Origin of the sequence: Streptococcus sp. HMSC074B11, assembly GCF_001808705.1 — a bacterium.
Taxonomy (GTDB): Bacteria; Bacillota; Bacilli; order Lactobacillales; family Streptococcaceae; genus Streptococcus.
The window spans coordinates 77,019-133,405 of the sequence record NZ_KV794270.1 but is presented as its reverse complement, the minus strand read 5'-3'; the positions used below and the strand labels follow the sequence as shown (position 1 = coordinate 133,405).

Genomic DNA, 56,387 nt, shown 5'->3' with positions numbered 1-56,387 from the left:
TTCCTGAAAACCCACGTATTACCAATGCGCAAAAAGCCATCCGTACAAACGATATCGAAAACGTAGGGAAGACTGCTCGTCACCATACTATGTTTGAAATGTTGGGAAACTTCTCAATCGGGGATTACTTCCGTGACGAAGCAATTACATGGGCATATGAGCTTTTAACAAGTCCTGAGTGGTTTGACTTCCCTAAAGACAAACTTTACATGACTTATTATCCAGATGACAAAGATTCATACAACCGCTGGATTGAAGTGGGAGTAGATCCAAGTCATTTGATCCCAATCGAAGATAACTTCTGGGAAATCGGTGCAGGACCTTCTGGACCTGATACAGAAATTTTCTTTGACCGTGGAGAAGCTTTTGACCCAGAAAACATCGGTCTTCGTCTTCTTGCAGAAGATATCGAAAATGACCGTTATATCGAAATCTGGAACATCGTTTTGTCACAATTTAACGCTGACCCAGCTGTTCCTCGTAGCGAGTACAAGGAATTGCCACACAAAAACATTGATACGGGCGCTGGTTTGGAGCGTTTGGTGGCAGTTATCCAAGGGGCTAAGACAAACTTTGAAACAGACCTCTTCATGCCGATCATTCGTGAAGTTGAGAAGTTGTCTGGTAAGCTCTATGACCAAGATGGCGATAACATGAGCTTCAAGGTCATCGCTGACCACATTCGTTCTTTGTCATTTGCGATTGGAGATGGTGCCCTTCCAGGAAATGAAGGTCGTGGTTATGTCCTTCGTCGTCTGCTCCGTCGTGCGTCTATGCATGGTCAAAAATTAGGTATCAACGAACCTTTCCTTTATAAACTTGTTCCAACTGTTGGAAAAATCATGGAAAGCTACTACCCAGAAGTTCTTGAAAAACGTGACTTTATTGAGAAAATTGTTAAGAGCGAAGAAGAGTCATTTGCTCGTACTCTTCACTCAGGTCAACACTTTGCCCAAGGCATCGTAACAGACTTGAAAGAAAAAGGACAATCTGTCATTGCTGGTCAAGATGTCTTTAAACTCTATGATACATACGGATTCCCAGTAGAGTTGACAGAAGAAATCGCTGAAGAAGCAGGAATGACTGTAGACCGTGAAGGCTTCGAAGCAGCCATGAAGGAACAACAAGAACGTGCACGTGCGTCTGCTGTCAAAGGCGGATCTATGGGTATGCAGAACGAAACCCTTCAAAACATTACTGTTGAAAGTGTCTTCAACTACAATGCTATCCAATTGTCTTCTAAGTTAGTGGCTATCGTAGCGGACAATGCTGAAGTAGAAAGTGTATCAGAAGGAACTGCTTCACTTATCTTTGCAGAAACACCATTCTACGCTGAAATGGGTGGACAGGTTGCAGACCATGGTCAAATCTTGGATGCTGCAGGAAATGTCGTAGCGACTGTGACGGATGTTCAAAAAGCACCAAACGGACAAGCATTGCACACCGTTGAAGTTCTTGCTCCTCTTGCATTGAACCAAGAATACACTTTGGCCATCGATAGCAATCGTCGTCATCGTGTCATGAAGAATCACACAGCCACTCACTTGCTCCATGCAGCTCTTCATAATATCCTTGGCCATCATGCAACTCAAGCAGGTTCACTTAATGAAGTAGAATTCCTTCGCTTTGACTTTACACACTTCCAAGCTGTGACTCCAGAAGAATTACGCGCTATTGAGCAACAAGTCAATGAGAAGATTTGGGAAGCCATCGCAGTGGAAACAGTTGAGACAGATATTGATACTGCTAAAGAAATGGGAGCTATGGCCCTCTTTGGTGAGAAATACGGTAAGGAAGTTCGCGTAGTCACTATTGGGGACTACTCAGTAGAGCTTTGTGGTGGTACTCACGTTGGCAATACTTCTGAAATTGGTCTCTTCAAGATTGTCAAAGAAGAAGGGATCGGATCAGGAACTCGTCGTATCTTGGCAGTGACTGGTAAAGAGGCCTTTGAAGCTTATCGTGACCAAGAAGATGCACTGAAAGCAGTCGCAGCAACCTTGAAAGCTCCTCAACTCAAAGAAGTACCTCACAAGGTGGAAGGACTTCAAGAGCAACTCCGTCAATTGCAAAAAGAAAATGCAGAATTGAAGGAAAAAGCAGCAGCAGCGGCAGCAGGTGATGTCTTCAAGAATGTTCAAGAAGCAAACGGACACCGTTACATTGCCAGCCAAGTATCTGTATCAGACGCAGGTGCCCTTCGTACCTTTGCGGATAACTGGAAACAAAAAGACTACTCTGATGTCCTTGTTCTTGTCGCAGCTATCGGTGACAAGGTCAATGTCCTTGTAGCCAGCAAGACAAAAGATGTGCACGCAGGTAATGTGATCAAAGAATTAGCTCCAATCGTAGATGGACGTGGTGGTGGTAAATCAGACATGGCCATGGCAGGAGGAAGCAACCAAGCGAAAATCCAAGAATTGTTGGATGCAGTAGCAGGCAAATTGTAAGAAAAAATCTACCATTTTTGGTAGATTTTTTTGTTTAAAGTCATAGAGCAGTTGATTTCTTTGAAGAATAAGCGTATAATATATAAAAATTAATTGAGTGCTCACTCAATTTTGTTAGGGATTAGGAGAATTAGATAATGGTTATTAAAGCAATACAGTATAATCGTTTTGGTGATGAAAAAGTTCTAGATTTAGTAAATATTATATCTGAATCATTAGGAATGAATCAAGTTAGAGTAAAAGTATTTGCTGTTGGTCTAAATCCTATTGATTACAAAACTTTCGAGGGGGCGAAGCCACTTCGTTTTTTGAGTTTTTTGACAAAATTAAAACAACCAGGTCGTTGGTTTGAATCAAAATCATCTTTATTTCCAAGAGGTATCGCTAGGGATTTTGCTGGTGTTATCACAGAAATTGGTGATGGAGTGAGTCGATTTTCAGTAGGTGATAAGGTTTTTGGAACAATAATAAGTGATCCTGGACTTGGTACTAAGAGGGGTGCGTTAGCAACAGAAATTTGTGTTAGCGAATCAGAAATTGCATTGAAACCAGACAATATTGATATGTATCATGCTGCTACTATGGGGGTGGCTTCTTTAACAGTCGGTGGTGCTTTTAGAAGAATTAATTTAAATTCTAAAGATGTTGTAGTTATTTCAGCAGCTTCAGGTGGCATTGGTAGCATTGCAGTACAGTATGCGGTTGCTAAGGGCGCAACTGTTATTGGTATTGCGAGCAAGAAAAATTCAGAATATCTAGAATCATTAGGTGCTATACCAGTATCTTATGAAGGGGATGTCCAAAAGTCTCTTTTATCAGTAGCTCCAAAACCTATTACAAAATTCTTGGATTGCTATGGTGGTGATTACGTTAAATTAGCTTTCCATCTTGGATTGAACGGAACTGATATTGGAACTTTAGTACCTTCACCATATGTTTTAATAAGAGGAGCTCAGTTCACAGGTCCGAGACATTCCACTTATGATGATTTTAAAATTCTAGAGGAGATGGTCTCAGATGGAAAAGTTCAGCTGAATATTGAGAAAGAGTATAGTTTTTCTCTGGAGTCAGTTAGAGAGGCATATCGTAGTCTAAAATTAGGACATACCCGTGGTAAAAGAATTATTAAAATAAGAGAGTAGATAGAGGGGGCAGGAATGGAAAGTATAGAATATAAGTTTGCTGAGACATTAAAAAGCAGTGAATTAAGTTTAAAACAACGTCAAGTATTAATATCCAGTTTAAAATTATTTTCCGAGATTGGTTTTGAAAATACAACATCTAATCTTATTGCTGAACATGCTGGCGTCTCAGAAGGAACCGTTTTTAGTTATTTTAAAACCAAGGAAGGTATCCTAGATGCTATTTTATCTAGATTTCTTGAACAAGTCATTCCAGAGGCCATTGCTGATTTTTCAGATAAGAGATTTACAATAGGGCAAGAAACCTTTTCACTTTTTCTAAGAAGCATCGTTCAGGATAGGTTAGTCTTTATTCATAACAATAAAATGCAAGTTAAAATTCTTTTGAGTCGTTCACTGATTGATAAATCTATTTCTGAAGAGTTAGGAAATATTATTGTTCATTCTATCATTAATCCAATTACACCAGTTTTGAATCAGTTTAAAAAAAATGGTGTTATTCGAGATTGGTCAAATGAAAGGATCGTTCGCTATATTTTAGCTTTAAGTCTTTCTTATATTGTTCCTATGATTATAAATGACAAAGAAGATATAAACATTGATAAAGTAACAAATGAAATTGTAGAATGTCTTTCTTTTGCCTTAGTTATCGTAAAATAACTATTAATTTTAAGTTCACTAAAAAATTTAGTGAGCTTTTTTAAAACCAAAATAAAAATCCCCAATCAGAGTGATTGAGGATTCAGCATATTTTATCTTAAACAATCCCTTGGGCAATCATAGCGTTTGCTACGTTTTCAAAGGCTGCAATATTTGCACCTGCAAGGTAGTCAGTACCAAGACCGTAAGTTTCTGCAGTTGTTTTAGCTGTGTTAAAGATGTTAGTCATGATGTCTTTCAAGCGACCGTCAACTTCTTCACGTGTCCATGAAAGGCGAAGGCTGTTTTGGCTCATTTCAAGAGCAGATACAGCTACACCACCAGCATTGGCAGCTTTGGCAGGTCCGTAAAGGATTCCATTTTCCTTGTAGACTTTGATAGCTTCAAGGTCGCTAGGCATGTTAGCACCTTCAGATACACAGATAACTCCTTGAGCAACCAAGCGTTTCGCAGCTTCACCGTTAATCTCGTTTTGAGTCGCACATGGAAGAGCAATATCGTAGTTTCCAGTATAAGTCCATACAGAACCTTCGTAGTAAGTAGCAGTTGGTTTTTCTGCAGCGTACTCAGTCAAACGAGCACGACGTTTTTCCTTAACATCTGTAAGAAGGTCAAAGTCGATACCATTTTCATCGATGACATAACCATTTGAGTCAGATACAGAGATAACAGTTGCACCAAGTTCAGTTGCTTTTTGAAGAGCGTATTGAGCTACGTTACCAGAACCTGAAATCACAACTTTCTTACCAGCAAAGCTATTGTCGTTTGCTCTAAGCATTTCTTCAGTGTAGTAAACCAAACCGTAACCAGTTGCTTCTGGACGGATCAAGCTACCACCAAATCCAAGAGGTTTACCAGTCAAGACACCAGCATCAAATTGGTTGAGGCGTTTGTATTGTCCGTAAAGGTAACCAATCTCACGTCCACCAACACCGATATCACCAGCAGGTACGTCAAGGGATGGTCCGATGTATTTTTGCAATTCAGTCATGAAGCTTTGGCAGAAGCGCATCACTTCAGCATCAGTTTTGCCTTTAGGATCGAAGTCTGATCCACCTTTACCACCACCGATTGGCAGTCCAGTCAAAACGTTTTTAAAGATTTGTTCGAATCCGAGGAATTTCAAGATCCCTTGGTTTACAGTTGGGTGGAAACGAAGTCCGCCTTTATATGGTCCAACAGCTGAGTTAAATTGAACACGGTAACCACGGTTAACTTGAACTTTTCCATCACGGTCAACCCAAGGAACACGGAAAGAAATCACGCGCTCAGGTTCTGTGATACGTGCCAAGATATTTTCTTCAATATACTCAGGGTGTTTTTCAAAGACAGGCTCCAAAGTGCTGAAGAATTCTTCAACCGCCTGGAGAAATTCAGCCTCATGCCCGTTACGAGCTTTTACAGTTTCAAACACGCTTTGGATATATTCTTTAGCAGATGTCATATCGTTCTCCTTTTTGTTGTCATATTTTATTACATGAGACATTATAGCAGAAAATTTTTTCAGTGTAAAGAAAAAAACATAAATTTTCTAAAAATTCTTTCAATTTAAAATGACTGATTCAGAACATGCTAAAAAACGAACCTTTTCTATGGAAATGGTTTTATTGAAGAGCAAAAGTCAAAGTATGGTATAATAATAGACATAAAAAGGAATCTGGAGGAACAGAATCATGGTATCAACTAAAACACAGATTGCTGGTTTTGAGTTTGACAATTGCTTGATGAATGCGGCAGGAGTTGCTTGTATGACAGTTGAGGAGTTGGAAGGTGTTAAAAACTCAGCAGCAGGAACCTTTGTCACTAAAACAGCAACCTTGGAATTTCGTCAGGGGAATCCTGAACCACGTTATCAAGATGTTCCACTCGGTTCTATCAACTCTATGGGTCTACCAAATAATGGTTTAGATTACTACTTAAACTATCTATTGGAATTGCAAGACAAGGAATCAAACCGTACCTTCTTTCTCTCTTTAGTTGGAATGTCTCCAGAGGAAACTCACACCATCTTGAAAAAGGTTCAAGAGAGTGATTTTCGTGGGTTGACTGAGCTCAATCTCTCATGTCCAAATGTACCTGGTAAACCTCAGATTGCCTATGATTTTGAAACAACAGACAGTATCTTGTCAGAAGTTTTTGCCTACTTTACAAAACCTCTTGGAATTAAGCTTCCACCTTATTTTGATATTGTACATTTTGATCAAGCGGCAGCTATTTTTAACAAATACCCACTCAAATTCGTCAACTGTGTCAACTCTATTGGAAATGGTCTTTATATAGAAGACGAGTCTGTCGTGATTCGTCCTAAGAACGGCTTTGGTGGAATTGGTGGAGAATACATTAAACCAACTGCCCTTGCCAACGTCCATGCCTTTTATCAACGCTTAAATCCTCAAATTCAAATCATCGGAACTGGTGGAGTATTAACGGGTCGTGATGCCTTTGAACATATCCTATGTGGTGCTAGCATGGTACAAGTAGGTACTACTCTTCATAAAGAAGGTGTAGGTGCTTTTGAGCGTATTACAAGGGAACTCAAAGAAATTATGTCGGAAAAAGGATACCAAAGCCTAGAGGATTTCCGCGGAAAATTGAATTATATTGATTAAACAGAAGCTAAATTAAAAAGAAAGGAGAATAAATGCTAGCCATAGAAGAAAGTCGAAAGCTATCCTTAGCGAACCTTCCTAGTTTGACCCTGTTTACAGGGGCTGATCAAGGACAGTACGACATCATGAAAACTCAGGTTCTAAAGCAAATCGGATACGATCCTGCAGATTTGAATTTTGCTTATTTTGACATGAAAGAAGTAGACTACAATAGCTTGGAACTTGAGCTGGTCAGTCTTCCTTTCTTTGCGGATGAAAAAATTGTGATCCTAGATCACTTTGTGGATATTACAACTGCTAAAAAACGCTATCTAACTGATGATGAGCTCAAGGCCTTTGAAGACTATCTGGAAAATCCTGTACCCTCAAGTAAATTAGTAATCTTTGCTGAAGGCAAGTTAGATAGCAAGCGACGTTTGGTCAAATTACTTAAGCGGGATGCGACAGTATTTGAGGCTCTTGAGCCAAAAGAGCAGGAGATTCGTGCCTATTTTCAAAAGTGGGCTCAGGAACAAGGACTTACTTTTGGTGGAAATTCCTTTGAACAGTTGCTTATCAAATCTAGTTTTCAATTCAGTGAAATTCAGAAAAATCTGCTCTTCTTACTGTCTTATAAGGATAGTGGTCTGATAACAGAAGAAGATATTGTTGAAGCCATTCCAAAGACTTTGCAGGATAATATTTTTGATTTGACCCAATTAATATTAACTAAGAAAATTGATCAAGCACGAGATTTAGTTAAAGATTTGACCTTACAGGGTGAAGACGAGATTAAACTGATTGCCATTATGCTGGGGCAGTTTAGACTCTATACACAGGTAAAAATATTGCAAGAGTCTGGTCAGACAGAATCACAGATGGTTAGCAGTTTGGGTCATTATCTTGGTCGCAATCCGAATCCCTATCAAATCAAATTTGCTCTTCGTGACACGCGAGGATTGTCTATGAATTTCCTACAAGATTCTATTCGTTATCTCATCCAGGCAGATTATCAAATTAAGACTGGTGTTTACGAAAAAGGGTACTTGTTTGAGAAAGCTTTATTGCAGATTGCGAGCCAGTCAAATTGAGCAAATAACTTGAAAAAAAAGGTTGTTTGCGTTATCATTTTTATATAGAAAGAAAAAGAGGTATTACAGATGGCTATTATCTTACCAGATCTTCCATACGCTTACGACGCCTTGGAACCATATATTGATGCTGAAACAATGCATTTACACCATGACAAACATCACCAAGCATATGTAAATAACGCAAATGCAGCTCTTGAAAAACACCCTGAAATCGGTGAAGACCTTGAAGCTTTGCTTGCAGATGTTGAATCTATCCCTGCAGATATTCGTCAAGCTCTTATCAATAATGGTGGTGGCCACTTGAACCATGCTCTTTTCTGGGAATTGATGACCCCTGAAAAAACAGCTCCTTCAGCAGAACTTGCAGCAGCAATCGATGAAGCTTTTGGTTCATTCGAAGAATTCCAAGTAGCTTTCACTGCAGCAGCAACAACTCGTTTCGGTTCTGGATGGGCATGGTTGGTTGTTAACAAAGAAGGTAAGCTTGAAGTGACTTCAACAGCGAACCAAGACACACCAATCTCAGAAGGTAAAAAACCAATCTTGGGCTTGGACGTTTGGGAACATGCCTACTACGTGAAATACCGCAACGTTCGTCCTGACTACATCAAAGCTTTCTTCTCAGTGATTAACTGGAATAAAGTAGACGAGCTTTACGCAGCAGCTAAATAATCGCATTTGATAACACCCCTTTTTAGTTGGATTTTGGGTCTAGCTTTAAAGGTGTTTTTTTGTTTGCCTTTTTTTAGAAGTAACTGTCTCATGATTTTCCTTTGTTGGATAGGCTTTATTTATGGTATAATGATAAGATAGAAAAAGAAGGAGAAATCATGAATATTCAACAATTACGCTACGTTGTTGCTATTGCAAATAGTGGTACTTTTCGTGAAGCGGCTGAGAAAATGTACGTTAGCCAACCCAGTCTATCTATTTCTGTAAGAGATCTGGAGAAAGAGCTAGGATTCAAGATTTTCCGCAGAACTAGTTCGGGTACCTTTCTTACTCGCCGTGGGATGGAATTTTATGAAAAGGCCCAAGAGTTAGTAAAAGGGTTTGATGTATTTCAAAATCAGTATGCTAATCCTGAAGAGGAGAAGGATGAGTTTTCAATAGCCAGCCAGCACTATGATTTCTTGCCACCAACCATTACAGCATTTTCACAACAATATCCTGAATATAAAAATTTCCGTATTTTTGAATCTACAACTGTTCAGATTTTGGATGAAGTAGCCCAAGGTCATAGTGAGATTGGGATTATTTACCTCAACAATCAAAACCAAAAGGGTATCATGCAACGGGTTGAAAAGTTAGGCCTTGAAGTGATTGAGTTGATTCCTTTCCAAACGCATATCTATCTTCGTGAAGGACACCCCTTAGCCAAGAAAAAAGAGTTGGTTATGGAGGATTTGGCAGATTTACCAACAGTTCGATTCACGCAAGAAAAGGATGAATATCTCTATTACTCAGAAAACTTTGTGGATACAAGTGCCAGCTCTCAGATGTTTAACGTAACAGACCGTGCTACTTTAAATGGAATTCTTGAAAGAACTAATGCTTATGCGACTGGTTCTGGATTCTTAGATAGCGATAGCGTTAACGGAATCACCGTTATTCCACTAAATGATAATCTCAATAATCGCATGGTTTATGTTAAACGTGAAGAAGTAGACTTGAGTCAAGCAGGGACTTTATTTGTAGAGGTCATGCAAGAGTATTTTGATCAGAAGAGGAAAGCATGAAAAAAAGAGGAATAGTAGCAGGAATTATAGCTGCCTTGATTGTATTGGATCAATTGGTAAAGGCTTATGTCGTTCAGAATATTGCTCTAGGTGAAGTTAAATCATGGATCCCAAATCTAGTTAGTTTAACCTATCTGCAAAATAGGGGTGCAGCTTTTTCTATGCTTCAAGATCAACAGTGGTTTTTTGCGGTGATTACTCTAGTAGTTATGGCAGGGGCTATCTGGTATTTGCACAAGCATATAGAAGATTCCGTCTGGACAGTCTTTGGATTGGTTCTGATTATTGCAGGTGGTCTGGGAAACTTCATTGATCGCATTAGCCAAGGATTTGTCGTTGATATGTTTCACTTAGATTTTATCAATTTTGCGATTTTCAATGTGGCTGATAGTTATCTGACAGTAGGGGTCGTTGTGTTATTGCTTGCAATGCTAAAAGAGGAAATGAATGGAAATTAAAATTGAAACGGGTGGGATACGCCTAGATAAGGCTTTGTCAGAATTGACAGAATTGTCTCGTAGTCTCGCCAATGAACAAATCAAGTCTGGTCAAGTCTTGGTCAACGGCCAGGTCAAGAAAGCCAAGTATACGGTCCAAGAAGGAGATATGATCACTTATCAAATTCCCGAACCAGAGGTTTTGGAGTATGTAGCAGAGGATATTCCTTTAGAAATTATTTACCAAGATGAGGATGTAGCAGTAGTTAATAAACCTCAAGGAATGGTCGTTCATCCAAGTGCTGGTCATACCAGTGGTACCTTGGTGAATGCCCTTATGTATCATATTAAGGACTTATCAGGAATTAATGGTGTGCTGCGTCCAGGGATTGTCCATCGTATCGATAAGGACACATCTGGGCTTCTCATGATTGCTAAAAATGATGAATCGCATTTAGTACTTGCTCAAGAATTGAAAGACAAAAAATCTCTTCGAAAATATTGGGCCATCGTTCATGGGAATCTTCCAAATGACAGAGGTGTCATTGAGGCGCCGATTGGTCGTAGCGAAAAAGACCGCAAGAAACAAGCTGTGACTGCTAAAGGAAAACCAGCAGTGACACGTTTCCAAGTCTTGGAACGCTTTGGTGATTATACTTTGCTGGAATTGCAGCTGGAAACAGGACGTACTCACCAGATCCGTGTTCACATGGCTTATATCGGTCATCCTGTCGCTGGTGATGAGGTTTATGGACCTCGTAAAACCCTAAAGGGACATGGGCAATTTCTCCATGCCAAGACGCTTGGTTTTACCCATCCAAGAACTGGTGAAACTATGGAATTTACTTCAGATATTCCAGAAATATTCAAGCAAACCTTGGAAAAACTTAGAAATGAACAATAAAAAAAGGACTCAATTGAGTCCTTTTTATTTGCGTTTTTTCTTAGCTTTTTTCATTTTGTTGGCCATGCGTTTCATGGATTGCTTCATAGCAAATTCACCGATTTTACCCTTGAGACCTCCACCAAGCATCTGGCTCATATCAGGCATTCCGGCTCCTCCAAGAGCAGACATATCCGGCATACCACCTTGTCCCATCATACCTTCAAGGGCTGACATATCCATGCCACCAGGCATGTTTTTAGGAAGGTTGTTAGGGTTGATGCCCATTTGCTTCATCATCTTGTTCATGTCACCAGACATGACACCTTGCATGAGTTGTTTGGCTTGATTAAAGTCCTTAATGAACTTGTTGACATCGATAAAGGTATTACCAGAACCAGCTGCAATACGACGACGACGGCTTGGAGTGAGCAAATCTGGATTTTCACGTTCTTCAGGAGTCATAGATGAGACGATGGCACGTTTGCGAGCAATTTGTTTTTCATCCACCTTCATATTTTGAAGGGCAGGATTGTTGGCCATACCAGGAATCATCTTGAGCAAATCTTCCATTGGCCCCATATTTTGCACCTGATCCAACTGATCGATGAAATCGTTGAAATCAAAGGTGTTTTCCCGCATCTTTTCAGCCATTTCAAGGGCTTTCTGCTCATCGTATTCTTGGGAAGCTTTCTCAATCAGAGTCAGCATATCTCCCATGCCGAGAATACGGCTGGCCATACGGTCAGGGTGGAAGGTTTCAATATCAGTAATCTTTTCACCAGTACCAGTGAACTTGATTGGTTTTCCTGTGATATGACGAACAGAGAGGGCCGCACCACCACGAGTGTCCCCGTCAATCTTGGTAAGAATGACACCGGTAACTTCTAATTGAGCGTTAAATTCTCGCGCAACGTTAGCAGCTTCTTGACCAATCATGGCATCGATGACGAGAAGGATTTCATTTGGTTGAGCAAGAGCTTTAACATCACGAAGCTCATTCATGAGAAGCTCGTCGATTTGTAAACGACCAGCCGTATCAATCAAGACATAGTCGTTATGGTTGGCTTTAGCTTGCTCCAAACCTTGGCGAACAATCTCCACTGCAGGAACTTCAGTTCCAAGAGCAAAGACAGGAACATCAATTTGTTGTCCTAGTGTTTTAAGCTGGTCAATAGCAGCAGGACGATAGATGTCGGCCGCAATCATCAGAGGACGAGCATCCTCTTCCTTTTTGAGTTTGTTAGCAAGTTTTCCAGCGAAGGTTGTTTTACCAGCCCCTTGCAAACCTACCATCATGATAATAGTTGGGATTTTTGGAGACTTGATAATCTCAGCTGTGTCTGAACCAAGAACTTCCGTCAATTCTTCATTAACAACCTTGATGATTTGTTGAGCTGGATTGAGGGTATCAATGACTTCATGCCCGACCGCGCGTTCACGAATTTTTTTGATAAAATCCTTAACTACAGGCAAAGCAACGTCGGCTTCTAAAAGAGCCAGACGAATTTCCTTGGTTGCTTCTTGGATATCACTCTCTGTGATTTTTCCTTTTTTACGTAGATTTTTAAAGACGTTCTGCAAACGTTCTGTTAAATTTTCAAATGCCATATTTATTCCTCTTATTCTCTATTGTCAATACTTGTTAAAATCTCAATTTGCTCTTGGAGAAAAGCATCTTCTGGATAGCGCTCAATGATCTGATCAAAAATCTGACTGCGGACAATGTAGTCAGAGTACATATGAAGCTTCATCTCATAGTCTTCCAGTATCTTTTCTGTTCGTTTGATATTATCATAAACAGCCTGACGACTAACACCGAATTCTTCAGCGATTTCAGCTAAACTATAGTCGTCTGCATAGTAGAGCTCGATATAGTTCATCTGCTTATCAGTCAAAAGTGCTGCATAAAATTCAAACAGAGCATTCATTCGATTGGTTTTTTCAATTTCCATAAGATTTATTATACCAAAAAATAGCCTGAACCGCTAGTAATGGATTGATTTTAAACACAAGTCAGAAAAAGGACTTTTAACGGTTATTTCCTGACTATGACTCTATTTTTTGGTATAATGGAGTGTATTATAATGTTTTAGAAAGAGGTTCTTATGAGAGAATTAGAAACCGTGTTAGAGCAACGTTTTGGGCTTGTTTTTTCAGATAAACAATTACTTGAAACTGCTTTTACTCACACTAGTTACGCCAATGAGCACCGCCTCTTAAAAATTTCACACAATGAACGCTTGGAATTTTTAGGAGACGCTGTTCTGCAATTATTGATTTCAGAATATCTGTACAAAAAATATCCTAAAAAACCAGAAGGTGACCTGTCTAAACTCCGTGCCATGATTGTACGTGAAGAGAGTTTGGCTGGTTTTGCCCGTGACTGCCAGTTTGATCAGTTTATCATGCTAGGAAAGGGAGAGGAAAAATCTGGAGGCCGTAATCGAGATACCATCTTGGGAGATGCTTTCGAAGCCTTCTTGGGTGCCCTGCTTTTAGATAAGGATCTACTTACGGTAAAAGAGTTTATCTACCAGGTCATGATACCTAAGGTTGAGGCTGGTGATTTTGAGATGATTAAAGACTACAAGACCCACCTCCAAGAATTACTCCAAGTCAATGGTGATGTTGATATTCGTTATCAGGTGATTTCAGAGATCGGACCTGCCCACGATAAGATGTTTGAGGTTGAAGTCCTTGTCAAGGGTCAAAGTTTAGGTAGGGGTCAAGGACGATCAAAAAAATTGGCCGAACAAGAAGCCGCTAAAAATGCAGTTGAGGAAGGACTGGATTCATGTATTTAAAGGAAATTGAGATTCAGGGATTTAAGTCCTTTGCTGATAAGACCAAGGTTGTTTTTGACCAGGGAGTTACAGCGGTTGTAGGACCAAATGGTTCTGGAAAATCTAACATCACAGAAAGTTTACGCTGGGCTCTTGGGGAATCCAGTGTCAAAAGTCTTCGTGGTGGCAAGATGCCTGATGTTATCTTTGCAGGGACAGAAAGTAGAAAACCATTAAACTATGCTTCTGTAGTTGTTACTCTAGATAATAAGGACGGTTTCATCAAGGATGCAGGACAGGAAATCAAGGTGGAGCGTCATATCTATCGTACTGGGGATAGTGAATACAAGATTGATGGGAAAAAAGTCCGTCTTCGTGATATTCATGATCTTTTCTTAGATACCGGACTTGGGCGCGACTCCTTCTCCATTATTTCCCAAGGGAAGGTCGAAGAAATCTTTAACTCTAAACCTGAGGAACGCCGTGCTATCTTTGAAGAAGCAGCTGGAGTTTTAAAATATAAAACTCGTCGCAAAGAGACAGAAAGTAAACTCCAACAAACTCAAGACAATTTAGACCGCTTGGAAGATATCATCTATGAGTTAGACAATCAAATCAAGCCCTTAGAAAAGCAAGCAGCAACAGCTCGTAAATTTATGGACTTGGACGGTCAGCGTAAAGCCATCTACTTAGATGTTTTAGTTGCACAAATTCAAGCCAATAAGGCTGAATTGGATCTAACAGAAGAAGAATTAAACCAAGTTCAAGAACTGTTGACTAGTTATTATCAAAAACGCGAGTCACTAGAACTTGAAAATCAATCTCTCAAGAAGCAGAGACAAGATTTACAAGCAGAGATGGCTAAAGATCAAACTAGTTTGATGGATTTGACTAGTTTAATCAGTGATTTAGAACGTAAGTTAGCTTTATCTAAACTAGAAACTGAGCAGGTTGCTCTCAATCAACAAGAGGCTCAAGCTCGTTTAGCTAGTTTGGATGAAAAGAGAAATGCTCTTATTCAAGAGAAGGAAGAAAAAGAAGCAAATCTCAGTCAGTTAGAAGAAAATCTAGCAGTCAATACCAAGGAGCTCAATCGTTTAGAAGCTGAGTTAGAAGCATTTTCTGATGATCCTGATCAGATGATTGAGCAACTGCGTGAGCGCTTTGTTGCTTTCTTGCAGGAAGAAGCAGATGTCTCTAACCAGTTGACACGGATTGAAAATGATCTTGAAAATAGTCGCCAACAGACTCAAAAGCAAGAAGAACAATTGGAGTCCTTGAAAGAACAATTAGCTTCTGCTAAATCTAAGGCTAGTGAGCAAGAAACTGCTCTTAAATCAGCAAAAGAAAAAGTGCAGACCTTGCTTGCTGACTATCAGACGCATGTTAAACAGGAAGAAGAACAAAAGCAGGCTTATCAAAGTCAGCAAAATCAACTTTTTGACCGTTTGGATAGTCTGAAAAACAAGCAGGCCAAGGCGCAAAGTCTGGAAAACATTCTTAAAAACCATAGTAATTTCTATGCGGGTGTTAAGAGTGTTCTACAAGAAAAAGATCGCCTGGGCGGTATTGTCGGAGCGGTCAGTGAACATTTAACTTTTGATGTTCGTTATCAAACAGCTCTTGAAATTGCCCTCGGGGCAAGTAGCCAACATATCATCGTTGAAGATGAACAGGCTGCGACTAAGGCTATCGACTTCCTTAAGCGAAACCGAGCTGGTCGTGCGACCTTCCTGCCTTTAACAACTATTAAGGCTCGTAGCATTTCTAGTCAGAACCAAGATGTGATTGCCTCAAGTCCAGGTTTTCTTGGAATGGCAGATGAACTGGTTACTTTTGATGCCAAGCATGAAGCTATTTTTAAAAACTTGCTTGCTACAACAGCTATCTTTGATACGGTAGAGCATGCGCGTGATGCAGCTCGTAAGGTACGTTATCAGGTTCGAATGGTAACGCTAGATGGTACAGAATTGCGAACAGGTGGTTCTTATGCGGGTGGTGCCAATCGTCAAAATAACAGTATTTTCATCAAGCCTGAATTAGAACAGTTGCAAAAAGAGATTGCTCAAGAAGAAAAACTTCTTCGTCAAGAGGAAGAAAATCTGAAATCTGTTCAAGAAGGCTTGACAGCCCTCAGTCAAACTTTGGAGACTATTAAGTCTCAAGGAGAGCAAGCTCGAATAGAGGAGCAAGGCTTATATCTGGCTTATCAACAAACTTGCCAACAAGTCGAAGAACTCGAAACACTTTTAGAACTTCAGGAAAAAGAATTAAACAATCTAAGAGGTGGAGATTGGCAAACTGAAAAAGAAAAATGCCAAGAACGTCTTGCAGTTATTTCAACTGAAAAGCAAAAGCTGGAGTCTGAGATTGAAGAAATCAAGTCCAATAAAAATGCGATTCAAGAACGTTACCAAAACTTGCAGGATAAACTTTCCCAAGAACGTCTGCTCAAAACAGAAATGATAGGGCGAAAACGTTACGAAGTTGCGGATATTGAACGGATTAACAAAGAGCTTGAATACCTTGATATGGAGCAAGATGAAATCGAACGCCTTCTCCAAGAAAAGGTAGACAATCTTGAAAAGGTTGATACGGAACTTTTGACTAAGCAGGAAACAGAAGCTAAGAATCAGAAGGAAGAAATTCAACAAGGGCTCATTCGTAAGCAGTTTGAACTGGATGATATTGAAGGTCAATTGGATGATATAGCTAGTCATTTAGAACAAGCTCGTCAGCAAAATGAGGAATGGATTCGTAAACAAACTCGAGCGGAAGCAACCAAAGAGAAGATTACGGACCGCCTTCGCTATCTTCAAGGTCAACTGACTGAAGAATACCAGATTAGTTATACGGAAGCTTTAGAACAAGCCAATCCCTTAGAAGATTTGGCTGTCGCTGAACAAGAGGTCAAGGATTTAGAAAAATCTATCCGTTCACTTGGTCCAGTCAATTTGGATGCTATTGAACAGTTTGACGAAGTTCACGAACGCTTGGAATTCTTAAATAGTCAGCGTGATGACATTCTTTCTGCCAAAAATCTTCTTCTTGAAACCATTACAGAGATGAATGATGAAGTGAAGGAACGATTCAAATCAACCTTTGAAGCTATTCGTGAATCCTTCAAAGTAACCTTCAAGCAGATGTTTGGTGGTGGTCAAGCGGACCTAATCCTGACCGAGGGAGATTTATTGACAGCAGGTGTTGAAATCTCTGTTCAACCTCCTGGTAAGAAAATCCAATCTCTCAACCTCATGAGTGGTGGAGAGAAGGCTTTGTCAGCTCTTGCATTGCTCTTCTCAATCATTCGTGTCAAGACCATTCCATTTGTTATTTTGGATGAAGTAGAGGCTGCACTCGATGAAGCTAACGTTAAACGCTTTGGGGATTATCTTAACCGTTTTGACAAGGATAGCCAGTTTATCGTTGTTACCCACCGTAAGGGAACCATGGCAGCAGCAGATTCTATTTATGGGGTAACCATGCAAGAATCTGGTGTTTCTAAGATTGTATCTGTTAAACTAAAAGATTTAGAGAATATGGATGCTTAGTTTGTTTTCAATATAACATTTCAAGCTAGAGCATGTAGAATGACCTTCAAGAAGTCGGAAAGGTTACAAAAATAAATTGAGGAGCTTATATGGATTTTGACCTATTCCTAATGATTTGTAATTATATTGGGACTATTGCCTTTGCGGCGTCAGGTGCCATTAAAGGATTTGGTAAACGTTTAGATATTTTTGGAATTAGTTTATTGGCAATTGTAACGGCAGTAGGCGGAGGGATTTTAAGAGATTCCATTATCAGTCGTTTTCCCTCCGCTCTCGCAGATCCTGGACCGATTTATGTCTCTATTCTTGTAGCTGTTATTATGTATGCCTTTGTGACATCAAAACAAGCCAATGCTAGTCAAGAAAAAAAATTCTATAAGTGGCTGAGAGAAGCTTATCTTATCTTTGATTCGATTGGCTTAATCATCTTTTCCTTGATTGGAGCTACCGCCTTAGCTGATAGTAAATTGAACTTGATGTCTGCAGGGATTTTGGCCTGTTTAACAGGTGCTGGCGGAGGTATCATCCGAGATCTCTTGATTAATGAAGTCCCAAGTGTTCTAAAAGAGGACATATATGCCCTTCTATCTTTTGTAATTGGCGTTATTTATTACTGGTTGGCCTTTGTCCTTCACTTTCCAAGAATCACTGCTTTTATCATTCTCTCAATTGTCGGTTTTGTGATTCGACTATGTATTATTAAGTTCAAGCTCTCTTTACCAAATATGGATAAAAAGACTTGGAATTGATTGATGGTAAGAAAGTTCAATCACTCGACTGATAAATATTTTATAAATTACAAGTTTGATCAGGCGTCTAATCTCATATGGATTAGGCGCTATTTTATTTTTTGCAAATACGGGAAATTAATGATGTAAAGATTAATTTTTGCTAATATATTTGTAATTTAGAATAAGGTAGGAATAGCAATGAGTAATTTGAAACATTCAGTTGATTTTATTAAAGAAATAGAGAAATTAAAGTCAGTGACAAGATTTAATAGAACTCTTGATGGCAGATTTGAAAATAGTGCCGAGCATTCTTGGCAGGGTGCCATAGCTGCGATGGTTCTTCAAGATTATTATCCTGAAAAATTGAATATGGAAAAAGTGATTCCTATGTTATTGATTCATGATTTAGGTGAGATTTATGCCGGAGATACTTGGGTTTTTGATGATGAAAAAAAGCTTCATTCTCATGATAGAGAACTAGCATCTATAGAAAAAACAATGAGCCTCCTTCCAGAAGAGAAATATTTGAATATGAAAAATTTGTGGTTGGAATTTGAAAAAGGGCAGAGTGCTGAAGCAAGATATGCAAGAGTGATCGATGCATTGGTACCACTGATAAATCACTTAGAAGTGTCAGAATTCAATTATAATCCTGATAATATCAGTGCAGACATGGTATTAGAAAAGAAAAAGTTCATAAAAAGTGAATCAGAAGAATTATGGAAACTGACGAAAGACTTGATTCAGGAAAGTGTGGAGAAGGGCTTATATTTTTAATAACAGTTAGCCCAATAGAAGATAGAATTTTAACCGGAGAATGGAAATAAATATGATTAAACTTGCCACAACTGAAATCGGAATAAGGAAATTGAGACAATAAAATACAAGGACAGCCTTGGAATAAGCTGTTTCCAAGGCTTTTTAGCTATCTATAGATAAGAGGAAAAAGTTGTTAGAGTAGATGATTTTTATTAGATACCCTTGATTATACCGTAGAGAATATTAGTCAAATAAAATTGTTTTGTTTTCACTAATGCATTTCTTATTATCATCCCAATAGTTAATACTTTCAAAGCTTCCTTTTCTTAAATAAAGTGGTAGCCTTTTTCTTATTTCATCTTGCATTGGTATTTTATCAATATCTTTTAGATTCCACCATTTTGGCTCACCTTCAGCAGATGTACTTAGTTCACCAGTAAACTGAGTACATAAAAAGTCATAGAAGACAAATCTCTCATTACCAATTGAATTAGTAAAGCCTGAAATTCCTTTTAATTCAAGATTTAATGCGGTAAGTCCAGTCTCTTCCTTAAGTTCCCGTAATGCAGCTTCAAAAAAACTTTCAGGGAATTCAACTTTTCCCCCCGGTGGAATCCAGCCAGGAAAATTATCGTGCTGTCTATTAAGTAATAAAATTTCTTGATTTTTTAAAACGCAAATATTAACCCAGTTTTTGATTTTTTCAGTCATATTATCAACCTCCAACAAGTATTTTTTCATATATTAGACTATATGTCAAGAACTATATGCTATTTATGATTGTGACAAATGTGTCTCAGCCAAAGATTAATGATTTTTACGCAATAGCTGATGAACTCTCAGAATAGACTTCAATCAAGAACTTTGGAAGAAAGTGTTGAGAGGTTGGATATAAAAGAAAGTAAGCAAATCAGCCTGGCCTTTAAATTGGCCCTACGGGATTATTTATAGAAGACAAAGACGTGTCAATTCAGCACGTCTTTTTTTACTTTTTCTATGGTATAATAGAAGGTAGATTTATTAATTGGAGTACGAAGAATTTTATGATTAAATTAGTAGCAACGGATATGGACGGTACTTTTTTGGATGGTGCCGGTCAATTTGATATGGAGCGTCTGAAAAAGTTGCTCCATTCTTATAAAGAAAAAGGAATCTACTTTGCTGTAGCATCTGGTCGTGGGCTTTTGTCACTTGAAAAGCATTTTGCGGATGTCAAAGATGAGATAATCTTTATTGCTGAAAATGGTAGTTTGGTTCGTTTTCATGGAGAGGACCTTTATGAAGCAACCATGCCTCGTGATTTTTACCTATCAACATTTGAAAAGCTAAAGACTTCACCTTATTTTGATGAGAAGAAGATGCTCTTGACTGGTAAAGAGGCTTGCTATGTCTTAGATACAGTAGATGAAATCTATCTTATGTTTAGCCATCATTACAATGAAAATATCAAAAAAGTAGCCAGACTAGAAGATATTACCGATGAGATTTTCAAATTCACAACTAACTTTACTGAAGAGACAGTAGAAGCCGGAGAAGCTTGGGTCAATGAACATGTTTCTGGTGTTAAGGCTATGACGACAGGATTTGAATCCATTGACATCGTTTTAGACCATGTTGACAAGGGAGTCGCTATTGTCGAATTGGCTAGGAAATTGAATCTAGATATGGACCAGGTGATGGCCTTTGGTGATAATCTTAATGACCTGCACATGATGCAAGTTGTAGGGCACCCGGTAGCACCTGAAAATGCTCGTCCAGAGATTTTAGAACTAGCTGAAACAGTTATCGGACATCACAAAGACCAATCAGTTATCGCTTACATGGAGGGATTGTAATGGCAGATATTAAATTAATTGCCCTAGACTTAGATGGGACTTTGCTGACGACAGACAAGAAATTGACTGATCGTACTAAGGCAACTTTAAAGGCTGCGCGTGACCAGGGAGTCAAAGTGGTACTGACAACTGGACGTCCCCTCAAGGCTATGGATTTCTTCCTTAAAGAGCTTGGAACAGACGGCCATGATGACGAGTATACTATCACCTTTAATGGTGGATTGGTTCAGAAAAATACGGGTGAAATCCTCGATAAGACAGTATTCTCTATTGATGATGTGACACGTATTTACGAGGAAACTGAAAAACTAGGAATCCCCTTAGATGCAATTTCAGAAGGTACAGTTTACCAAATCCAATCAGATCAAGAAAGTCTGTATGCTAAATTTAATCCTGCTCTGACTTTTGTTCCAATTGACTTTGAAGATTTGTCTAGTCAGATGACCTACAACAAATGTGTGACCGCTTTTGCCCAAGAACCACTGGATGCCGCAATTGCTAATATTTCACCAGACTTGTTTAACAATTATGAAATTTTTAAATCTCGCGACATGCTTTTGGAATGGTCACCAAAGAACGTTCATAAGGCTACTGGATTAGCTAAATTGATCGACCATCTAGGAATTGACCAAAATCAAGTGATGGCTTGTGGAGATGAGGCTAATGACCTTTCCATGATTGAATGGGCAGGACTCGGTGTTGCTATGCAAAATGCTGTGCCTGAGGTCAAGGAAGTTGCAAATGTAGTAACCCCTATGACCAATGACGAGGAAGCTGTTGCTTGGGCCATTGAAAAATATGTACTGAAGGAGAACTAAAGAATGGGATTATTTGACCGTTTATTTGGGAGAAAAGAAGAACCAAAAATCGAAGAAGTCGTTAAAGAAGCTTTGGAAAATTTGGATCTGACAGAATCTAGCGAGGAAGTTGAAGCACTTGGAACTGAAGAAGTTGAAGTGAAAAATACTGAGGAAATCGACCAAAGTTCAGAAGTTGAGGAAACTTATTCTAAAGAAGCTAGTGAGTCTGCAGAATCAGTAGCAGAAACTACTCTAGAAACAGTTGAAGCAGAAACCGCCCCTCAGGAAGAAGAGACTCAGTTTGAAGAGGAAACTGAGTGTCATTGTTGTCAGGAAGAGTCAGATTCAACAGAAGTTGAAGAAACTGAAGAAAGAGCTCAAGAGGTAGCAGAGTTTGTTGCAGAAGAACCTGAGTCACCAGTCGAAGAAGTACCTTCAAGTGATAGCGACGCTGAAGAAGTTAATCAAGCTCAATCGGACGAAACGGAAGCAGACACTTCTGAAGAAGTGGAAGAAGATCTAGTAATCGAAGAAATTCCTCAATTTCAAGAGACTGTACAGGAAAAATATGACCGTAGTCTCAAGAAAACTCGTACGGGCTTTGGAGCTCGTTTGAATGCATTCTTTGCTAACTTCCGCTCTGTTGATGAAGAATTTTTCGAAGAACTCGAAGAACTACTCATCATGAGTGACGTTGGTGTACAGGTAGCTTCAAATCTCACTGAAGAATTGCGCTATGAAGCAAAACTTGAAAATGCCAAGAAACCAGATGTCCTCCGTCGTGTGATCATCGAAAAATTGGTAGAGCTTTACGAAAAAGATGGACAATACAATGAAAGCATTAACTTCCAAGATGGTTTGACAGTCATGCTCTTTGTAGGTGTTAATGGTGTCGGGAAAACAACTTCAATCGGTAAATTAGCTCACCGCTACAAACAAGCTGGCAAGAAAGTCATGCTTGTTGCTGCGGATACCTTCCGTGCTGGTGCGGTAGCTCAGCTAGCAGAATGGGGCCGTCGTGTAGATGTTCCTGTGGTTACTGGACCTGAAAAAGCAGATCCAGCTAGTGTTGTCTTTGATGGGATGGAACGTGCAGTAGCAGAAGGTGTTGACATTTTGATGATCGATACAGCTGGCCGTTTACAAAACAAGGAAAACTTGATGGCAGAGTTGGAAAAAATTGGTCGTATCATTAAACGTGTCGTGCCAGAAGCTCCGCATGAAACCTTTCTAGCTCTGGATGCATCAACAGGACAAAACGCTCTTGTACAAGCCAAAGAGTTTTCAAAAATTACTCCTGTTACAGGAATTGTCTTAACCAAGATTGATGGAACTGCCCGAGGTGGTGTTGTTCTGGCTATCCGTGAGGAACTCAATATTCCTGTTAAGTTGATTGGTTTTGGTGAAAAAATTGATGATATCGGTGAATTTAACTCTGAAAACTTTATGAAGGGCCTTCTAGAAGGTTTGATATAAACGAAAATCCTGCAAGAATTCTTGCAGGATTGTTTTTGATTATTCTAAACGACCATCTTTACGATAGGCGATATCTGGTTGCCAAGTCCACTCAGCACCGTATTTTTCAAGGAGATCAAAACTAGCTTGAGGTCCCATGCTACCAGCCTTGTAGTCATGAAGTGGAGCCCCGTTTTCAGCCCAAAGCTTCTCGATACGGTCAATCAATTCCCAAGAAGCACTCACTTCTTCCCAATGGCTAAAGTTAGTTGAGTTGTTATTCAAAACATCGTAGATGAGCTTTTCATAAGGATCCGGTGAAGCACCCGTTGCAGTTGCATCTGTTCTGTAATCAAGCGAATTAGGTGCAAGCTTAAACTCTTCACCAACCTCTTTACCGTTTAGGCTAAGTGAGAATCCTTCAGTTGGTTGGATGTAGATGGTCAGAACATTCGGTGTTAAAGGTTCTCCAAAGATTGAATCCATTTGTTTGAAGACAATGTTCACGTGTGTTCCTTTTTCAGTTAGGCGTTTACCTGTACGGAAGAAGAAAGGTACATCACGGAAGCGGTCGGTATCTACAAAGAAGGCACCTGAAGCAAAGGTTTCTGTCATAGATTCAGGGTTGACATTTGGTTCGCTGCGGTAAGAGATGTATTTCATGCCATCAACTTTACCAGAACGATATTGACCACGGATGAAGTGCTCTTTAAGTTCCTCATCTGTAGGGTGGTAAAGGTTCTTGAAGACCTTGATTTTCTCTGCGCGAATGTCATCCTTGGTAAAGCTTGCTGGTTTATCCATAGCTAAGAGCGACAGGAGTTGGAGTGTATGGTTTTGAACCATATCACGAAGGGCACCAGACTCATCATAGTAGCCACCACGCTCTTCAACACCTAGACGTTCTGCAAAGGTAATTTGAACATTATCGATGTGTTCCCGATTCCAAACATTTTCAAAAATCATATTAGCAAAACGAATGGCAAATATGCTTTGAATCATTTCCTTGCCAAGATAGTGGTCGATACGATAGATTTGCTCTTCGTTAAAAGTAGCTAGGAGTTCTTCGTTTAGTTTGCTTGCAGTCTCATAGTCTGTTCCAAAAGGTTTCTCAACGATCAAACGTTCAAAGCCTTTACCGTCAACAATCTGCTCAGACTTGAGATGTTTGGCGATGGTACCAAAGAACTGAGGTGCCATTGAGAGGAAGAAGAGTTTGTTGTGCTCAGTCTGATATTTTTCGTTTAATTCAGCCTGAAGTTTACGTAATTCGATGTAGTGCTCAGTATCATTAACATCGTGGCTTTGATAGTAAAAATGACTCGCAAATGCTTGAGCTTCTTCCACACTATCTGCCAAATCAAGAATAGATTCAACAACGACTGATTCAAAGTATTCCTTACTCCAAGGTCTACGAGCAGTTCCAATAACAGCAAAATGATCAGAAAGATTACCTGATTTATAAAGTCTAAAAAGTGAAGGGTAGAGCTTACGTTTGGCCAAATCCCCACTTGCACCGAAAATTGTAACAATAACTTTTGATGACATCTAGCTACCTAATTTCTATTTTGTTTCCTAGTTAAACTAGGCATGAGGAGTCCCCATTTTTCATATCCTTTATTTTATCATAATTTTCTAAAAAATCCAAAAATCCAATACGTCTATACTAAGAGGTTAGGCAAAACTCAATTTCATACTCTTCGAAAATCTCTTCAAACCACGTCAGCGTCGCCTTACCGTACTCAAGTACAGCTTGCGGCTAGCTTCCTAGTTTGCTCTTTGATTTTCATTGAGTATTAGGAGAAACCGAAGTAAATCTTTCCACAATAAAACGCATAATATCAAGTTTTTAATACCTGATACAATGCGTTTTTTGATTATAAAGACTTTTAGCCCTATCTTTTCTAGGCGTTTAGAACCTTGTCTAAAAATTCTTTAAGACGAGGATGTTGTGGGTTATCAAAGATTTGGTCGGGTGTTCCGTCCTCGAGGAATTCACCGTCAGCAGTAAAGATCACACGATTGGCAACCTTGCGGGCGAATCCCATTTCGTGGGTTACGATAATCATAGTCATGCCTTGTTCAGCCAATTCCTTCATAACGTTAAGAACGTCGCCGACCATCTCAGGGTCAAGGGCAGAAGTTGGTTCGTCAAAGAGCATGATATCAGGGTTCATGGCTAGACCGCGAGCGATAGCCACACGTTGTTTTTGTCCACCTGATAGACTTTCAGGATTTGCATTAGCCTTATCAGCCAATCCAACTTTTTCAAGGAGTTCCATTCCCAATTTTTCAGCTTCAGCCTTAGTCATCAACTTATGCTCCACTGGAGCGAAAGTGATATTTTCTAATACCGTCATGTGTGGGAAAAGATTGAAGTGCTGGAAAACCATTCCGACATTTTCACGAACGTGGTCCACGTTGGTTGCTTTATCCGTCAAATCATAACCATTAACCGTGATATGACCTTTTGTACCTTCCTCAAGGAGATTCAAGCTACGCAAGAAAGTTGATTTACCTGAACCAGAAGGTCCAATGATACAAACAACATCTCCTTCGTAGAATTTTGCTGAGATTCCTTTAAGGACTTTGTTTTTACCATATTGTTTATGTAAATTATCAACATCGATTTTTAATTTGGCCATTATTGAATCCTCTTTTCTAAGCGTTTTGCAAGTCTAGTAAGAAGAGTGATAATCACAAGATAGAAGACTGCGAGAATTGCATACATTTTGAAACTTTGGTAGTTACGGGCGATGATAATTTTACCAGTCTGGAAGAGCTCTACTAGCCCGATTGCAGATACAATAGTTGTATCTTTAAGTGCGATGACAAATTGGTTGACGAAGTTTGGAAGCATGAGTTTGGTTGCTTGTGGCAAGACAATCTTACGCATGGTTTTACTGTAAGAGATACCAAGGCTTCGACTAGCTTCCATTTGTCCGATAGGAACAGCCTTAATACCACCACGAACAATTTCAGCGATATAGGCAGCTGAGTTTAGCGAGAGGGCGATTGTACCAGCGACAAAGTCATTGATTGGACTCTGTTGGCCTGTAAGAGATTCGATAAAGTTAGGAATTCCCCAGAAGATAAAGGCAGCAAGAATCATCAGTGGAATACCGCGAATCACATCGACAAAGATTTCTGAAATAAGACGAAGTGATTTATAAGGACTAACGCTAAACATACCAAAGATAATCCCGATAACAATCGCAATTGCAAAGGAAATCAAAGCTAGGGAAAGGGTAATTCCAAGTCCACTTAGGAGTTGTTTGTAGTTGTTTTTCAACAAGCCCCAGATAGTAGTTTCGTCAACAGTTGATGATTCACTTGTTGAATCAGTTGCAAGGTATTTATCAAGAATCTTTTGGAATTCACCACTTGCTTTAAGATTTGCAAGACCGTTGTTGAACATTTCAATCAATTCAGGATTGCTTCCCTTTTTAACTGCAAAAGCAGTTTCTCCGATTGGAGTACCTTCGATTGGTGTTTTTAATTTTTGACCTTGACTGATAGAGTATTTAAGAACTGGTTCGTCATCCATCACAGCGTCAATTGAACCAGTGTTCAAGCTGTCATACATAGATGAACCATCTGCAAAGGTTTTAATTTTATAACCATATTTGCTTTGATTTTCAGTTAGGAAGGTTTGAGAAGCAGTACCGTTTTTAACACCAACGGTTTTACCATTCAGATCTTCATAAGAAGAAATCGTACTTGATTCCTGAACTCCAAGAATAGTATTAGCTGTATAGTAAGAATCAGAGAAATCAAAGGTTTCTTTACGAGCGTCTGTAACAGACATACCAGCAATCATACCATCAGCTTGACCAGATTGAACCGCGTTAATAGCAGCGTCAAATCCTGGGTTAGTGATTTCAATCTCGAAACCTTGATCTTTGGCAATGGCCTTGATTAAGTCCATATCAATACCAGTGTACTGGTTGCTTGAGTTCTGGAAGACAAATGGTGCGAATGAAGAATCACTAGCGATAACGTATTTTGATTTGACAGGAGTAGCTTTTTGACCTGCGCTTGTAGTTGAAGTGAGAGAAGTCGCTTGTGAACTAGTTTTAGAAGAATTTGTCCATTTATTGATAATTTTGTCCAAGCTACCATCTTTTTTCATCTGAGCTAAAGCTTCGTTAAATTCTGTAACTAGGTATTCGTACTTGCTGCCTTTTTTAACACCGAAAGCAAAGCTTCCAACGGCTTCTCCGTCCATATTGATACTGAGATCTTGCCCTTGGTTAATAGCGTACTCGATAACTGGTTTGTCATCCATGATGGCATTTACAGCACCTGTACTGAGACTGTTATTCATCAAATCGCCAGTATCAAAGGTTTTGATAGTGAAACCATATTTATCTTTGATACTTTCTAGGAAACGTTGTGCAGCAGTACCGTTTTTAACACCAACAGTTTTACCACTTAATTCTTCATACTTAGTGATTTTGTTAGACTTAGTCGTTGCGATGACAACTTTTGTATCATAGTATGTATCAGACATGGTAAAGACGTTTTCACGTTCTTTGTTTTTTGTCATACCAGCCATGATCGCATCTGCTTGCCCTGCTTGGACCGCATTGACAGCAGCATCAAAGCCTGGATAAGACATTTGGATGTTCCATCCTTTTATCTCAGCTACTTTATTGATGATGTCGACATCAATTCCTTTATAAGTCTGGTCTGTATCTTTAAACTCAAAGGGTGCATAAGCAGTATCACTAACAATCTTGATAGTGTCCGCATTAGCATAGCCTAAAGAGAATAAGGGAAATAAAAATAATAAAAATGCAAGGATTTTTTTCTTCATGTTTAGTCTCCTTTTTAGAATATTTACCCAATTATAGCAGAAACTAAAAAAGTTGGCAAATATTTAGTGTTTTTATGTAAGAAGATGTGACATAAAAATCTTATGATACTGATTTTTTGATCTAAAAAGGAAGAAAAGCCGAACATATGTTGATGAGTTCGGCTTGTTCTATATAATGGGAATGATTAGCTTGACTTGTGCACCATGATTACTATTTTCTAAGTGCATAGTTCCATTATGAAGTTTCATGACGCGTTTGACGAAAGATAAACCAAGTCCATAGTGACTTTCTTGAGAGGGGGTTCTTGCTTGGTCATCTTTATAGAAAAGATTTCCAGCATTTTGTAATATGGTTTTTGAAAAACTAGATTGGTTATTCCATATAGTTAGAACTAATTGACTATTTTCTTGTGAAATTGTTAGGTGGATTTGTGCATTATTCTCTTTTTGATGTTGTATTGCATTATTAATAATATTTGTGATTGCTCGGAAAAATAGATTGGAATGAATTGCAATTTGTGTTGATGGATTTACTGTGTTTGTAAAAACAAAGTGTGTATTTCTAGGAAGTAAAGGTGTGATATGTTCCTTTATTTGATGAGTTACTTGTTTAATTGATATGTTTTCAAGTTGAATATCATGGTCATAAAAAGTTTTGGAGTATTGGATGAAGTGGTTGAAATACTCATTTAACTGAATACTTGCTTGCTCCAGATCTTTTAGACATTCCATTACTTGGGGTGTTTGTTTGGTAGATTGTAGGAATTCAGCATTTCCTCTGATGACAGTTAGAGGAGTTCGAAGATCATGTGCAGCGCTAGATACTTGAAACATGAGTTCTTTTTTTTGTTCTTTTTCATTTTCAATTCTATTTTTTATATCAGATTGCATTTTTTCGATCAGATCATTTGTTTCAATAAATTCCTTAATCTGCAAATGGTGATTTTCATTTTTGTTGAAATATAGACCACTATGATAAACCATGTTCATTTCTTTTTGAATTTTGGTTAATAATTGTCGAATATTTGTTACAATGATAAGAATTAAAATGATGCAAAGATAAATCCAAGAACTGACGCTAAAAAATAAAGCAAAGAAATTGGCATTTTTCTCATTGATTCCAGATACAGAAGATAGAAGAGCTGGAACTATGTAAAAAAGTATAAGACATAGAAGAAATTGCCAAATGATTTTAAGGTAGGTATTCTGAATGAGTTGTTTGATTGTCATTTCTTTTGCCATTTGTATCCTCCTCCCCAAACCGTTTTGATTGGATCAATTTGATGAGCCTTGAATTTTTGTCTGATTTGATAGATGTATTCGGTGATTGAACGTAGCTGTACATCAGAGCTTACAGGATAGAGGTAATCGTAAAGTTCCTCTGCGCTAAATATTCGGTTCTCATTTTTAGCTAAAAGATAAAGTAGATCAAATTCTCGCTTAGTTAGAGAAATGCTCTTTGATTGATAATAAACTTCTTGACTATCTCGATAAAAAGTTATATCTGAAATCAATTCTTCTTTAGAGGCAGGGTGAGATCTTTCCTCTCTACGAAGATGCATTTGAATTCTTGCAATCAATTCCTTAATGCTAAATGGTTTTGTGATGTAATCATCTGCTCCAGCTTGTATCCCCTTTAGTAAATCTTCTTCAATATCTTTAGCGGTTAGAAACAGGATTGGAGTAGTAATTTGTGAACGAATGGAGCGACAGATCTCTAAACCAGAAAAAGGCATCATGATATCAAGTAATATCAGATCGAATCCAGTAAAGTCACAAATATCGATCTCTTCTATATTTGACCGAGTTTCTACGTTAAAGTTGTTTGCTTCTAATGTATTCCTTATTAATCGTAAGATTTTTTCATCGTCGTCAATTGCTAAAATTTTATACTTCATAGTTCCTCCAATTACTTGTGTATATTATAGCAAACATAGAAAGTAATTTGTTAGAAATGAAAAAATAATTATAAAAATTTTTATTCTGATTTTTTTCTGATATTCTCCTGATATACTTGCTCCAAGTGAAGGTGAAATTTCACAAAAAGTTAGAAGGGAAAAGAAGGAATGATAACAATTCAAAAACTACATAAGGAATATAATAATAAAATTGTCCTGAAAAATGTGTCTTTCAAAGCTAAGAAAGGTGAGGTCACTGGATTGATTGGACCAAATGGTTCTGGGAAATCGACTTTAATCAGAATTTTACTCGGTTTAGAAAATAGTCAAAAAGGAATAGCATTGATCAATGGCAAAAAATACTCTCAATTGGGAGTTAATCCTTTTTGTGTTGTTGGATCATTCCTCGACAGTTGCCAACCTTATCCAACGAGAACAGGATTTCAGCATCTTCGCTGGATTGGCTTGGCTTGTGGTGTTGACAGAAATAGGTGCAACGAATGTTTAGACTTGGTGGGGTTAAGTGATGCTAAAAATAAAAAAGTAAAAGACTATTCATTAGGAATGAAACAACGTCTTGGATTAGCAACAGCCTTATTAGCAAGTCCTGACATCTTAATTTTAGATGAACCAATCAATGGACTAGATCCAGAGGGTATACGCTGGATACGCAATTTTTTACAATCTTTTGTCAGTGAAGGTAAAACTGTATTAATGACAAGTCATTATATGAGTGAGTTAGAATTAACTGTAGATCATCTGGTTGGGATTTCTAATGGGAAGATTGTTATTGATGCTCCTACCAAAGACATTTTGAAACAGTTTGGCTCTTTTGAGGAGGCATACTTTAAAGCACTCGAAGGGAAAGAAGGTGAATAATATGTTGAAGCGTTCCTTTTTTAGTGATCTTTATAAATATAGTAGTTTACCTACTTTTAAATTTACTTTTTTTCTTATTTTGGGAGTCAGCATATTTTTTACACTTCAAAATATTCAGGTGATAAACGCTTTAGTAGAAGGAAATGGACAGGCGGTTAACCTTGACCCATCTATGTTATCATCGAATCCAGTCAATACAGTCAGGGATGCTCTCTTATCTTCACCCTACCAAGCAAGTGTTATTTTCTTGCCAATTCTGGTTTCACTTGTTTATTCAACCCATTATCAATTTGGTGATGATTATTTTACTCAGTTAATAATTCCTAACTGGAAAGTTCGACTTACTGGTTTTATTGCTAGTTCGATTGTCTTATCACTACTTTCTACTGTAATATTTTCGATAGTAAATGCTGTTGTTTTACTCATTTTTCTAGATTCTACTTTAAAGAACTATTTAGAATTTACTTTGTTTTTAGATGTTACGGTAAGAGTTATGATATTTGCGATCGTTCTTACTGTATTAGCTTTACTGTTCGTAATCGTAACGAAAAGATCAATGACTGCATTAATTGCAGACGTTTTATTATTGGTAATCAGCTTATCAGGTATTCTAAGAGGAATTTCCTCTAAAATAGAAAATCTATTGCCTTTGATTGGAGCAAAGTCATTTGCTTTTGGTCGAATTGAAGGGACTCAAACGAGCCAATTGTATGGATTTACTCTTTTAGTAGTGGAAGGAGTCGTATTCTTGGTATTGATAATTGTTGTAGAAATGATTCGAATGAGGAGGAAGAATGGCAAGAATATTTATCAGTCTTATCGTCAAAAAATATAGCTTAAAACTCGTAAAGTACCAGATAGCTATACAGTCAATTTTGGTAGGATTTGTGTGCCTACTAAGTGTGTTACCAGTTGCAATCAATGGTAGAATTGTAGAATTATCTTTAAAGCAAGCTCTTGTTTTTACATCAATGTTCTCTGCTGCTATTGGGTGTGTTAATGCATTTGTAGACTTACAATCACACGAAACAAAATTAGTTTTTTTGGTGAGTGGAAAAAGGATCTTAAGTTCAATGAGTATTCTGTTCGTAGAGTTATTTGATGTCTTACTACAATCAACTTTATATTTCATTGTACTGCATATATGGTTTCATTTTTTAAGTATCGAAAATAGTGTCGGTTTAGAAATTTTCAGTTTCTATTTGATTGGTTCCATCCAATACTTTTTAATTTCTTACTTTTTAAGTTATTTTTTCAAAAGTCCAATGGGGAGTTTAGCTATTTTGTTGCTATTTCCTATTTTGTTACAACCTTTCATAGAAAGAGTAGTGGAACCAATGACTAGTTATCTATTTTATAATATTGTTGCGGATACGATACTAGGGAGAGCTTCCTACCTGCAACTATGTGTTTATGCTCTTGAATTGGTGTTTTCACTTGGAGCAACTCTTTACCTTTTGATAAAGAATCAAGAAGTTAAGTAGTAAAGTGGTCTCATAAAAATGATGCTGATGAACAAGCTTTACTAATTCTGTAAGTCATTGACGTTGACGTTTATTACGTATTGTATTGTTTTAGAATAAAAGACAAGACTTTCGAAGTAATATCGAGAGTCTTGTTTATCTTTCACTTCAATTATAAGTCCATTTAATTATTTTGTAATTTAAAGATGTACTGATTTACTGGATTAATTTGTTACATCTTGTATATTCCCCAACTCAGAGAATTCTGGTGATTTATGGTAAAATAAGGTCTATATATGTGAGGACAAAGAGATGATCAATAGAATTACAGACAACAAATTTAAACTAGTATCCAAATACCAACCGTCTGGGGATCAACCACAGGCCATCGAACAGTTGGTGGATAACATTGAGGGTGGAGAAAAGGCTCAAATCTTGATGGGGGCCACTGGTACAGGTAAGACCTACACTATGAGTCAAGTCATTGCCCAAGTCAATAAGCCGACCCTAGTCATTGCCCACAATAAAACCCTAGCAGGTCAGCTCTATGGGGAGTTTAAGGAATTTTTCCCTGAAAATGCGGTTGAGTATTTCGTATCCTACTATGATTATTACCAGCCAGAAGCCTATGTGCCTTCAAGCGATACTTATATAGAAAAAGACAGTTCAGTCAATGATGAAATTGATAAGCTTCGTCATTCCGCGACTTCAGCACTCTTGGAGCGTAATGATGTTATCATTGTTGCATCTGTTTCTTGTATCTATGGATTGGGTTCCCCTAAAGAATACGCTGATAGTGTAGTAAGTCTGCGTCCGGGTCTTGAGATTTCTCGAGATAAACTGCTCAATGATTTGGTGGACATTCAGTTTGAGCGCAATGACATTGACTTCCAACGTGGTAGATTTCGTGTACGTGGGGATGTGGTGGAGATTTTCCCAGCCTCTCGTGATGAGCATGCCTTTCGCGTAGAATTTTTCGGGGATGAAATTGACCGCATCCGTGAAGTCGAAGCTTTAACTGGTCAAGTTCTGGGCGAAGTGGATCATTTGGCTATTTTTCCAGCTACTCACTTTGTGACTAATGATGACCACATGGAAGTAGCTATTGCTAAGATCGAGGCCGAGTTGGAGGAGCAGTTAGCTATCTTTGAGAAGGAAGGCAAACTCCTTGAAGCGCAACGCTTGAAACAGCGTACAGAGTATGATATTGAGATGCTCCGTGAGATGGGCTATACAAACGGCGTTGAAAACTATTCACGTCACATGGATGGACGGAGCGAAGGAGAGCCACCTTATACGCTTCTCGACTTCTTCCCAGATGATTTCCTGATTATGATTGATGAAAGCCACATGACCATGGGGCAAATCAAGGGCATGTACAATGGTGACCGTTCTCGTAAGGAGATGTTGGTTAATTATGGTTTCCGTTTGCCATCTGCCTTGGATAATCGTCCTCTTCGTCGGGAAGAGTTCGAAAGTCATGTGCATCAGATTGTTTACGTTTCAGCGACACCTGGTGATTATGAGATGGAACAAACGGATACCGTGATTGAGCAAATCATCCGTCCAACAGGTCTCTTGGATCCAGAGGTGGAAGTGCGCCCAACCATGGGACAGATTGATGATCTGCTTGGTGAAATCAATGCCCGAGTTGAAAAGAACGAACGGACCTTTATTACAACCTTGACCAAGAAAATGGCTGAAGACTTGACTGACTACTTCAAAGAAATGGGTATCAAAGTCAAGTACATGCACTCGGATATCAAGACCTTAGAGCGTACCGAGATTATCCGTGATTTGCGTTTAGGAGTCTTTGATGTCTTGGTCGGGATTAATCTCCTTCGTGAAGGGATTGACGTACCTGAAGTAAGTTTAGTTGCCATTCTCGATGCTGATAAGGAAGGCTTCCTCCGTAACGAGCGTGGACTCATTCAAACCATTGGTCGTGCTGCTCGTAATAGCGAAGGGCATGTGATCATGTATGCTGATACTATGACTCAATCTATGCAAAAAGCCATTGATGAAACGGCCCGCCGTCGTCAGATTCAGATGGCTTATAATGAAGAACATGGCATCGTGCCACAAACTATTAAGAAGGAAATCCGTGATCTTATTTCTGTTACCAAAACTGTTGCTAAAGAAGAGAACAAGGAAGTCGATATCAATAGCCTTAACAAACAAGAACGCAAAGAATTGGTCAAGAAACTGGAAAAACAAATGCAAGAAGCCGTCGAAGTGCTTGACTTTGAACTTGCTGCCCAGATTCGTGATATGATGTTGGAAGTCAAGGCGTTGGGTTAGATAGGATAAAGCGAATGAAAATTATCATTAAAACAATGGAAACACCTGAAGAGATAGAAGGGAAGTCCCTCGTTCATTGGCAAACATGGAGAGAGGCTTATGACGATCTTTTACCTGCGGAATTTCAGGAGACGATGACATTAGAAAGATGTCGATTCTTTAGTCAAAAATATCCAGAAAATACCTTGATTGCTATGGATGGAAAGCAGGTCGTTGGATTTATCAGCTATGGAAATTTTCGTGATGAAGCCATTCAAGCTGGTGAAATCATAGCCTTATATGTTTTAAAAGATTACTATGGAAAAGGTGTGAGTGAACAGTTAATGCATGCTGCATTTGTTGCTCTCGATCATTTCTCTGAAATTTATTTATGGGTATTGAAAGATAATAAGCGATCCATTGCTTTCTATCAAAAAATGGGTTTTACTTTTGATGGCCAAGAACAAATACTTGAACTTGGAAAACCTGTTAAGGAATTGAGGATGGTGTGTTCTTCAAATAAAGATTCCTAAAGACGTATCTATCAATATTTGAACTATTATCAATTAATCGAGTATAAAGAGTGAAAGAGATAGAATGAAGCAAAGAGATGAAGGAGAGAACGAATGAAAATTTTAGTCATCAATGGGCACCCTGATAAGGAAAGTTACTGTCAAGCAATTTTTCAAACCATTGTAGAAAATATTGATTCAAGGCACCATGAGCTTGAAGTCATCAATCTTAATGAAGAGGACTTTGATCCTGTCCTTCGCTACGGCTATCGAAAACGTATGGAAGAAGATTCTTTTATACTTCGCTCTCAGGAGTTCATCCAATGGGCAGACCATTTTATCTTTGTTTATCCTATTTGGTGGAGTAGTATGCCTAGCCTCATGAAAGGTTGGATTGATCGGGTCTTTACACCGGGGATTGCTTACTCTGCTAATGATCAGGGGAGTTTTATCTGGAATTACCTTAGAGGCAAGCAGTTTAAAAAGTTATTAAAAGGGAAAACAGCCAGTATTTACGCAACCTCCATGGCGCCCACTTGGTGGTACAAAATCTTTTCGGGTCCTATCAACATTCCAGATAGCTATGGCATCTCTGTTTTGAAAAATGCGGTCTTGAATCACTGTGGAATTAAAACTAAGCGCGTGTGCGTACTAGGTGAAGTTGGACGGGATGTGAATACAGCAAGTATGCGTGAAGAGCATCTCCAAAAAGTAGCAGAAGAAGTTAAAAAACTATCATGAAGCAAAAAAGTAAGAGACAGAAAACATTAAAAAAACACCAGAAATCAAAGCGAAAGATTGGTCTACTGGACCGCATGAATCTGTGGTTTGTGCAACATTCAACAATTGCCTGGATTCTTGATGCAAGCGTTCTTTTGTTTTCTGCTCTAGGAATATTATATCTATTGTACGGAACAACCCTTATTCCAAGTCCCTATCGGGAACTGCATTATAGTTTTCCACTTTTTTTAAATCTTTTTGTATTGGTGAATGCATCTTATCATTCTTTCCTTCGTAACTTTAGAAAAGACTGGATTTCTTTGCGAAATTTTGCAAATATGTTTTTATATCCTAATGTAATTGCTTGTGTATTACAGTTAACGATTGGGATGACCTCTAAAAGAGGAAGAAGATTACTTCCGATATGGGCATTAGACTATCGCTATATCTGGTTTCCCCTCGTTACTTATTTCATTTTCTTTCTATTGCCTATTGTGACAATTATAATTTCCAAGCATATTGAAAAGAAAAAGGAGGAAGAAAATAATGGGGAAAATACATTCAAAAAAAAGTAATTCAAATACAAAAAAGAATCGCCCAAGGAAAGAAAGTTTTCGACTTTGGATGGATTCTCATAAATTTTTAGGATTTTTCCTGGTCCTTGGTCTTATCCTAGCAATAGGACTAGGTCTGAATCTAATTTTCAAAAACCTTCCTATTCCTGAGCCATACAGAGATATCAACTATAGTTTTCCAATATATATAAATATTTTTTGTCTGGTGTATCGATTATTTGACTATTGGTTCCTAGACTTGACTAGGACAAGAATGACGATAAAAAGATATGCAGATTTATTTATCTATCTTAATAGTATCGGTTTAATAGTTCATCTCTTTATTGGGATTGGTGGGAAAAATAGTAAAGGAATTTTGCCTTCTCTCTTATCCCTAGACCACCGCTATATATGGTTTCCTATTGCAACTTATCTGATCTTTTTCAGTTTGGCATCTATTATAACTCTAGTAATGAATTATATTGAAAAGAAAAGGAGTCAATCATGATAAAACATCTAACTATATTTAGGGTAATTTACCTTCTGTTCCTGGTATTTGCCCTGATTCATTTTATCTTAGGATTGTTTGGCTTAGCTTTTACCCCAGTCTTGTGGAATTTCTGGTTCTTTGGTCTTTGTTTAACCCTATTTATCCATCCGTGGACTATCTTCTATAAATCTAGAATCTTTCAATGGCATCATCTAATTTTTCAGGCTCTTAGTGGATTCTTTGCGCTCTTGATCTGGTTCATGACATTTTTCATTTTATCTATGGTTCCAGATTCATCTATGCCTATAAACATAGATTATCAGATGAATAGTAAAGATAAGGAAATTAGAATTATCAGAGGGGACTTGCTCCATGAAATTCATGAATATCATGATTTGATTAATCCTTTGATTATGAAATCTAAAGTTAAGTATGTAGAAAATTAAACATTAGAAAGTGAGTCTATGTATGTCTCGAGCACAATTAACCATTCTAACGAATATTTGTCTAATAGAAGATCTTCAAAATCAGCGTGTGGTTATGCAGTATCGATCGCCTGAAACCAACCGCTGGTCTGGCTATGCCTTCCCAGGAGGACATGTTGAAAATGGAGAGGCTTTTGCAGAATCTGTTATTCGTGAAATATACGAGGAAACAGGTCTGACGATTAAAAATCCTCAACTGGTCGGCATTAAAAATTGGCCTTTAGATTCGGGTGAACGCTATATTGTCTTTTGTTATAAGGCGACTGAGTTCTCTGGTACCCTTTGCTCTTCAGATGAAGGAGAAGTTTCTTGGATACAAAAAGACCAGATTTCAAACTTGGATCTGGCCTATGATATGTTACCCTTGATGGAGATGATGGAAGCTCCTGATAAGTCAGAATTTTTCTACCGTCACCGTACAGAAGATGGATGGGAAAAGAAAATATTCTAATCCTTTACTAAATAACCTAACTTGTCCAAGGCCTTCTCAATATAGAGGAGGTCTTGTTCGTTTTCAGCTTCGACTAGGTGATAATGAACGCCATCTGTTAATTCAGAAAGTGGTCTAAAGTCAGACCGTTCGACTTGCTCTAAAAAATGCTGAACGTCACGGCGACAAGAGAGTTTGAGCAAGGTTTCAATTTCCCCGTAGACAGGATGATCAATTAAGGTATTCTGAACACGTCCCCCATTATCGACGATAGCTAGAAGTTCTTGACCGATTTCTTCCATCTCGTGCTTTACTTTAAACAGCTTGTGAACATACGGATTGGTTTTGCTTTCTTTATAAATATAGCCACGATTGGTTGATAAGATAGGAGCACCGTCTGCACGAAGAACTGCAATGTCCTGAACGATAATCTGGCGAGTGACATGAAAATGTTCTGCTAATCTTTTTCCGTTTTGAGGTTTTTGAGCTTCTTTTAAGAGTTGTAGAAGTGCTTCTTTTCGATTTTTTGTCATATTCTTCTTTCTTAACGCTTAACGGCGTTTTTTCAATGCTTTATAAACAGCTAATGCTAAGTAATAGTCTACCATACTATGAATAATTGTACCAATACCAACCAGGACAAATAGGACATAGAACATATTTTCTACATTGGTTCCAGTTCCTGCATAAAAGATAATACAAGCCAAGACTTCAGCAATAGCATGAACCAAGCCAAGTACAAAGTTAAAAATCAATGAAGATTTCTTATTGTCCAAGGTTTGAGGATGTTTTTGAAGATAGAAAGCACCCAGACTTCCAAAAAAGATATGGGAAAATGCACGAAGTACAATGACAATCGGATACCCAGCCATGAGAAATCCTAAACTAGAAGCTATAATAACAAAGATAGCCATCCAAGGAGAAAGAAACATAGCGATAAAAATAGCAACGTGACTTCCTAGAGTGTAGGAAGCGGGAGGAATGACAATTTTAAAGGGCATCACCAAAGGAATCAAAATAGCGATAGCTGTTAGCAATGCGGTCAAGGTCATGAATTGTGTTTTCTTTTGTGTATTCATAATAACTCCTTTTTCTGTATATACAGTTGTATAGTACAATAAAAAATCAAACAAGTCAAGAACTAAAATTGATTTTTGATGAGATTATCTTGAAATAAGGTTAAAAAATAAATAAAAATTTTTAAAAAATAATCAAAAAACTCTTGCACTAATCAAAGTAGTATGTTATACTTAATAACGGTTTGAAAAAACTGCCTAAGACAGTAGGGGAGCTCGACTCATAAATATCCTACCGAGGACAAAACGTATCATGTAAAAAGAAGCGTATTGTACTTTCGTGTCTAGGTTTGGGCGCGTTTTTCTTTTGGAAAAATTCCCCAAGCAAAATAATTACGGAGGTGAACACACTAATGAGTGAAGCAATTATTGCTAAAAAAGCGGAACTAGTTGACGTAGTAGCTGAAAAAATGAAAGCTGCTGCATCAATCGTCGTTGTAGACGCTCGTGGTTTGACAGTTGAACAAGATACAGTTCTTCGTCGTGAGCTTCGTGGAAGCGAAGTTGAGTATAAAGTTATTAAAAACTCAATCTTACGTCGTGCAGCTGAAAAAGCTGGCCTTGCAGAACTTGCATCTGTATTTGTTGGACCATCTGCTGTAGCATTTTCTAACGAAGATGTTATCGCTCCAGCGAAAATCTTGAACGACTTTGCTAAAAACGCTGACGCACTTGAAATCAAAGGTGGTGCAATCGAAGGCGCTGTCGCATCAAAAGAAGAAATCGTTGCTCTTGCAACTCTTCCAAACCGCGAAGGACTTCTTTCTATGCTCCTTTCTGTACTTCAAGCGCCAGTGCGCAACGTTGCTCTTGCAGTCAAAGCGGTTGCAGACAACAAAGAAGACGCAGCTTAATCTTAAGCTACGCAGCGTAGCCTAGCTACAAAAATATAAACATAAAATATAAACTTATTTGGAGGAAATAACAATGGCATTGAACATTGAAAACATTATTGCTGAAATTAAAGAAGCTTCAATCCTTGAATTGAACGACCTTGTAAAAGCTATCGAAGAAGAATTTGGTGTAACTGCAGCTGCTCCTGTAGCTGTAGCTGCTGCTGGTGGTGCTGAAGAAGCTGCTAAAGATTCATTTGACGTTGAATTGACAGCTGCAGGCGACAAGAAAGTCGGCGTTATCAAAGTTGTACGTGAAATCACAGGTCTTGGTCTTAAAGAAGCTAAAGAACTTGTTGATGGTGCACCAGGTGTCATCAAAGAAGGCGTTGCAGCTGCAGAAGCTGAAGAAATCAAAGCTAAATTGGAAGAAGCTGGAGCTTCAGTTACTCTTAAATAATAGAGTAATTACATTCGTAGCTTAAAAATATGATTAAACCGCTATTCGTAAGAGTAGCGGTCTTTCTTTTTGTGTTCCATGGGGCACAAATTGGGGCTGTTAAATTTTGGCTAAGAAATATATAGGACTAGTGATAAAATAATTTTACTTTTTTATCCCTTTTTGATATAATAGACGACAAGAAAGAATATCTTATCAGTAAATCCCAAGCGAGCCTGAGATAGTGAGAGTCAGGTGGTTGAGAGATGAGTGTGGCGCTTTTGGTAAATTTTAAAAAATAATGAAGTAATAAATTAGGGTGGAACCGCGTTTCTGACGCCCCTAGTCGCAAGGCTTGGGTGTTGAAATTCGGTTCTTTTTGAATTCGTCTAATGCCTAAGTAGAAAGGAGCATAATGCTTAAAGGATCTTGTTTATGTAAAGCAGTGACCTACACTCTAGATGAGGAATTATCGGAATTAGTTTTTTGTCATTGCTCATTTTGTCGGAAAGCAACTGCGTCTGCCTATACAGTTAATGCTAAAGTTAGCAGTGAAAAGCTAGTATTGCATGGACAAGAAAAGCTTGTTTCCTATAGTTCTTCTCCAGGAAAACAGCGTTATTACTGCCAGAACTGTCATAGTCAAATTTTCACTGTTCAAGAAAATATACCAGAAGTCTGTGCTTTGAAATTAGGTACAATAGATGAATGCGATCAGAATTTACAAACTGTTCCTAAACGTCATATTTTTCAGGACCCAGCCTTTTCTTGGTTGCTTGATAAATAAATCTAAGAAGATAATATAAATTAAAGGAGTAAACAATGTCTAAAAAATTGACTTTCCAGGAAATCATCCTTACTTTGCAACAATACTGGAATGACCAGGGTTGTATGCTCATGCAGGCTTATGATAACGAAAAAGGTGCGGGAACCATGAGTCCTTACACTTTCCTTCGTGCTATTGGTCCTGAGCCATGGAATGCAGCTTATGTAGAGCCATCACGTCGTCCAGCAGACGGTCGTTACGGGGAAAATCCAAACCGTCTTTACCAACACCATCAATTCCAAGTGGTGATGAAACCATCACCATCAAACATTCAAGAGCTCTACCTAGAGTCATTGGAAAAATTGGGTATCAATCCTTTGGAACACGATATTCGTTTCGTTGAAGATAACTGGGAAAACCCATCAACTGGATCAGCAGGTCTTGGTTGGGAAGTTTGGCTTGACGGTATGGAAATTACTCAATTCACTTACTTCCAACAAGTCGGTGGCTTGGCAACTGGTCCGGTTACAGCTGAGGTTACTTATGGTTTAGAACGTTTAGCTTCTTATATCCAAGAGGTAGACTCAGTTTACGATATCGAGTGGGCTCCTGGTGTTAAATACGGAGAAATCTTCCTTCAACCTGAATACGAGCATTCAAAATACAGCTTTGAAGTTTCAGACCAAGACACGCTTCTTGAAAACTTCGAAAAATTTGAAAAAGAAGCTGGACGTGCATTAGAACTAGGTCTTGTGCACCCAGCCTACGACTACGTTTTGAAATGTTCACATACCTTCAACTTGCTTGATGCTCGTGGAGCAGTTTCAGTTACAGAACGTGCTGGTTATATCGCTCGTATCCGTAACTTAGCCCGTGTCGTAGCTAAAACATTCGTAGCAGAACGCAAAAAACTTGGATACCCACTTCTTGACGAAGCTACACGCGCAAAACTCCTAGCAGAAGAGGAAGAATAAAGAGTGTATTAGATAGGATTGGTTGATAGAGCAATCCTACAGGACCAGTTGCCGCAGTGATAGAGGTATCGTTAGAGAAACTAACGATACCAGGCAAAATTGGAGACCTTAGGCTCCAATTTTAGCAATGAAACGACGCAGTCGGTTGCTTGCGTGCCAATCACATAAGGCAAACTGGAAAAAAGATATTTTTCGGAGAAAAAACATGAAAAAAAACTTATTAGTAGAACTAGGACTCGAAGAGTTACCTGCCTACGTTGTCACACCAAGTGAAAAACAACTAGGTGAAAAAATGGCAGCCTTCTTGGATAATAACCGTCTTTCATACGAAGGAATTCAAACCTTCTCAACTCCACGTCGTTTGGCTGTTCGCGTACTTGGTTTAGCAGACCAACAGACTGATTTAACTGAAGATTTTAAAGGACCTTCTAAGAAAATTGCTTTGGATGCAGAAGGAAACTTTTCTAAAGCAGCGCAAGGATTTGTCCGTGGTAAAGGCTTGACTGTAGATGATATCGAATTTCGTGAAATCAAAGGTGAAGAATATGTCTACGTAACTAAGCATGAAGTTGGAAAACCAGCTGAGGAAGTTTTGGCTGGAATTCCAGAAGTTTTGGCTAGTTTAAGCTTCCCAGTAAGTATGCACTGGGCAAACAATACCTTTGAATATATTCGTCCAGTCCATACGTTGACAGTTCTTTTGGATGATGTGGCACTCGATATGGATTTCTTAGATATTCACTCAGGAAGAGTTAGCCGTGGACATCGTTTCCTTGGTCATGAAGTAGAAATTCAGCATGCTGACAGCTATGAAGAAGACCTGCGCAAAGTTTATGTTATTGCAGATAGCATTGAGCGCGAAAATATGATTCGTGAGCAAATTAAGGCTATTGAAGCTGAAGAAGGTGTTCAGGTACAAATTGATGAAGGACTCTTGAATGAAGTTCTGAATTTGGTTGAATACCCAACTGCCTTCATGGGTAATTTTGATCCTAAATACCTAGAAGTTCCAGAAGAAGTTTTAGTTACTTCAATGGAAACTCATCAACGCTATTTTGTTGTCCGTGATCTTGATGGAAACCTAAGACCAAACTTCATTTCAGTTCGTAATGGAAATGCTGAACACTTGGAAAATGTCATTCGAGGAAATGAGAAAGTTTTGGTTGCTCGTTTGGAAGATGGAGAATTCTTCTGGCGTGAAGACCAAAAACTCAAGATTGAAGATTTAGTTGCTAAACTTTCACACGTTACCTTCCATGAAAAGATTGGTTCATTACGTGAACACATGATTCGTACTGGGCAAATTGCTATCCTTTTGGCAGAAAAAGCAGGTTTATCAGTTGATGAAACTGTTGACCTTGCTCGTGCTGCAGCCATTTATAAATTTGACCTCTTAACCGGTATGGTTGGTGAATTTGATGAGCTTCAAGGAATCATGGGTGAGAAATATGCTCTTCTCGCTGGTGAGAATGCAGCAGTTGCACAAGCTATCCGTGAACACTACCTTCCAGATTCTGCTGACGGAGCTCTTCCTGAGTCTAAAGTCGGAGCAATCCTTGCACTAGCTGATAAATTGGATACTCTCTTGTCCTTCTTCTCTGTTGGCTTGATTCCATCTGGTTCAAATGACCCTTATGCTCTTCGTCGTGCAACACAAGGGATTGTCCGTATCTTGGAAGACTTCGGATGGAATATTCCAATGGACGAATTGATTGCTAGCCTCTATGCTTTATCATTTGATAACCTAACTTACGATAATCAAGAAGAAGTGCTTAAGTTCATCAAAGCTCGTGTTGATAAGATGATGGGTTCTACTGCAAAAGATATTAAGGAAGCTGTTCTTGCAAGTTCAAACTTTGTTGTTGCAGATATGATTGAAGCAGCAGAAGCCTTAACTGAAGCTGCAAAAACTGAAAACTACAAATCATCAGTTGAATCATTATCTCGTGCCTTTAACCTAGCGGAAAAAGCAGAAGGCTCAGTCAAAGTTGATACTAGCCTCTTTGAAAATGAACAAGAAAAAGAACTAGCTCAAGCTGTTGAAAGTCTTGAATTGAAAGGTTCAGCTAACGATAAATTGATGCAACTATTTGCCCTTAGTCCTGTTATTGATGCTTTCTTTGACAATACTATGGTTATGGCAGAGGATGTTGATGTTAAGAATAATCGCCTAGCTATTCTAACTGAACTTGTGAATAAAGCGAAAACAGTTGCTGCTTTTAATCTTCTTAATACAAAATAAAAATTAAAAAGTAGATTGGAGGTCCAAATATGACACCAGAAAAAATCGCTCGTATTAATGAGCTTGCGAAAAAGAAAAAAACAGAAGGCTTGACTGCAGAAGAAAAAGTAGAACAAGCTAAACTTCGTGAGGAATATATCGAAGGCTATCGTCGTTCTGTTCGTCATCACATTGAAGGAATCAAAATCGTTGATGAAGATGGAAATGATGTGACTCCTGAAAAACTTCGTCAGGTACAACGTGAAAAAGGTTTGCATGGTCGTAGTCTTGACGATCCAAATTCATAAGTTGAATAAATTAAATACTCGGTTAGCCTATGCTAATCGAGTATTTGTTTTAAAAAAAGGAACCAAGAGAGGTTCCTTTAGTATTAGATTTTAGTTACTAGCCCCAGAAGTAGCATCAGCATCTCCGTGGCCACCATCACCATGTCCTCCAGCGTCAGATGCCCCAGAAGTAGCATCGGCATCTCCGTGACCTCCAGCAGGAGCAAACGGACCGCTTCCTCCTACCAAGCGTTGACCTGTTTCTTTCAAGTACCAGTCAAGCCATGGTTGGAAGTTAAAGACAATTTCATTGATACCAGCATATGAACCATCAGGATAGTACATTGCTTGGTAGTTGTGAGTATTGATAACACCAGCAGGTGAACCTGGAACAATGGTACGTACGTATTCTTGGTTACCGTTTCTAAGAGTTCCAATAACCCACTCAACGTTTTTCATACGTGCAGGTGGAAGTGATCCATGAACTGTTGACATACGGCTACCAGATTGAGGTGGTACACGTTTTGCAAACATTGTATCAGGATCTTGATGAGCATTGTTGTAGTAGAGGAATTGGTTGTTATCATCAGCGTATGTCAATTCAAAAGGCATAGCTTTCAAGAACATATCAATTTGGTCAACAGTCAAGATACCATGGTCAAGTTTAACATATGTATCACCTGAAACAGCACCTGTGATTTCTGCAACTTTTTCTACCCATTCTGGATCATCAGGATCAACTTCTGTAATAGTTGTAGCGATTGGTTTTCCACAATCCAAGTCTTCTGGTTCAATTGGTTTTGGTTTTTTCAATTTAGAAACGACTCCCAACGTATTTGACAAAGTTATCTAAACAAGTTTCAAGGAATTTAACAGTTCCTTCGTTGATAATATTTCCGTTAGCATCAAAAGCTTCTTTAGCTTTTCCAAGAAGGAATTCATTACCTGGTAATGTGTAGGCATTCACCCCTGGTGCGTCAAGGATTTTACGAAGGTGAACTTGAGCACGAGAAGTTCCTTGGTCGTAGTAAGAAGCCCCCACGATCATCACTGGTTTGTTTTCAAATGGATGGACTTCATATGAAAGCCATTCAAGAACTGACTTGAGTGAAGCAGAAATTGTATGGTTGTGCTCAGGAGTAGCAATAATCACACCATCAGCACGAGTAATTTTATTGTAAAGAAGGCGCAATTGGAAACTTTCGTCCCATTTTTCGTCTTGGTTAAACATTGGAACTTCATCGATTTCAAGAACTTCTAATTCAAATTTCAGTTTGAAATTACGACGGATGAATTCCAAGAGTTTGCGGTTATATGATTGGTCGTAGTTTGATCCAACAAGTCCAACAAATTTCATTCTTTCGATCTCCTATCTTACAAATTTTCCCAGTCAAATTCTTCTGCATCTTTACGAAGAAGTTCTTGTGCATTACGCAATTTTTCTGTAATCTTGACAAAGATACGGAAGTCATCAAAGATGGCATCCAATTTCTTGATAACATCAAGATCTACCAAGTCACCATTCTTATCGAATGCTTGAAGAGAATGAGAGAGCAAGAACTCATCTGGGAGAACATTTGCTTTAATTTCAGGCGCATTTAGGATTTGACGGAGTTGCAATTGAGCACGTGAAGAACCGAGTGTACCGTATGAAGCACCTGTGATCATCACTGGTTTGTTAAGAAGTGGAAATACTCCATAAGAAATCCAAGCAAGAGCGCTCATAAGAACAGCAGGAATTGAGTGATCATATTCAGGAGTGCCGATAATTACACCATCAGCTGCTTCGATTTTTGCAACAATTTCTAAGGCTTCTGCAGGAATAAGTTTATCTGCAGGTTTGTTGAAGACTGGTAGGTCTTTAATTTCTACCAATTCGATTTCTGCTTTATCAGCAAAGTGTTTTTGCATATATTGAAGCAGTTGGCGGTTTGTGGAACGTTTAGAGTTAGTTCCTACAATAGCAATAAGTTTTAGCATGAGCTTTCCTTTCTCTTTTTGCATTATTTATTAATTATCTTTGGATACCGGATGAACAAGCGATATGTCCATCTTTATCAATAAGGATGGCTTCGATTCCATCGATATTTTCGATTTGCCACATGATAGAAGCGCTGCGCTCACCAAACAATCGTGTGGTCCATATCTCACCATCAACTGAGCGGTCAGATATAATCGTTAAACTAGCTAAATCCGTTTCAATAGGATAGCCAGTTTCACTATCGAAAATGTGATGATAATCCTTTCCATCGATTTCAAGATGCCGTTCATAAATTCCAGATGTAACAACTGACTTTCCAGTAATAGACAAGGTCATCAGGTGATTACCGCGTGGGTGATTAGGGTCTTGAATACCGATTTGCCACGGTCGATTATCTTTTGATTGGTTGTTTCCAATTGTGAGGATGTTTCCTCCTAGATTGATAAGAGCAGAAGTGACGCCATTTTCTTTTAAGAAAGTAGCAACCTTATCTGCGCTATACCCCTTTGCTAAGCAACCTAAGTCAATTTTCATCCCTTTTTTTTCTAAAAAAACAGTAGAATCAATTGAATCAAGCTTGATAAAACGGGGATCTATCAATGGTAAAACCGAAGAAATTTCTTCAGGACTAGCAACTTTTGCATCGGAAAAACCAATACGCCAGGTTTGTACCAAGGGACCAATGCTGATATTGAGATGACTTCCAGGAGCTAGACTGTGTTCTAATCCTAAAGAAATCAGTTCAAACAAATCAGGATGGACCTTAACTGGGGCAATTCCCGCCTGATAGTTAATTTCCATCAATTCTGATTCGGTGCTATTCGCATTAAATCGAAATTCAAGTTCCTTGAGCAAATCAAAAGCTTGACGGAGAAGATTATCCGCTTGTTCATGTACCAAGGAAATAGTAATCGTAGTTCCCATTAACCGTTCAGATAATGAACTGAGAGGCAAAAAATCAACTCCCTTCAAATCAATTGGAAATAGTTGTAAATCCAGATATGAAAGTAATCTGAAGATTTATATTTCATTTCCATATAAATAGAATATCATAAAGTCAGCGTTTTCACAAATTATTTTTTACAAAAAGTCAAGAAATATGCTTGAATAAATAAAAAATGTGCAAAAAACTTTGAAAAGATTGAAAATAAATTGATATATATTTCAAAAAAATTTCAAAAAAACAGTAAACTAGTCAAAAAACTTGTAAACGCTCACAGATAATGATATACTAGAAAGGTAAATAAAAAATTAAAGGTAGGAATTATCTTATGAGTAAAATCGTAGTCGTGGGTGCTAACCACGCTGGAACTGCTTGTATCAACACTATGTTGGACAATTTTGGAAGTGAAAATGAAATCGTTGTCTTTGACCAAAACTCAAACATTTCATTCCTAGGATGTGGAATGGCTCTTTGGATTGGTGAGCAAATCGATGGTCCAGAAGGTCTCTTCTACTCAGATAAAGAAAAATTGGAAGCAAAAGGTGCTAAAGTTTATATGAACTCACCAGTTCTTTCAATTGACTATGATAATAAAGTTGTAACTGCTGAAGTTGATGGAAAAGAACACAAAGAATCATACGAAAAATTGATCTTTGCGACTGGTTCAACTCCAATTTTACCACCAATCGAAGGTGTTGAAATTGTTAAAGGGAACCGCGAATTCAAAGCAACTCTTGAAAATGTACAATTCGTTAAATTGTACCAAAACGCAGAAGAAGTGATCAATAAACTTGCTGACAAGAGCAAACACCTTGAGCGTATCGCTGTTGTCGGTGGTGGATACATCGGTGTTGAGCTTGCTGAAGCATTCGAACGTCTTGGAAAAGAAGTTGTCCTTGTTGACATCGTAGACACAGTCTTGAACGGTTACTACGACAAAGACTTCACTCAATTGATGGCTAAGAACTTGGAAGACCACAACATCCGTTTGGCACTTGGACAAACTGTTAAAGCTATCGAAGGTGACGGTAAAGTTGAACGTTTGATCACTGACAAAGAAACTTTCGATGTTGACATGGTTGTTCTTGCAGTTGGTTTCCGTCCTAACACAGCTCTTGCTGATGGCAAGATTGAACTTTTCCGCAACGGTGCCTTCCTTGTAGACAAGAAACAAGAAACATCACTTCCAGGAGTATTCGCTGTGGGTGACTGTGCGACTGTTTATGACAATGCTCGTAAAGACACTAGCTACATCGCTCTTGCATCAAATGCTGTACGTACTGGTATCGTAGGTGCTTACAATGCTTGTGGACATGAACTTGAAGGAATCGGTGTTCAAGGATCAAACGGTATCTCTATCTATGGTCTTCACATGGTTTCAACTGGTTTGACTCTTGAAAAAGCTAAAGCAGCAGGATACAATGCTGTTGAAACAGGCTTCAACGATCTTCAAAAACCAGAATTTATGAAACATGACAACTATGAAGTAGCAATCAAGATTGTCTATGATAAAGACAGCCGTGAAATCCTTGGTGCTCAAATGGTATCTCGTGATTCAGCAATCAGCATGGGAATTCACATGTTCTCATTGGCTATCCAAGAACATGTTACAATTGAAAAATTGGCATTGACAGACCTATTCTTCTTGCCACACTTCAACAAACCATACAATTACATCACAATGGCTGCACTTACAGCTGAAAAATAATGATTTGTAAAACGGAAGATTTGCTTCTTCCGTTTTTATCATCAAAAAATAGTAACTTCAAATTCGAAGTTACTATTTTTGTTGTCTATGTGTTAGGAACTTTCTTCATTCACAAAGGTGAAGCCTTCTCCTAGAATTTCGTGAGCTTCAGTGATGGTAATAAAGGCTCTAGGATCGATCGTATGAATCAGTTCTTTCATCTTAATCATTTCATTTCTTGCTACGATACAGTAGATAATTTTTAAATCTTTTTGACTGTAGTAACCTTGCCCTGATATGAAAGTGACACCTCGACCTAACTCTTCATTGATTTTATCTGCCACTTCCATAGGCTTTTGAGTGATAATCATAAAACCTTTGCCCGCATATCCGCCTTCACCAATCAAGTCAATAACTCTTGAGACGATGAAGTCAAATAGAAGTGTATAAGTAACGAGACGAAGGTCTTGGAAGATAATTAAAATGAGCATTAAGATGAGGAAGTCTAGTGCAAAGAGTAATTTCCCCACGGAGATATTGGTATACTTGTTCAGAATTCGAGCGACGATATCTGTTCCACCAGTGGTACCACCAGCATTGAAGATAACGCCTAGACCAAGTCCCAAAAGAACACCCGCAACCAAGGCAACGATAACCAAATCTCCTTCAAGATTAAAGTGGAGAGGAATTTTTTCAAAGATTGCTAGCCAAATGGATAAGGAAATAGTACCCAGCAGGCTGCTGTATAGGGTCTTTGCACCAAATATTTTCCAGGCTAAAATGAATAATGGGATATTGATGATGAGGTTCATCACGGAGATAGGGATGTTAAAGAGATAATAGGTAATCAAGGTGATTCCCGTTGCTCCACCCTCGAATAAGTGGTGGGGCACAACAAAGTATGTGAGTCCGAAGGCATAAATGGCAGCTCCGAATATAATGGTTAAAATAGATTTGATATGCCGTAGCATTGAACGCACCTCCCATTTTTAATTGAGTCTATAGCAGTAACAGCCCCCAGTATACATGACTTATTTGATTTTCATGGACTGAATTTTTTCAGGGTCGGGTGTAACACGGAGTGTCTTTTGCCCAGTATAGGTGACAAAACCAGGTTTTCCACCAGTTGGTTTGTTGAGTTTTTTAACTTCAATCATATCCACCTGAACGAGGTTGGAGAGACGTCCCTTAGAGAAGTAGGCTGCAAGTTCTGCAGCGTCTGTTTTAACCTCATCAGTAGGATTGAGATTGCCTGAGATAACAACATGACTTCCAGGAATATCCTTAGCGTGGAACCAGAGCTCTTCTTTACGGGCCATTTTAAAGGTCAATTCCTCGTTTTGTAGGTTATTGCGCCCCACATAGATGATCGTTTTTCCATCACTAGCTAGATACTGCTCAGGTTTCTGTCGTTTCTGGATTTTTTCCCTTTGTCTTCTGCGGATAAATCCTGTTTGGATTAATTCTTCACGAATTTCAGCAATCTCATCGAGTCCGGCTTGATTGAGTACTGTTTCGACACTTTCTAGATAGAGAATGGTTGCCTTGGTTTCTTCAATCAGGTCAGTCAAGTATTTAACAGCTTCTTTTAATTTCTGATAGCGTTTGAAGTAGCGTTGAGCATTTTGGTTTGGAGTTAAAGCCTTATCAAGTGCAATCGTGATAGGCTGGTTGGTGTAGTAGTTTTCTAAAATGACCTGATCTTGGTCATTGGGAACTTGATGAAGGAAAGTGGTTAGTAACTCACCTTTTTGACGAAATTCTTCAGCATTTTCGGTAGCCTGCAGTTCTTTTTCTTGCTTTTTCAGTTTTTGACGATTCTTTTGTAGTTCGTTTTCGACGCGACGTATGAGTTCGCTAGCCTGTTGTTTCACACGGTCACGTTCGGCTTTATCCTTATAATAGATATCAAGTAATTGTGAAAGACTGTCAAAATTTTCCGCTGTTTTACTAGAAAAAGGCACACAAGAAAAGGATTTATCTGTTAGGCAAGGGTTGGTTTCTTGTCCAAAGAAGTTCCGGAAAGTGGCTAGTTTATCACTAACTAGTTGTCTTTCTAGCTCGATTGCTGTATCACGGCCTAGACCTTGAAAAATATTTTGAAGGTTTTTAGCAGTTAAGTCTTGAGTTTGTAGAACCTCAAACAATTTTTCATCCTTGACCGTGAAAGGATTGAGAGCCTCCGTACTTGGTGGAGCGATATAGGTAGCACCAGGTAATAGGGTACGGTAGCTATTTTGAGAGAAACCTATATGCTTGATAACTTCAAGGATTTTGTGACTAAACTTATCTACAAGTAGAATATTGCTGTGTTTTCCCATAATCTCGATGATGAGTGTAGCCTGGATATGATCCCCAATCTCGTTTTTATTGGAAACCGTGATTTCAACGATACGGTCGCTTTCGATTTGCTCGATTGACTCAATAACTGCTCCTTGAAGGTACTTTCTTAATACCATAATAAAAGTAGATGGCTGAGCAGGATTTTCAAAGATTGCCTCTGTTAACTGAATGCGTCCAAAAACTGGATGCGCAGAAAGGAGCAAACGATGACTTTTACGATTGCTACGGATTTGCAGGACCAATTCTTGGTCAAAGGGTTGATTAATCTTTTGGATGCGACCATTTAGTAGTTCGGTTCGCAATTCCTCAACCATGTGGTGTAAAAAAAATCCATCAAATGACATGGTTCTCTCCTCGTGAATGTATTCCATAGTATTATATCAAAAAGGTAGAATAAAATCATAGAAATGTGATATAATAAAGCCAAGTAAAGAGAATCGAGAAGCACATGTATATTGAAATGGTAGATGAAACTGGACAAGTTTCAAAAGAAATTTTAGAACAAACACAGGAAATTTTAGAATTTGCTGCAAAAAAAATTGGAAAAGAAGACAAGGAAATGGCGGTCACATTTGTGACCAACGAACGAAGCCATGAACTCAATCTAGAGTTTCGTGATACCGATCGTCCAACAGATGTCATCAGTCTTGAATATAAGCCGGAGTTAGAGATTGCCTTTGATGAGGAAGATCTGGAAAATGATCCCGACTTGGCAGATATGATGTCAGAATTTGATGCTTATATCGGTGAGCTTTTCATTTCCATTGATAAGGCTCATGAGCAAGCTGAGGAGTACGGTCATAGTTTTGAGCGTGAGATGGGCTTCTTGGCAGTGCACGGCTTTTTACACATTAACGGCTATGATCACTACACTCCCGAGGAAGAAGCGGAGATGTTCGGTTTACAAGAAGAAATTTTGACAGCCTATGGACTCACAAGACAATAAACGAAAATGGAAAAATCGTGACCTAATATCCAGTTTAGAATTTGCCATTACAGGGATTTTTACTGCGATTAAGGAAGAACGTAATATGAGAAAGCATGCAGTGACGGCTCTAATAGTTGTCCTTGCAGGTTTTGTTTTTCAGGTGTCACGAATCGAATGGTTATTTCTGCTTTTGAGCATTTTCATGGTAATAGCTTTTGAGATTATTAATTCAGCTATTGAAAATGTAGTAGATTTGGCAAGTCACTATCACTTTTCTATGTTGGCAAAAAAAGCTAAAGACATGGCGGCTGGTGCCGTGCTTGTGGTCTCACTTTTTGCCGCTTTGACAGGTGCACTCATCTTTCTCCCACGGATTTGGGATTTATTATTTTAAACAGTAAGAGGAAATTATGACATTTAAATCAGGCTTTGTAGCCATTTTAGGACGTCCCAATGTTGGGAAGTCAACTTTTTTAAATCACGTTATGGGGCAAAAGATTGCTATTATGAGTGATAAGGCGCAGACAACTCGCAATAAAATCATGGGGATCTACACCACTGATAAGGAGCAAATCGTTTTTATCGATACACCAGGCATTCACAAGCCTAAAACAGCACTCGGAGATTTCATGGTAGAGTCTGCCTATAGCACCCTTCGTGAAGTGGACACCGTAATTTTCATGGTGCCAGCAGATGAGGCGCGTGGTAAGGGCGACGATATGATTATCGAACGACTCAAGGCTGCTAAGGTTCCTGTAATTTTGGTGGTCAATAAAATTGACAAGGTTCATCCAGACCAGCTCTTGGCTCAAATCGATGATTTTCGCAATCAGATGGACTTTAAGGAAATTGTTCCTATTTCAGCTCTTCAGGGAAATAACGTTTCTCGTCTAATCGATATTCTCAGTGAAAATCTTGAAGAAGGTTTCCAATATTTCCCAGCCGATCAAATCACAGACCATCCAGAGCGTTTCTTGGTTTCTGAGATGATTCGTGAAAAAGTCTTACACTTAACTCGTGAAGAAATTCCACACTCAGTTGCAGTAGTGGTGGACTCTATGAAACGAGACGAGGATACAGACAAGGTTCATATCCGAGCAACTATCATGGTTGAACGTGATAGCCAAAAAGGGATTGTCATCGGTAAAGGTGGTGCCATGCTCAAGAAAATTGGGACTATGGCCCGTCGTGATATTGAGCTCATGCTAGGAGACAAGGTCTTCCTAGAAACTTGGGTCAAGGTTAAGAAAAACTGGCGAGATAAGAAGCTAGATTTGGCTGACTTTGGCTATAACGAAAAAGAATATTAAGAAGAGGTGGGCAGTAGCCTGCTTCTTGTTTTTAGATAAGGAGGAGTTATGCCTGAATTACCTGAAGTCGAAACGGTTCGACAAGGTCTTGAAAAACTGATTCTAGGGAAGAAGATTGCTAGTCTTGATATTCGTTATCCTAAGATGATTAAGACAGATTTGGATCAGTTTCAGAAAGAATTGCCTGGTCAACTTGTTAAATCAATGGGACGTCGTGGAAAATATTTACTTTTCTACCTGACAAACAATGTCTTGATTTCGCATCTGCGAATGGAAGGCAAGTATTTTTATTACCCAGACCAAATCCCTGAACGTAAGCATGCCCATGTTTTGATTCATTTTGAAGATGGTGGCACGCTTGTTTATGAGGATGTCCGCAAGTTTGGGACTATGGAATTGCTTGCTCCTGAACTCTTAGATGCTTACTTTGTATCTAAAAAGCTTGGACCAGAACCTACTGAACAGGATTTTGACTTAGAGATTTTTAGAGGTTTCTTGAAGAAATCTAAAAAACCAATCAAATCGCATCTTCTCGACCAGACTTTGGTTGCTGGATTGGGGAATATCTACGTGGATGAAGTTCTCTGGAGAGCGAAAGTTCATCCAGCTAGTCCTTCTCAGAGTTTGACAAGAGCTGAAGCGACAGCTATTCATGAACAGACTATTGAAGTATTGGGGCAGGCTGTTGAAAAAGGTGGTTCAACCATTCGCACTTATACCAATGCTTTTGGCGAGGATGGGACCATGCAGGACTTTCATCAGGTCTATGATAAGACTGGAGAGGCATGTTCTCGCTGTGGATCCATCATCGAAAAAATTCAACTCGGTGGTCGTGGAACCCATTTTTGTCCAAAATGTCAAAGGAGAAAGTGATGGGAAAAATAATCGGTATCACTGGTGGTATTGCGTCAGGTAAGTCCACTGTCACAAATTTTCTAAGACAAAAAGGGTTTGAAGTGGTAGATGCGGATGCTCTTGTTCACCAACTTCAAAAACCTGGTGGTCGCCTTTATCAGATTTTAGTAGCGCATTTCGGTGAAAAAGTCCTTCTAGAAGATGGGGAACTGAATCGCCCCTTGCTTGCTAGCCTTATTTTTTCAAAGCCAGAAGAGCAGGAATGGTCTAAACAGACTCAAGGACAAATCATCCGTGAAGAATTGGGCTCTTTGAGAGACAAGTTAGCTCAGACTGAGGACATATTTTTCATGGATATTCCATTGCTTTTTGAACAGGACTATGCTTCATGGTTCGATGAAACTTGGCTAGTTTATGTAAATCGTGATGTTCAATTGGAGCGATTAATGAACCGTGATCAGTTATCCCAAGAGTCAGCTAAAACTCGTTTAGCTTCACAGTGGCTCTTAGAAGAAAAGAAGAAATTTGCTACTTATATATTGGACAATAATGGCAGTCGAGAGCAGCTTTTGAGTCAAGTAGTGACCTTACTTGAAGGAGGCGATGTCCATGCAAGAGATTAGTTGGAAGGATAATCTTCGTATTGCTTGGTTTGGTTGCTTTTTAACGGGAGCCAGCATTTCTCTTGTTGTCCCTTTCATGCCTATTTTTGTGGAACAGTTAGGAATTAAAGGGGATCAAGTTGCTTTTTATTCAGGTTTATCTATATCAGTCTCAGCCATTTCTGCAGCCTTTGTATCACCAATTTGGGGAATATTGGCAGACAAGTATGGTCGAAAACCTATGATGATACGAGCAGGTCTAGCCATGACCATCACTATGGGTGGTCTGGCCTTTGTTCCAAATGTTTTCTGGCTCTTGTTCTTACGGTTTCTTAATGGAGTTTTTACAGGATTTGTACCTAATGCGACAGCTTTAATTGCAAGTCAAGTTCCCAAAGATAGGTCGGGATACGCTCTAGGGACTTTATCAACTGGTGTTGTCGCTGGAACTTTGACTGGTCCGTTTGTAGGCGGTTTCATTGCCGAAATTTTTGGAATTCGAAATGTCTTTTTATTGGTTGGTAGTTTCCTGTTCTTGGCAGCTATCTTAACCATTCTTTTTATCAAAGAAAACTTTCAGCCAGTGCCAAAAGAAAAAGCACTGCCTACAAAAGAGCTCTTTACTTCTGTTAAATACCCTTTTCTCCTGATAAATCTATTTCTAACTAGCTTTGTGATTCAATTTGCTGCCCAATCTATTGGTCCCATCCTTGCCCTCTATGTACGAGATCTGGGACAGAAAGAGAATCTTCTCTTTGTCTCTGGTTTGATTGTATCCAGCATGGGATTTTCAAGTATGATGAGCGCAGGTATCATGGGTAAATTAGGTGATAAAGTTGGCAATCATCGACTACTTGTCGTAGCTCAGGTATATTCAGTTTTCATATATCTATTATGTGCAAATGCGACTAGCCCATTCCAATTAGGCTTCTATCGTTTTCTATTTGGTCTGGGGACGGGAGCTCTGATACCTGGTGTCAATGCTCTTCTAAGCAAAATAACCCCTAAAGTTGGCATTTCAAGGGTATTTGCCTTTAATCAAGTCTTTTTTTATCTAGGAGGAGTGATAGGTCCCTTAGCAGGATCAGCAGTAGCGGGACAATTTGGCTATCACTCAGTATTTTATGCAACAGCTCTTTGTGTAGCTCTCAGTTGTTTATTTAACCTTATCCAATTTAAAACATTATTAAAAGTGAAGGAAATCTAGTGCGAGTAAAAATCAATCTCAAATGCTCCTCTTGTGGCAGCATCAATTATCTAACCAGTAAAAACTCCAAAACCCATCCAGACAAGATTGAGGTCTTAAAGTATTGCCCAAAAGAAAGAAAAGTGACTCTACATCTTGAATCTAAGTAGAAATTATGGTAGAATAATAGGGATTTTAAGGAGTTTGATATGTATAACCTATTATTAACCATTCTATTAGTATTATCTGTTGTGATTGTGATTGCAATTTTCATGCAACCAACTAAAAACCAATCTAGCAATGTATTTGATGCCAGTGCAGGTGATTTGTTTGAACGTAGCAAAGCGCGCGGTTTTGAAGCTGTGATGCAACGTTTGACAGGAATTTTAGTCTTTTTCTGGCTAGCCATTGCCTTAGCATTGACGGTATTATCAAGTAGATAAGAAAATAATGGGCGGGACTAGTTCTTTGCCTATTTTTATTTTTATACTCTTCAAAAATCTCTTCAAACCACGT

The 56,387-nt window shown here is 38.6% G+C and carries 56 protein-coding genes, 1 pseudogene and 1 other annotated feature (1 of these 58 only partly in view); of the genes and pseudogenes, 41 read left to right on the top strand and 16 right to left on the bottom strand.

What is annotated here, in order from left to right:
- The 3 genes from alaS to HMPREF2619_RS04950 form a co-directional block, all read left to right on the top strand.
- Nucleotides 1-2,450, top strand: the 3' portion of a protein-coding gene (gene alaS, locus HMPREF2619_RS04960; RefSeq protein ID WP_070459581.1) for an alanine--tRNA ligase. The gene continues 169 nt to the left of window position 1, outside the view; only the last 2,450 of its 2,619 coding nucleotides appear in the window; the start codon falls outside the window, past its left edge; the stop codon is at nt 2,448-2,450.
- Between the two features lie 137 nt (nt 2,451-2,587).
- Complete coding sequence (locus HMPREF2619_RS04955; protein WP_000234814.1) at nt 2,588-3,592, top strand: NADP-dependent oxidoreductase; 1,005 nt, start codon at nt 2,588-2,590, stop codon at nt 3,590-3,592.
- A 15-nt stretch (nt 3,593-3,607) separates the two neighbouring features.
- Entirely contained in the window at nt 3,608-4,252 is a 645-nt protein-coding gene (locus tag HMPREF2619_RS04950) for a TetR/AcrR family transcriptional regulator (protein ID WP_049526949.1), read from the top strand.
- Nucleotides 4,253-4,349: 97 nt separating this feature from the next.
- Here HMPREF2619_RS04950 and gdhA read toward each other — a convergent pair whose 3' ends face one another.
- On the bottom strand, nt 4,350-5,696 hold the full coding sequence (gene gdhA / locus HMPREF2619_RS04945) for an NADP-specific glutamate dehydrogenase (protein ID WP_049526948.1): 1,347 nt from the start codon (nt 5,694-5,696) through the stop codon (nt 4,350-4,352).
- Nucleotides 5,697-5,925: 229 nt separating this feature from the next.
- On the opposite strand from gdhA, the gene HMPREF2619_RS04940 reads away from it, so the two are divergent.
- From HMPREF2619_RS04940 to HMPREF2619_RS04915, 6 genes are all read left to right on the top strand, one after another.
- On the top strand, nt 5,926-6,861 hold the full coding sequence (locus HMPREF2619_RS04940; RefSeq protein WP_070459578.1) for a dihydroorotate oxidase: 936 nt from the start codon (nt 5,926-5,928) through the stop codon (nt 6,859-6,861).
- 32 nt (nt 6,862-6,893) lie between these two features.
- Complete coding sequence (gene holA / locus HMPREF2619_RS04935; protein ID WP_070459575.1) at nt 6,894-7,931, top strand: DNA polymerase III subunit delta; 1,038 nt, start codon at nt 6,894-6,896, stop codon at nt 7,929-7,931.
- 69 nt (nt 7,932-8,000) lie between these two features.
- Nucleotides 8,001-8,606, top strand: coding sequence for a superoxide dismutase SodA (gene sodA / locus HMPREF2619_RS04930; RefSeq protein WP_070459571.1), 606 nt, complete (start codon nt 8,001-8,003; stop codon nt 8,604-8,606).
- A gap of 158 nt (nt 8,607-8,764) precedes the next feature.
- Nucleotides 8,765-9,673 (top strand): LysR family transcriptional regulator, encoded by a 909-nt coding sequence (locus HMPREF2619_RS04925; RefSeq protein ID WP_070459568.1) that lies wholly within the window; start codon nt 8,765-8,767, stop codon nt 9,671-9,673.
- Nucleotides 9,670-10,131 carry a signal peptidase II gene (gene lspA / locus HMPREF2619_RS04920; RefSeq protein ID WP_070459565.1) on the top strand — a complete coding sequence of 154 codons (462 nt, stop codon included), beginning with the start codon at nt 9,670-9,672 and terminating at the stop codon, nt 10,129-10,131. Before HMPREF2619_RS04925 ends, lspA begins: the two co-directional genes overlap by 4 nt.
- On the top strand, nt 10,121-11,014 hold the full coding sequence (locus tag HMPREF2619_RS04915; protein ID WP_070459560.1) for an RluA family pseudouridine synthase: 894 nt from the start codon (nt 10,121-10,123) through the stop codon (nt 11,012-11,014). The genes lspA and HMPREF2619_RS04915 overlap by 11 nt, the downstream gene beginning before the upstream one ends.
- Before the next feature lie 24 nt (nt 11,015-11,038).
- Here the strand turns inward: HMPREF2619_RS04915 and ffh are convergent, their stop codons facing one another.
- On the bottom strand, nt 11,039-12,604 hold the full coding sequence (ffh, locus tag HMPREF2619_RS04910; protein ID WP_070459557.1) for a signal recognition particle protein: 1,566 nt from the start codon (nt 12,602-12,604) through the stop codon (nt 11,039-11,041).
- An 11-nt stretch (nt 12,605-12,615) separates the two neighbouring features.
- On the bottom strand, nt 12,616-12,948 hold the full coding sequence (locus HMPREF2619_RS04905; protein ID WP_045615678.1) for a putative DNA-binding protein: 333 nt from the start codon (nt 12,946-12,948) through the stop codon (nt 12,616-12,618).
- Nucleotides 12,949-13,101: 153 nt separating this feature from the next.
- On the opposite strand from HMPREF2619_RS04905, the gene rnc reads away from it, so the two are divergent.
- The 4 genes from rnc (at nt 13,102) to HMPREF2619_RS04885 (ending at nt 18,838) form a co-directional block, all read left to right on the top strand.
- Nucleotides 13,102-13,800: a ribonuclease III gene (gene rnc / locus HMPREF2619_RS04900; RefSeq protein ID WP_070459554.1), complete on the top strand. Its 699-nt coding sequence runs from the start codon at nt 13,102-13,104 to the stop codon at nt 13,798-13,800.
- Nucleotides 13,791-17,330, top strand: coding sequence for a chromosome segregation protein SMC (gene smc, locus HMPREF2619_RS04895; protein ID WP_070459551.1), 3,540 nt, complete (start codon nt 13,791-13,793; stop codon nt 17,328-17,330). Before rnc ends, smc begins: the two co-directional genes overlap by 10 nt.
- Nucleotides 17,331-17,419: 89 nt before the next feature.
- Nucleotides 17,420-18,079, top strand: coding sequence for a trimeric intracellular cation channel family protein (locus HMPREF2619_RS04890; protein ID WP_006148259.1), 660 nt, complete (start codon nt 17,420-17,422; stop codon nt 18,077-18,079).
- A gap of 180 nt (nt 18,080-18,259) precedes the next feature.
- Complete coding sequence (locus HMPREF2619_RS04885; RefSeq protein ID WP_070459548.1) at nt 18,260-18,838, top strand: HD domain-containing protein; 579 nt, start codon at nt 18,260-18,262, stop codon at nt 18,836-18,838.
- A gap of 225 nt (nt 18,839-19,063) precedes the next feature.
- Here the strand turns inward: HMPREF2619_RS04885 and HMPREF2619_RS04880 are convergent, their stop codons facing one another.
- On the bottom strand, nt 19,064-19,531 hold the full coding sequence (locus HMPREF2619_RS04880) for an 8-oxo-dGTP diphosphatase (RefSeq protein ID WP_000136624.1): 468 nt from the start codon (nt 19,529-19,531) through the stop codon (nt 19,064-19,066).
- A gap of 332 nt (nt 19,532-19,863) precedes the next feature.
- Between HMPREF2619_RS04880 and HMPREF2619_RS04875 the strand changes: the two genes are divergently transcribed.
- From HMPREF2619_RS04875 to ftsY, 3 genes are read left to right on the top strand one after another with little or no spacing between them, the layout of a single operon-like run.
- Complete coding sequence (locus tag HMPREF2619_RS04875; protein ID WP_070459545.1) at nt 19,864-20,655, top strand: Cof-type HAD-IIB family hydrolase; 792 nt, start codon at nt 19,864-19,866, stop codon at nt 20,653-20,655.
- On the top strand, nt 20,655-21,473 hold the full coding sequence (locus HMPREF2619_RS04870; RefSeq protein ID WP_070459542.1) for a Cof-type HAD-IIB family hydrolase: 819 nt from the start codon (nt 20,655-20,657) through the stop codon (nt 21,471-21,473). Before HMPREF2619_RS04875 ends, HMPREF2619_RS04870 begins: the two co-directional genes overlap by 1 nt.
- Before the next feature lie 3 nt (nt 21,474-21,476).
- Entirely contained in the window at nt 21,477-22,931 is a 1,455-nt protein-coding gene (ftsY, locus tag HMPREF2619_RS04865) for a signal recognition particle-docking protein FtsY (RefSeq protein ID WP_083279594.1), read from the top strand.
- A gap of 39 nt (nt 22,932-22,970) precedes the next feature.
- Here the strand turns inward: ftsY and zwf are convergent, their stop codons facing one another.
- From zwf to HMPREF2619_RS04840, 5 genes are all read right to left on the bottom strand, one after another.
- The gene (zwf, locus tag HMPREF2619_RS04860; RefSeq protein WP_070459539.1) at nt 22,971-24,458 is read right to left on the bottom strand and encodes a glucose-6-phosphate dehydrogenase; all 1,488 of its coding nucleotides are present in this window, start codon (nt 24,456-24,458) and stop codon (nt 22,971-22,973) included.
- Nucleotides 24,459-24,814: 356 nt separating this feature from the next.
- Entirely contained in the window at nt 24,815-25,555 is a 741-nt protein-coding gene (locus HMPREF2619_RS04855; protein WP_049503260.1) for an amino acid ABC transporter ATP-binding protein, read from the bottom strand.
- Nucleotides 25,555-27,729 (bottom strand): ABC transporter substrate-binding protein/permease, encoded by a 2,175-nt coding sequence (locus HMPREF2619_RS04850; RefSeq protein WP_070459536.1) that lies wholly within the window; start codon nt 27,727-27,729, stop codon nt 25,555-25,557. Before HMPREF2619_RS04850 ends, HMPREF2619_RS04855 begins: the two co-directional genes overlap by 1 nt.
- A 168-nt stretch (nt 27,730-27,897) precedes the next feature.
- Nucleotides 27,898-28,971 (bottom strand): sensor histidine kinase, encoded by a 1,074-nt coding sequence (locus HMPREF2619_RS04845; RefSeq protein WP_070459533.1) that lies wholly within the window; start codon nt 28,969-28,971, stop codon nt 27,898-27,900.
- Nucleotides 28,956-29,627 carry a response regulator transcription factor gene (locus tag HMPREF2619_RS04840; protein ID WP_070459530.1) on the bottom strand — a complete coding sequence of 224 codons (672 nt, stop codon included), beginning with the start codon at nt 29,625-29,627 and terminating at the stop codon, nt 28,956-28,958. The genes HMPREF2619_RS04845 and HMPREF2619_RS04840 overlap by 16 nt, the downstream gene beginning before the upstream one ends.
- 168 nt (nt 29,628-29,795) lie before the next feature.
- On the opposite strand from HMPREF2619_RS04840, the gene HMPREF2619_RS04835 reads away from it, so the two are divergent.
- The 10 genes from HMPREF2619_RS04835 (at nt 29,796) to HMPREF2619_RS04790 (ending at nt 37,461) form a co-directional block, all read left to right on the top strand.
- Entirely contained in the window at nt 29,796-30,506 is a 711-nt protein-coding gene (locus HMPREF2619_RS04835) for an ABC transporter ATP-binding protein (protein ID WP_070459527.1), read from the top strand.
- 1 nt (nt 30,507) lies between these two features.
- On the top strand, nt 30,508-31,341 hold the full coding sequence (locus HMPREF2619_RS04830) for a hypothetical protein (protein ID WP_070459524.1): 834 nt from the start codon (nt 30,508-30,510) through the stop codon (nt 31,339-31,341).
- The gene (locus HMPREF2619_RS04825; protein WP_070459521.1) at nt 31,301-31,990 is read left to right on the top strand and encodes a hypothetical protein; all 690 of its coding nucleotides are present in this window, start codon (nt 31,301-31,303) and stop codon (nt 31,988-31,990) included. The genes HMPREF2619_RS04830 and HMPREF2619_RS04825 overlap by 41 nt, the downstream gene beginning before the upstream one ends.
- Nucleotides 31,991-32,281: 291 nt before the next feature.
- On the top strand, nt 32,282-34,270 hold the full coding sequence (uvrB, locus tag HMPREF2619_RS04820; RefSeq protein ID WP_070459518.1) for an excinuclease ABC subunit UvrB: 1,989 nt from the start codon (nt 32,282-32,284) through the stop codon (nt 34,268-34,270).
- A 14-nt stretch (nt 34,271-34,284) separates the two neighbouring features.
- Nucleotides 34,285-34,782, top strand: coding sequence for a GNAT family N-acetyltransferase (locus tag HMPREF2619_RS04815; protein WP_070459515.1), 498 nt, complete (start codon nt 34,285-34,287; stop codon nt 34,780-34,782).
- Nucleotides 34,783-34,875: 93 nt separating this feature from the next.
- A complete protein-coding gene (locus HMPREF2619_RS04810; RefSeq protein ID WP_061863348.1) occupies nt 34,876-35,502 on the top strand; it encodes an NAD(P)H-dependent oxidoreductase in 627 nt (208 codons plus the stop codon).
- Nucleotides 35,499-36,056: a hypothetical protein gene (locus tag HMPREF2619_RS04805; RefSeq protein WP_070459512.1), complete on the top strand. Its 558-nt coding sequence runs from the start codon at nt 35,499-35,501 to the stop codon at nt 36,054-36,056. Before HMPREF2619_RS04810 ends, HMPREF2619_RS04805 begins: the two co-directional genes overlap by 4 nt.
- Nucleotides 36,028-36,543 carry a hypothetical protein gene (locus tag HMPREF2619_RS11590; RefSeq protein WP_261673718.1) on the top strand — a complete coding sequence of 172 codons (516 nt, stop codon included), beginning with the start codon at nt 36,028-36,030 and terminating at the stop codon, nt 36,541-36,543. The genes HMPREF2619_RS04805 and HMPREF2619_RS11590 overlap by 29 nt, the downstream gene beginning before the upstream one ends.
- Nucleotides 36,540-36,971 (top strand): hypothetical protein, encoded by a 432-nt coding sequence (locus HMPREF2619_RS04795; protein ID WP_070459509.1) that lies wholly within the window; start codon nt 36,540-36,542, stop codon nt 36,969-36,971. Before HMPREF2619_RS11590 ends, HMPREF2619_RS04795 begins: the two co-directional genes overlap by 4 nt.
- Nucleotides 36,972-36,993: 22 nt before the next feature.
- Entirely contained in the window at nt 36,994-37,461 is a 468-nt protein-coding gene (locus HMPREF2619_RS04790; protein WP_070459506.1) for an 8-oxo-dGTP diphosphatase, read from the top strand.
- Here HMPREF2619_RS04790 and HMPREF2619_RS04785 read toward each other — a convergent pair.
- Together HMPREF2619_RS04785 and HMPREF2619_RS04780 are read right to left on the bottom strand one after the other, a co-directional pair.
- On the bottom strand, nt 37,458-37,973 hold the full coding sequence (locus tag HMPREF2619_RS04785; RefSeq protein WP_070459503.1) for a transcription repressor NadR: 516 nt from the start codon (nt 37,971-37,973) through the stop codon (nt 37,458-37,460). The two genes, HMPREF2619_RS04790 and HMPREF2619_RS04785, sit on opposite strands and share 4 nt — an antisense overlap.
- Before the next feature lie 18 nt (nt 37,974-37,991).
- Nucleotides 37,992-38,519, bottom strand: a complete 528-nt coding sequence (locus HMPREF2619_RS04780; RefSeq protein ID WP_070459500.1) for an ECF transporter S component — start codon at nt 38,517-38,519, stop codon at nt 37,992-37,994.
- 176 nt (nt 38,520-38,695) lie between these two features.
- Nucleotides 38,696-38,831 (top strand) — a sequence feature (ribosomal protein L10 leader region).
- A 38-nt stretch (nt 38,832-38,869) separates the two neighbouring features.
- Between HMPREF2619_RS04780 and rplJ the strand changes: the two genes are divergently transcribed.
- The 6 genes from rplJ (at nt 38,870) to HMPREF2619_RS04750 (ending at nt 44,057) form a co-directional block, all read left to right on the top strand.
- Complete coding sequence (gene rplJ, locus HMPREF2619_RS04775) at nt 38,870-39,370, top strand: 50S ribosomal protein L10 (protein WP_001287269.1); 501 nt, start codon at nt 38,870-38,872, stop codon at nt 39,368-39,370.
- 73 nt (nt 39,371-39,443) lie between these two features.
- Nucleotides 39,444-39,809: a 50S ribosomal protein L7/L12 gene (gene rplL / locus HMPREF2619_RS04770; protein ID WP_001196968.1), complete on the top strand. Its 366-nt coding sequence runs from the start codon at nt 39,444-39,446 to the stop codon at nt 39,807-39,809.
- A 394-nt stretch (nt 39,810-40,203) separates the two neighbouring features.
- The gene (locus HMPREF2619_RS04765; RefSeq protein ID WP_070459497.1) at nt 40,204-40,575 is read left to right on the top strand and encodes a GFA family protein; all 372 of its coding nucleotides are present in this window, start codon (nt 40,204-40,206) and stop codon (nt 40,573-40,575) included.
- A gap of 35 nt (nt 40,576-40,610) precedes the next feature.
- A complete protein-coding gene (gene glyQ, locus HMPREF2619_RS04760) occupies nt 40,611-41,528 on the top strand; it encodes a glycine--tRNA ligase subunit alpha (protein ID WP_070459494.1) in 918 nt (305 codons plus the stop codon).
- A 205-nt stretch (nt 41,529-41,733) separates the two neighbouring features.
- Entirely contained in the window at nt 41,734-43,770 is a 2,037-nt protein-coding gene (gene glyS / locus HMPREF2619_RS04755) for a glycine--tRNA ligase subunit beta (RefSeq protein WP_070459491.1), read from the top strand.
- A 29-nt stretch (nt 43,771-43,799) separates the two neighbouring features.
- Nucleotides 43,800-44,057, top strand: a complete 258-nt coding sequence (locus HMPREF2619_RS04750; protein WP_000187071.1) for a DUF896 family protein — start codon at nt 43,800-43,802, stop codon at nt 44,055-44,057.
- A gap of 90 nt (nt 44,058-44,147) precedes the next feature.
- Here HMPREF2619_RS04750 and HMPREF2619_RS04745 read toward each other — a convergent pair.
- The 3 genes and pseudogenes from HMPREF2619_RS04745 to HMPREF2619_RS04735 all read right to left on the bottom strand — a co-directional run bounded on the left by HMPREF2619_RS04745 (nt 44,148) and on the right by HMPREF2619_RS04735 (nt 46,971).
- Nucleotides 44,148-45,393, bottom strand: a pseudogene (locus tag HMPREF2619_RS04745) (NAD(P)H-dependent oxidoreductase).
- 17 nt (nt 45,394-45,410) lie between these two features.
- A complete protein-coding gene (locus tag HMPREF2619_RS04740) occupies nt 45,411-46,016 on the bottom strand; it encodes an NADPH-dependent FMN reductase (RefSeq protein ID WP_000915942.1) in 606 nt (201 codons plus the stop codon).
- Nucleotides 46,017-46,050: 34 nt separating this feature from the next.
- Complete coding sequence (locus HMPREF2619_RS04735; protein WP_070459488.1) at nt 46,051-46,971, bottom strand: FAD:protein FMN transferase; 921 nt, start codon at nt 46,969-46,971, stop codon at nt 46,051-46,053.
- Between the two features lie 317 nt (nt 46,972-47,288).
- On the opposite strand from HMPREF2619_RS04735, the gene nox reads away from it, so the two are divergent.
- Complete coding sequence (gene nox / locus HMPREF2619_RS04730) at nt 47,289-48,668, top strand: H2O-forming NADH oxidase (RefSeq protein WP_070459485.1); 1,380 nt, start codon at nt 47,289-47,291, stop codon at nt 48,666-48,668.
- A 92-nt stretch (nt 48,669-48,760) separates the two neighbouring features.
- On the opposite strand, the gene HMPREF2619_RS04725 is transcribed toward nox, so the two are convergent.
- Nucleotides 48,761-49,618: a YitT family protein gene (locus tag HMPREF2619_RS04725; RefSeq protein ID WP_070459482.1), complete on the bottom strand. Its 858-nt coding sequence runs from the start codon at nt 49,616-49,618 to the stop codon at nt 48,761-48,763.
- A 60-nt stretch (nt 49,619-49,678) separates the two neighbouring features.
- Nucleotides 49,679-51,334 carry an Rqc2 family fibronectin-binding protein gene (locus HMPREF2619_RS04720; protein WP_070459479.1) on the bottom strand — a complete coding sequence of 552 codons (1,656 nt, stop codon included), beginning with the start codon at nt 51,332-51,334 and terminating at the stop codon, nt 49,679-49,681.
- Between the two features lie 104 nt (nt 51,335-51,438).
- Here HMPREF2619_RS04720 and ybeY point away from each other — a divergent pair, with 104 nt between their 5' ends.
- Genes ybeY through secG form a run of 8 tightly spaced genes read left to right on the top strand, consistent with a single transcriptional unit; the run spans nt 51,439 to nt 56,314 of the window.
- Nucleotides 51,439-51,936 (top strand): rRNA maturation RNase YbeY, encoded by a 498-nt coding sequence (gene ybeY, locus HMPREF2619_RS04715; RefSeq protein ID WP_000275150.1) that lies wholly within the window; start codon nt 51,439-51,441, stop codon nt 51,934-51,936.
- Nucleotides 51,917-52,312: a diacylglycerol kinase family protein gene (locus tag HMPREF2619_RS04710; RefSeq protein WP_070459475.1), complete on the top strand. Its 396-nt coding sequence runs from the start codon at nt 51,917-51,919 to the stop codon at nt 52,310-52,312. The genes ybeY and HMPREF2619_RS04710 overlap by 20 nt, the downstream gene beginning before the upstream one ends.
- Nucleotides 52,313-52,328: 16 nt before the next feature.
- On the top strand, nt 52,329-53,228 hold the full coding sequence (gene era / locus HMPREF2619_RS04705; RefSeq protein ID WP_070459472.1) for a GTPase Era: 900 nt from the start codon (nt 52,329-52,331) through the stop codon (nt 53,226-53,228).
- A gap of 48 nt (nt 53,229-53,276) precedes the next feature.
- The gene (gene mutM, locus HMPREF2619_RS04700; protein ID WP_070459469.1) at nt 53,277-54,101 is read left to right on the top strand and encodes a DNA-formamidopyrimidine glycosylase; all 825 of its coding nucleotides are present in this window, start codon (nt 53,277-53,279) and stop codon (nt 54,099-54,101) included.
- Nucleotides 54,101-54,706: a dephospho-CoA kinase gene (gene coaE, locus HMPREF2619_RS04695; protein ID WP_070459466.1), complete on the top strand. Its 606-nt coding sequence runs from the start codon at nt 54,101-54,103 to the stop codon at nt 54,704-54,706. Before mutM ends, coaE begins: the two co-directional genes overlap by 1 nt.
- On the top strand, nt 54,693-55,892 hold the full coding sequence (locus tag HMPREF2619_RS04690) for a multidrug efflux MFS transporter PmrA (RefSeq protein WP_070459464.1): 1,200 nt from the start codon (nt 54,693-54,695) through the stop codon (nt 55,890-55,892). Before coaE ends, HMPREF2619_RS04690 begins: the two co-directional genes overlap by 14 nt.
- Nucleotides 55,892-56,041, top strand: a complete 150-nt coding sequence (gene rpmG / locus HMPREF2619_RS04685; RefSeq protein ID WP_001809104.1) for a 50S ribosomal protein L33 — start codon at nt 55,892-55,894, stop codon at nt 56,039-56,041. The genes HMPREF2619_RS04690 and rpmG overlap by 1 nt, the downstream gene beginning before the upstream one ends.
- 39 nt (nt 56,042-56,080) lie before the next feature.
- The gene (gene secG / locus HMPREF2619_RS04680; RefSeq protein ID WP_000282514.1) at nt 56,081-56,314 is read left to right on the top strand and encodes a preprotein translocase subunit SecG; all 234 of its coding nucleotides are present in this window, start codon (nt 56,081-56,083) and stop codon (nt 56,312-56,314) included.
- Nucleotides 56,315-56,387 lie beyond the last annotated feature (73 nt).

What these genes read in the sequence shown, in the direction of transcription:
- HMPREF2619_RS04940 (WP_070459578.1), top strand. Translation starts at nt 5,926, where the DNA reads ATGGTATCAACTAAAACACAGATTGCTGGTTTTGAGTTTGACAATTGC.
- HMPREF2619_RS04845 (WP_070459533.1), bottom strand. Translation starts at nt 28,971, where the DNA reads ATGGCAAAAGAAATGACAATCAAACAACTCATTCAGAATACCTACCTT.
- rplJ (WP_001287269.1), top strand. Translation starts at nt 38,870, where the DNA reads ATGAGTGAAGCAATTATTGCTAAAAAAGCGGAACTAGTTGACGTAGTA.
- uvrB (WP_070459518.1), top strand. Translation starts at nt 32,282, where the DNA reads ATGATCAATAGAATTACAGACAACAAATTTAAACTAGTATCCAAATAC.
- holA (WP_070459575.1), top strand. Translation starts at nt 6,894, where the DNA reads ATGCTAGCCATAGAAGAAAGTCGAAAGCTATCCTTAGCGAACCTTCCT.
- HMPREF2619_RS04825 (WP_070459521.1), top strand. Translation starts at nt 31,301, where the DNA reads ATGGCAAGAATATTTATCAGTCTTATCGTCAAAAAATATAGCTTAAAA.
- glyS (WP_070459491.1), top strand. Translation starts at nt 41,734, where the DNA reads ATGAAAAAAAACTTATTAGTAGAACTAGGACTCGAAGAGTTACCTGCC.
- HMPREF2619_RS04795 (WP_070459509.1), top strand. Translation starts at nt 36,540, where the DNA reads ATGATAAAACATCTAACTATATTTAGGGTAATTTACCTTCTGTTCCTG.
- zwf (WP_070459539.1), bottom strand. Translation starts at nt 24,458, where the DNA reads ATGTCATCAAAAGTTATTGTTACAATTTTCGGTGCAAGTGGGGATTTG.
- lspA (WP_070459565.1), top strand. Translation starts at nt 9,670, where the DNA reads ATGAAAAAAAGAGGAATAGTAGCAGGAATTATAGCTGCCTTGATTGTA.
- smc (WP_070459551.1), top strand. Translation starts at nt 13,791, where the DNA reads ATGTATTTAAAGGAAATTGAGATTCAGGGATTTAAGTCCTTTGCTGAT.
- sodA (WP_070459571.1), top strand. Translation starts at nt 8,001, where the DNA reads ATGGCTATTATCTTACCAGATCTTCCATACGCTTACGACGCCTTGGAA.
- HMPREF2619_RS04835 (WP_070459527.1), top strand. Translation starts at nt 29,796, where the DNA reads ATGATAACAATTCAAAAACTACATAAGGAATATAATAATAAAATTGTC.
- HMPREF2619_RS04810 (WP_061863348.1), top strand. Translation starts at nt 34,876, where the DNA reads ATGAAAATTTTAGTCATCAATGGGCACCCTGATAAGGAAAGTTACTGT.
- HMPREF2619_RS04830 (WP_070459524.1), top strand. Translation starts at nt 30,508, where the DNA reads ATGTTGAAGCGTTCCTTTTTTAGTGATCTTTATAAATATAGTAGTTTA.
- HMPREF2619_RS04840 (WP_070459530.1), bottom strand. Translation starts at nt 29,627, where the DNA reads ATGAAGTATAAAATTTTAGCAATTGACGACGATGAAAAAATCTTACGA.
- mutM (WP_070459469.1), top strand. Translation starts at nt 53,277, where the DNA reads ATGCCTGAATTACCTGAAGTCGAAACGGTTCGACAAGGTCTTGAAAAA.
- ffh (WP_070459557.1), bottom strand. Translation starts at nt 12,604, where the DNA reads ATGGCATTTGAAAATTTAACAGAACGTTTGCAGAACGTCTTTAAAAAT.
- HMPREF2619_RS04885 (WP_070459548.1), top strand. Translation starts at nt 18,260, where the DNA reads ATGAGTAATTTGAAACATTCAGTTGATTTTATTAAAGAAATAGAGAAA.
- HMPREF2619_RS04740 (WP_000915942.1), bottom strand. Translation starts at nt 46,016, where the DNA reads ATGCTAAAACTTATTGCTATTGTAGGAACTAACTCTAAACGTTCCACA.
- nox (WP_070459485.1), top strand. Translation starts at nt 47,289, where the DNA reads ATGAGTAAAATCGTAGTCGTGGGTGCTAACCACGCTGGAACTGCTTGT.
- coaE (WP_070459466.1), top strand. Translation starts at nt 54,101, where the DNA reads ATGGGAAAAATAATCGGTATCACTGGTGGTATTGCGTCAGGTAAGTCC.
- HMPREF2619_RS04850 (WP_070459536.1), bottom strand. Translation starts at nt 27,729, where the DNA reads ATGAAGAAAAAAATCCTTGCATTTTTATTATTTTTATTTCCCTTATTC.
- HMPREF2619_RS04785 (WP_070459503.1), bottom strand. Translation starts at nt 37,973, where the DNA reads ATGACAAAAAATCGAAAAGAAGCACTTCTACAACTCTTAAAAGAAGCT.
- rplL (WP_001196968.1), top strand. Translation starts at nt 39,444, where the DNA reads ATGGCATTGAACATTGAAAACATTATTGCTGAAATTAAAGAAGCTTCA.
- HMPREF2619_RS04905 (WP_045615678.1), bottom strand. Translation starts at nt 12,948, where the DNA reads ATGGAAATTGAAAAAACCAATCGAATGAATGCTCTGTTTGAATTTTAT.
- HMPREF2619_RS04780 (WP_070459500.1), bottom strand. Translation starts at nt 38,519, where the DNA reads ATGAATACACAAAAGAAAACACAATTCATGACCTTGACCGCATTGCTA.
- HMPREF2619_RS04750 (WP_000187071.1), top strand. Translation starts at nt 43,800, where the DNA reads ATGACACCAGAAAAAATCGCTCGTATTAATGAGCTTGCGAAAAAGAAA.
- HMPREF2619_RS04915 (WP_070459560.1), top strand. Translation starts at nt 10,121, where the DNA reads ATGGAAATTAAAATTGAAACGGGTGGGATACGCCTAGATAAGGCTTTG.
- HMPREF2619_RS04880 (WP_000136624.1), bottom strand. Translation starts at nt 19,531, where the DNA reads ATGACTGAAAAAATCAAAAACTGGGTTAATATTTGCGTTTTAAAAAAT.
- gdhA (WP_049526948.1), bottom strand. Translation starts at nt 5,696, where the DNA reads ATGACATCTGCTAAAGAATATATCCAAAGCGTGTTTGAAACTGTAAAA.
- ybeY (WP_000275150.1), top strand. Translation starts at nt 51,439, where the DNA reads ATGTATATTGAAATGGTAGATGAAACTGGACAAGTTTCAAAAGAAATT.
- HMPREF2619_RS04690 (WP_070459464.1), top strand. Translation starts at nt 54,693, where the DNA reads ATGCAAGAGATTAGTTGGAAGGATAATCTTCGTATTGCTTGGTTTGGT.
- HMPREF2619_RS04950 (WP_049526949.1), top strand. Translation starts at nt 3,608, where the DNA reads ATGGAAAGTATAGAATATAAGTTTGCTGAGACATTAAAAAGCAGTGAA.
- era (WP_070459472.1), top strand. Translation starts at nt 52,329, where the DNA reads ATGACATTTAAATCAGGCTTTGTAGCCATTTTAGGACGTCCCAATGTT.
- secG (WP_000282514.1), top strand. Translation starts at nt 56,081, where the DNA reads ATGTATAACCTATTATTAACCATTCTATTAGTATTATCTGTTGTGATT.
- HMPREF2619_RS04805 (WP_070459512.1), top strand. Translation starts at nt 35,499, where the DNA reads ATGAAGCAAAAAAGTAAGAGACAGAAAACATTAAAAAAACACCAGAAA.
- HMPREF2619_RS04855 (WP_049503260.1), bottom strand. Translation starts at nt 25,555, where the DNA reads ATGGCCAAATTAAAAATCGATGTTGATAATTTACATAAACAATATGGT.
- HMPREF2619_RS04870 (WP_070459542.1), top strand. Translation starts at nt 20,655, where the DNA reads ATGGCAGATATTAAATTAATTGCCCTAGACTTAGATGGGACTTTGCTG.
- HMPREF2619_RS04875 (WP_070459545.1), top strand. Translation starts at nt 19,864, where the DNA reads ATGATTAAATTAGTAGCAACGGATATGGACGGTACTTTTTTGGATGGT.
- HMPREF2619_RS04790 (WP_070459506.1), top strand. Translation starts at nt 36,994, where the DNA reads ATGTCTCGAGCACAATTAACCATTCTAACGAATATTTGTCTAATAGAA.
- HMPREF2619_RS04815 (WP_070459515.1), top strand. Translation starts at nt 34,285, where the DNA reads ATGAAAATTATCATTAAAACAATGGAAACACCTGAAGAGATAGAAGGG.
- glyQ (WP_070459494.1), top strand. Translation starts at nt 40,611, where the DNA reads ATGTCTAAAAAATTGACTTTCCAGGAAATCATCCTTACTTTGCAACAA.
- HMPREF2619_RS04710 (WP_070459475.1), top strand. Translation starts at nt 51,917, where the DNA reads ATGGACTCACAAGACAATAAACGAAAATGGAAAAATCGTGACCTAATA.
- HMPREF2619_RS04925 (WP_070459568.1), top strand. Translation starts at nt 8,765, where the DNA reads ATGAATATTCAACAATTACGCTACGTTGTTGCTATTGCAAATAGTGGT.
- ftsY (WP_083279594.1), top strand. Translation starts at nt 21,477, where the DNA reads ATGGGATTATTTGACCGTTTATTTGGGAGAAAAGAAGAACCAAAAATC.
- HMPREF2619_RS04725 (WP_070459482.1), bottom strand. Translation starts at nt 49,618, where the DNA reads ATGCTACGGCATATCAAATCTATTTTAACCATTATATTCGGAGCTGCC.
- HMPREF2619_RS04720 (WP_070459479.1), bottom strand. Translation starts at nt 51,334, where the DNA reads ATGTCATTTGATGGATTTTTTTTACACCACATGGTTGAGGAATTGCGA.
- rnc (WP_070459554.1), top strand. Translation starts at nt 13,102, where the DNA reads ATGAGAGAATTAGAAACCGTGTTAGAGCAACGTTTTGGGCTTGTTTTT.
- HMPREF2619_RS04890 (WP_006148259.1), top strand. Translation starts at nt 17,420, where the DNA reads ATGGATTTTGACCTATTCCTAATGATTTGTAATTATATTGGGACTATT.
- HMPREF2619_RS04955 (WP_000234814.1), top strand. Translation starts at nt 2,588, where the DNA reads ATGGTTATTAAAGCAATACAGTATAATCGTTTTGGTGATGAAAAAGTT.
- HMPREF2619_RS11590 (WP_261673718.1), top strand. Translation starts at nt 36,028, where the DNA reads ATGGGGAAAATACATTCAAAAAAAAGTAATTCAAATACAAAAAAGAAT.
- HMPREF2619_RS04765 (WP_070459497.1), top strand. Translation starts at nt 40,204, where the DNA reads ATGCTTAAAGGATCTTGTTTATGTAAAGCAGTGACCTACACTCTAGAT.